Raw genomic sequence first — 48,595 nt, forward strand, 5'->3', positions numbered from 1 at the left:
TGATCCCTGCATACTTTCCTCTTTACTGCAAGCTTGAAAATGGGCATGATCGGGAGCGGAAGCTCCACATTCCGGTCCATTATACAAAAGGAAGTATTCTCTCATTATGTCGGTGAATTCTATCATATCTTTAAAACGCCCGGCTATGGATTGCGACTTGTGTTCCTTATCTACAATTGTAAAGTGGTGTTTAAATATGGGATAGGGATTAACCAGTATCTGATAATTCCTATAACTGATGAATTCTTGTTCCTGCGGTCGGTTTGTTTGGCAGAGGAAGCAAGGCCGTGAGTGAATGGAGGCAGTATCTGTCTGTGCGGTAGTCGAAAGAATACGTTTCGGATTAAGGAATAGGTTCGCATCTAAATATTGCTTACCAAACCATTTGGATATTTCTTTTGTTCGTGACCGATACTGTTTCAATGCCTGGTAATTCTCTTTGGCTAGTTCCCAAGAAAGAGTTTGCTTTTGGAATAACTGTTCGATTCTTTGCTGAATTTTCTCTAATGTCGTTTCTTGTTGCAGGATGCGCTGTTCCAATTCCCACGTACGAAGTCGGTCTTTATATAGATTATTCTGGTTGATTTTCTCAACAGGCAGTGCAGCATCCGAGTTGCCTTCCCAACGGCGGCAAAGGTAAATCACGTCGTATATTCTGCCTATCTGATAATCGTGTGAAATTTTCAATCCAAGGGCATAATCTTCTCCATAGCTTGTGTTCGGGACTTTGATTTCCCGAAGAATAGGTGTGTAGAATGCACGGGGAGCTCCCAGACCGTTGATACGTAATGCATTATTTCGTCCGTTGTCGGGTGTCCATTCCTTATGATCGATGATGCCGGGGGCAATTTCCTGCATATCAAAGTTAGTCATCATATAAGTGCCGATTACCATTGCACATTTCTGTTTATAGAAAGTATCAATAATGATTTGCAGGCTATGTTCGTTTTTATACACGTCGTCGCTATCAAGTTGGACGGCAAACTTTCCGCATTTCTCGTGATGGATACCTATGTTCCAACATCCGCCTATACCGAGGTCATCTCTTTCGGGAATGACGTGAATCAGCCGCTTGTCCGAACTAAGTTCACGGAGAACTTCACTGGTCCCGTCTGTCGAATGATTGTCGATGACAATGACATTGAACGGAAAGGTCGTTTGCTGGTTCAGTGCCGAGCGTACGGCATCTTTGACTGTACGAATACGGTTGCGTACGGGTATAATGACAGAAGCTTCATACTCAAAAGTGTGGGAAGAAAAGTCTACAGGACGGAAGATAGGATAAAGATATCCGCCAATTTCCTTCAAATGGTTGGTGCATGCCTGTTCCATTTCGATCTGTACCTGACGGTTTTTAGGGTCTACATAATCGAACTGCTTCTCACCGCTTTTCCGCTTGTCACTTTCTACTTCGGTATATAGATATTCGTTGATATGTACCAGTTTGCTCTTTTGGGATATTTTGAGTCTCAAATCATACAAGCCTGCATATTGATATTCCTCTTCCGTATTTTCTATAACTTCCTTGAATGCGTTGGCATTGAACAGTAAAACCGAGCCGAAATTGAAGTCGTCACGCAGGCTACCGGGTTGGTAATCAATGACCGGAGCTGTTTTTTGCACACCGTCTATCTGTTGGTAATGGTCTGCATATACCATGCCAGCTTGGGTCATTTCCATTACTTGAACCATTCTTTCAAGAGCGAACATGCCTATTTTTAGTGCAGTGTGTTTGGTATAGAGCAAGGTATATGTTTTATCAGAATGTTCTGCAATAGCTCGCATTGCTTGTGTAGACTGCATTTTCTCTACAGAGATGAGTTCGCATCCGGGAATACAGACATTGGTAATTGGCGATGCCAATAAATAAATTTTGTCTACCAGCGTCGATGCACGTAACTCCTTAACTGTTTGCACAGTTTCTTCCAACCGGCTGAAAGGAAGAAAACAGTTGATTGTTGTTTTCATTATTTTACTTTTTGTTTTGTAGTATGAGTTGTGTAAGATGTTTCTTTGTCTTGTCTTTTGATGAACAAACAAAGTCCAAGGAATGTGAACAGGGCATTGATTATCAACAACTCGTAACTAATTTGGTAACCGTTGAGCCATGCTTCCGAATTTCTTTGCAGGATATAGCAAAGAATAGGAGAAGCGATAGCTACCAACGGAATATATTTATCATAAACTTGTTTCTTGGTGAAGATGCCGAAAGCGAACAGTCCTAAGATAGGGCCATACGTATAACTGGCCAGTGTGTAAATCGCATCAATCACACTCGTGTTGTTCAGCAGATTGAATACGAAAATGACTGCTCCCATCACAACTGCCATACCGATATGTACATGTTTGCGTATTTGGCTAAGTGCCGCCTCTCCTTTTTTCTGTGCATGTAAAATATCTACAGTAAAGGAAGTGGTCAGTGCCGTCAAGGCAGAACCCGCTGCAGAATAGGCGGAGGCTATCAGTCCGATAATGAATAATATTCCGACTATGCCGGGAAAATAATTTCCGGTAGCAATCATCGGAAACAACTCGTCGCTTTTTTCCGGATTCTCAATGCCTTGCTGTGCTGTAAACGTATATAGCAGTACTCCCAGCATCAGGAAAAGCAGAATGACAAAGAACTGTGAGATTCCACTGGTAATCATATTCTTCTGTGAGTCCCGGAAGTTCTTGCAGCTAAGATTGCGCTGCATCATATCCTGGTCGAGCCCGTTCATGGCAATAACGGTGAATACACCTGCCAGGAATTGCTTGAAGAAATATCGTTTGTCATTGACATCGTCAAAAAAGAATGTCTTGGAAAAGTCACTGTCTGAAATCGTACTAATCAAACCACTGAAATTCAGATGGAGGCTGGAAGCAATATAATAGATGCAAAGTACAACTGACACTACCAGACAGAATGTCTTTAGAACATCCGTCCATATCAATGATTTCACTCCACCGCGGAAAGTGTAAAGCCATACGATAAATACAGTAAGAATTACGTTCAACAGGAATGGAAGATGGAAAGGATCGAAGATAAGAAACTGCAATGTCAGGCATACGAGAAAGAGCCGGACGGCTGCCCCTAGCATCTTTGAAATAAAAAAGAACCAGGCTCCCGTCTTGTAGGAAGAGCTTCCGAACCTGTTCTCCAGATATTCATAAATGGAAACCAGATTCATGCGATAAAAGAGGGGAACAAGTACAAATGCAATGATAATTTGTCCTACTATGAATCCCAGCACCATCTGCAGGTAAGAAAAGCTACTTGCCTGTACCATACCCGGAACGGAAACGAAGGTGACTCCGGAAATGGTGGAACCGATCATGGCAAAGGCAACGATATACCAGGCTGATTTACGGTTTCCTACGAAGAATCCTTCATTGTCGGCTTTGCGTCCTGCTATATAAGAGATAGTGAACAGGATGATAAAGTATGCCACAGTAGTAATAGATATAACGGCTGGACTCATATCTGCTGTTTAAATTCGTTTGAGGATGAATATCCGGAACTTGTTTACTTTGCCTACAAATGTAGGGAATTTATCATAGATATACATACTCTTACATATTTTTTATTCCGGGTGTGCCTCCGGTGGCATGTTTGGAGGAACGCCAGTTTTTGTTGAGCGAGGACAACTCCGGAGATTTCTTTTCAAGCGAAACGCCGGTTATTTTATCAATGGTGTGCATTTCATCTCTAAAACAACAAGTGTCAAAAGTATGTCCTGGTGCAGTCTCTTTACTACTTGAAAGTGCCAGATACCCGCCATTATTGTTCAGTGCCGGGAAGTTCGGTATAATTATTATATTTTCTCCACCGACTTTATGTTTCTGAACGACTCTGTTGAAGTATTTCGTGAAGCAAAGATATGCTTTGGCAGGAATGGTTAGGGGAGTAGAAGGACTTTCATTTTGAAGGATGGTAGTATTGTATATTGCCCCGTCTTTATACATCTTATATAGATAAAGTGCCGGTAAAATGATAGCCTGTTCAGTCGGATTGTAGATTTCTATATATTCTGCACCATCAGTAGCATTGTTATACATGATTTCGTTGAAAAGAAGCATACCTCTTACATCTTCCGGTAATTCGGGGGTGTCCGGATTGTCCGGAATGTCTGTTCCGGGGTTATCAGGCGTTTCATCAGGTGTAGTGTCCGTTTCTACGTCATTAGATAGCTGTATGTGATGGAATGTGAATCCTTTGCATCGTGTTTTGGTGTAGATACAGTATATGCCGCAACAGAGTGAAGTCTGTATATTCGTATCTTTCACTCGTTTTTCTTTTACGTATTCATTCTCGGAATCAAGCCGTGTCCAGAAAGTCCAGTAACCATAATTGTCACGTTCTACTTTTATATATAGTTTTGGTGAAGAGTCTCCTTTCATCAGTTCCCTTCCCGAAGCCAGTAGTTTAGACTGGTCTCCGTTCTGACGATAAAGAGTTACGTTATCTTTAACTCCTCCTATCTGAATATAATAGCCGTTTAAGTTACCGGAAAGAATGTTTGAGGAAGAAGTCAGGTAAAATCGTGCATAATTGTTGGCGGAGGGATTAAAGGTGAGGTGAACTCCAAATTCCCAACGGGTATTTTTTACAGAGGTAGAAGGAATGGTGACATAGGCTGTTCCGGCGTCTTCCTGTGGATCATTCAGATGGATTCCTTCTTTAGAATTGATGGTGAATTTGTCCATCTCTCCTTCCCAGGGAAGTTCGGGCGTGATAGTGTCTTCTCCTTCTAAATCTCCCTTTTCTTCGTCATCAGCAGGAAGCGAACAATTGTAGAACAACATAATAAAGAGACTTAGGAAAGCAAATGCTTGGTAAATTTTCATACGGTTTTTAATTTGAGTTTTTTTGTTTTTACCGTATTTGTTTGTGTATAATGCAGAAGCAATTGCGGTTTAAATGGTTGAATGAGTAGGCAAAGATAGACTTTCTTGCTGGAAAAGCCCCTATTTATTGAGGAAATGATTATGGATTCTTTTGTTTTCTGTAAATGCGCGAAAAGGAAACAGTGAGGGGTTATCAAAAGTCATATCTAATTTATTGACCTTTGGATAACCCCTCACCAATGTAACATTCAATTATTGAAGCATTATTCGAAGCGCGGCATTACATATTTATCTGTGTAAGATGTGAACGTAATACCTGGCATGGGATGAACGTTCGATTCATTCTCCAGCTTCTTTATCAGCGAATAATCGTTGGCATCCAATGCGTAATAATTATCAGAGGTCGGAGTAGTCACACGTACCGTCCAGTCGAACATATTACCGATAATGGTTAGTGCATCCGTTTCGGGATTGAATACCGGGATTCCTGTTTTTACGATTTCATACGTCCGATTCTGCAACACATAGAAGGCGTTGTTGACATCGGTCATAAAAGCAAGCGTCTTTTTGTTTCTGAACTCGGTCAGATACAGATGCTTTAACGTCAGTCCTTCAGGCAAGGTGATGGCACGGACATACGGACGCCCTTTCACCTGTTTCAGATGAAACAGACGGCGGTCGGCATCCAATAGAAGGTAACCTTCGTCATACTCCTTTTTCACCGTCGGATTTCCTACAATCTCCGTTGCCGGGAAACGAAAATCTTTCTTAGTCATAGCTTCGGTAAACTGAAGGCTTTTATCTTCCTTCACGCTGTTGGTAGCCATGTCGATGAATTCGATCCCTTTGGAGGTGATGCGGAATACATCATCCGGCATTTTTAAATCCACACGTCCTGACATGGATTCCATTAGCGGGTAAAGTCCGATAGAAGGCGCATTGATATCCGAAGGAACGCTGCGGAAGTTGAAGTTTTCCGTCTGCACCATTTTGGGAGTCACTGCGATTCCTTGAATGGTATCTGGAAAACGCTCGTCAGACATCAACTGGCGGAAGTAAAACATAGGCAGGATGCTGTCGAAAGCAGCTTCCGAATAAATGTTTCCTGCCAAGTCGCGACGCACGCTTCCTTTTCCCTCTTCCTGTCCCATCTGTGCGAAATCGCCAATGACGAAACTATATAGGGTAAAGGGAGTCTTCTCCGGCTTTACGACAAAGAAATTGTAACACCAAGGCAACTGCCAAAGAAGCAGGAAAGCGATGGTTACATATAATAGTATGGTACTGAAACGTCTCATTTCTCAATCTTTTAATTTTTAATCTTTAATTTTTAATTGTTTAGTCCTGCTTTCCGGCCTTAAATCGTACGATAGAAAGCCACGAGAAAGAAGCTGTCAACAAAGTATAAACCACTAAATAAGGGAGGAACTTGTTATATGCTTCCGGTGTGGGCGACAGAAAGAAGATCCGGAGTAACAATACAGCGATAATGAGATTCAGAATACGACGTTTCCATGCCGGTTCGAGGCAGATCCATGCGACGAGCAGGTAGCCGGAAATCCCGGCAAGATACCACGTTAAAGCGGTGAGCAATATGTGGTTCTTCAGTTCATGGGCAAGTATTCCGTTCAGGTATACTTCCATCAACAGGAAATTAGAAGCAAAACAGACAAGAATCAATATGAGTCCGGAGAGTAACATATTGCCCGTCATTTTTAGTTCCGGATAAGGCAGATGGAGAGTCAGTTTCAAACATTTGCGTTGCATCTCGGGGACAAACTGCACGATTGCCATCAGGATTCCGGCAATCAGGGGGATATATTGCAACATATCAATGAAGATAACATCGCGTTGCAGCATGACTTCCCATACATGAGCTGCCCCTTTCATTTCTACCACCCGGTTGATGCGAAGCATACAATAGCTTGTAAAACCAAGTGTGGCGAGCACGGCAAGCAGAAAATACCACCGTGTCTTTATCCATTCTTTATAAAATATAGCGTACATTTTTGAGGATTTATGATTTATGAATTATGATTTGTGGGTTACGAGTAGCCAATTCTTATTCTTAATTTAATCAGTATTTGCCTGTCAGGCCGATAAATGCATCCTCCAAATTTACCTGTTCACTATGAAAATTAGTGTAAGGCACTGACATTGATTTCAGTTTTGCTTCTGTCTCTGTCGGTTGCAGGAAGGAGAAAGTCTCCAACTGGTTTCGCATGACAGAAGGATGATAGAAATCATCAGACGCAGGAAGTTCATAACCTTCGGGAATAGTGAAAGTGTAGCGACGTCCTTTTTCCAGTAATTCGACGATTGGTTTCTGAATCAGTATCTTTCCGTAGTCCATGATAATACAGTCATCAACGAGTCGTTCCATATCCTGAATGATATGTGAGGTCAGGAAGACGGTTTTCCCTTCCGAGCGGGCATAGTCACGGAGATAGTCGACAAACAAGCGGCGGTAACCGGGATCGAGTCCGAGTGAGAAGTCGTCCAATACTAGAAGTTCCGGGTTTTGTGCAAGGATAAGTCCGAGGGCAACTTGTGAGCGCTGTCCGCATGACATACGTGAGATACGTTGTCCGGGAGCGACTTTCAACTTATTCATCAGTTCATAGTACGCTTCCTTTTTCCATTGACCGGGGTAGAAAGCTGCGTAGAATTTCTCTATCTCGGTGATGGTCATGAATTGATATTGCACATGACCTTCGATGAGCAGTCCGATATTGCGACGCAGAGCCGGTGCCATTGTCTGAATCTCCTGTCCGAAGATGCGACATTCCCCTGAACGGGGTTGCAGGTAACCGCTCAAGATATTGATAGTGGTGGTCTTGCCCGTACCGTTCTTTCCCAACAGTCCCAGGATGCGTCCTTTGGGTACTGTGAAACTAAGATTTTCGTAAATCAACCGTTTGCCGTAATAGTGCGTCAGATTGTTACATTCGATAATATGTTCCATTTGATTTTATCTGTTATTCTATTCAAAAGAAGAAAAGGAAAAGAATGGGAATCAAGATTCCGACAATGACTTCAATTCCTCCTCTGCCGATAATACCCTTATTTCCTTTCAGCATGATGATGCCGGAGAGAGTAATGATAATAAGAGCGATGGCGAAAATATCAGCAAAGTAAGTCCACCATTGTCCCGGGTTGTAATGTAAGCGGGACATTGCTCCGATAAGCGGGCGGCGGGTGACGGATTCATATACCGCTTCTCCTGTCTTCACGTTTACCAGGAGATTGGAGCCGCCTTTCAGGAATACTTTCATTACGTCCGTTTTCGGGAAGTAATATTTGGTATAGTTGCCGCTTTCTCCCAATGGTTCCAGGAGAGTGAGCACTTTCTCCTTATTCATTCCTGCTTTATCCGGTAGCTTTTCTGCTATCTTATACTCTTTCCGTGTGATGGAGAAGTTCGGATTAATAGTGTCACGGTGATTCATTACAATTCCGGAAATGGCATATATCAATACCATTCCGGAAAAGAAAAATGATAAGTCACGGTGTATGAGCCGACTCCACTTACGGATGTTACTACTCCACTTCATACGAGTCAGCTTCCATGAAATAGAAAGATAAATACTCTTTTCCTGTTTCTGCCTTGCGGTCGGCTATTTTTGCACGGAAATCTGCAATGCGGGCTTCAGGGCTGTTGGCTGTTTCACCACGTGCTTTCTTTTCAGAGTCGCATCCGGCTTCACCGGTTCCGTGTTTCTCGGCAGCCTGTGCTTTGAGTTGCGCTTCCCAGTTCTGGAGGTAGGCTTCGTCAATGCGTTGTTCTTTCAGTGTTCCGGTAACACGAACGATGGAGTTCACGCATTTAGGATCGAATGCTCCCAAAGTGCCCGCTTCTACACGGATCACTTGGGTATCGTCGCTACCCATCAGGAAGATTTTCTTTGCGCCATGTTTGCAGGTATGTGTGCAGACGCCTTCAATGGTCACTTCTTGTCCTGCAAGGCTTTCGGCATTGGCAAGAAGAGAATCAATTTCCAAGGCGGAAGATGCAGACTGTTCTGTAGTCGCTTCTGATGCGCTTTTCTGTTGTTTGTTACCACATGAAGTTCCGATAAAAGTCATTGCCACGATGGCAATTGCGATTGTTAGCTTTTTTGTTTTCATTGTTATTGCTTCGTTTTTATATAGTTTGTAATCTGTTTTTCGTTTGTTTATAGCTTATCGTAGTTCGCCTTACGGGCGAGGGGAGTAGCCTTACTTGAAACTTTTAGTTTCCCAGTGTGAAACTGGTAGTTTCAAACCTTGAAACTGTTGGTTTCTCACCGAGAAACTAAAGGTTTCAAGGCATGAAACAAATATTAGTCTTTTAGTTGCCGGCTTGATCCCTTATGCAACGAACTTGCATACCGGCTTTAATGCTAACATAAGATAATGATAATCTGCCTTCCGGATACTTGGTTGCATTGATTGTACTCATTAATCCAAAGAACTGTATATTGGTTAGTAGGCCGCTGGTACTATTGTATATGGGTTTGTAGGCGGTCGAAGTCATGAGATAATTCATTGCCGGTTTTCCATGCCACGCAGCTTGAATCTTGGCGTCATCTGCTATTGCAGTTTTTTGGTAGCTGCCGGCGCCTGTAAGACTTGTTGCCATACGAACACCGGAGAATTGGTAATTGAATCCTGCATCCATCAGTGATGATATTTTGGCTCCATCATAAGCTGTATCATAAAAAAGAGCTTTATCACCATCAGCCGGTACCTTGCCGTCGGCATCATTCGTTGTTTTTCCTACCAGATTAAAGTACTCCAGACGTGTCGGTATGTGCCATCCTTTCGGGCAGATTCCTTGTGCTCCTTCAAAGGAGGTCAGATTACTATCAGTAATTTCTTTACCACCCAGTGCAGCCTGGAAATCATATAGATAACCTAATTCTTTTATGGCACTTTCTTTTGTTGTAGCTACGGTTGCACCGTCGGCTGTGATTTCATACGGATACCAAACATGGCTATCAGCAGTTGGATCACTTGAAGGAGTATACCCTTTCGGTAAATAAATAAGCGGTTCAGCCATCCATGTCGTACCGTTTGAGAGAGTTACAGTCTTATATTTTACATTATCATACAGGAAATAGTTCTGATCGAGATGTTCCTCGAAAGGAATCTCATTATCAGCTCCAATTTCACCCTCATCTGTCCAGTTTTCAATGTCACCACTAAGTTTGACTTCTATATCGTCAGGTAACACGCGAATGTTCACACTGTATTGTCCTCCTTGTGCCAAAGTGGTAGATGTGAGCTTCTGTGACAAGGTCTTGCCGTCAGATGTTGCTACTTCAAGCGTCAAGGCTACTGTTTGGGGAACGATAATGGCGCGGTATGTCTCATTCGCTTTAACGGCTTGTGCAACAATGCTTGTTGCGGAGGCGTTTGCATCAGCAGTCACTGTGAGAGCACTCAAATCAAGAGTTGCAGTCGGGATGGAACCTTTCAATGCGATAGACGAGATGTTAGCTTCTACTTCCTTTGTTACATTAATCACTAATTTAGTAAACATGTGTTTGAAGTTCATGCTTATAACGTTGGTAGTCGGAAGTACATCCGATTTCTTTGCTGCCATAAAATCTGACGCTCCATATCCACTAGTCTGATCGGTTTCAACAGTAAATGAAGCCGGAGTATTACCCTCCTTATAGGGATAATAGGCTACTATTTGCGATTTGTCATTTCCTTCCGGGTACCAGAGTAAATCGCCTGCAAATACTCCGTCATTGTATGTCATCTGTTTATTCTCTGCATATACGAAGTCACCGTTTTGGGTGATTGTAACACCGATTTTATCTCCGGTCTCAAAGTTAACTTCCGTAGCACGTGTAATAATAGGAGAGATAGTAATGCGACTGTTTGCAGGAGTCGTAGCTTCGTTCTCTTCCTGTTGGCAAGATACCAAAAGCGCTGCTGCGAAGATAAATGTCAAACTCTTTTTCATTGCTTAATAATTTAGTTTATTTATATTCATTGTTTTCAAAAAGTATATCCTAATTTGATAGTCTCGTTCCAACGGTTCGAACCATCTATATATTGCAGGTTGAAACCGTGCGTATAACTACCTTCTACTTCCGCATAAATTCCATAGTTGAAATGATAGCGCAATCCGAGATGAAATGTCGCTTGTGGGGCGGTTGCATATTCATTTTTCAGATTGTAATAATCAGTCAGCCGATAAGGCGGATCACCCGGTTCCGTATCTGTTGCCGTAGTCCTGTTTTTCTCGGTAAAGTTTCCTATGGCAAAGGATGCAGCCGCTTTCAGGTCGAGTTTCCCTAGATGAAATACGCTGGAGATATAAGTCTGGTTACAAATCATCTTTTCCGAAACCACATAAGGATACATCTGTGTGGTCAGTCGTCTGAATGTTGATATATTCGTTCCCAGGCGAAGTTCCGTGCGGGGACTAATCAATTCATATTCGGGATTAGCAGAGAAAACATCCTGCTCAAAAATACGATTGGAACCGTGTACGTGAGTGGTCGTTATCCCGTTCACAGTTTCTTTGGTTATCACATTTTCGTTGTTGACCAGATGTGACCATTGCAAGTTCAGTCGCAGAAAATGCTCTTTCTTTCCCTGTTTGAAATGATAACTCAAATGGGAGGTAATTCGGTGGGTTGGAAATTTAAACCAGATAGCATCTCTTTCACCGGCAGAACCTGAAGAATACGTGTATTCAGCATCTCCGTAAAATCCTTTCCATTGAAGTTGCAAGGCTCCCCCGTTCGACAATTCTTTGATGGGGAAACCGTTGACACCCGATTCACTAAGATGGATTCCACTCCCGTCCCATGCTTCGTAAGCTCCATACATAAGTCCTTTATCCAGAAAAGCATTGTAAGAGTTTTCGGCTGTACCGATGACTTCTGCTTTCACTGATTCACTGTTTTTACCGAGAATATAGGAAAAGCCGATCGCCATATCTCCCGAATGATACATGACGCTGGGGGCTATTTTCAAATCCAGTCGGTAATTGGTATGCCGCAAGTCCTTTCGTTTGGAATAGTTGGAAGCGGCAAAGTCTATCTTTCCTCCTAATCGCCAGTTGGGTGAAATATCAGTTGCAATACCACCCATGAAAGCGTAAGTTTGCAAGTCTTTACGTCCGGGTGTGAACTCCAGGAGGTCTACGGGATAAAATCCTGGGTGGATAAACATCGAACCGCTCATATCCTTGCCTGAAGTATGATCGAATGAGAACGAACCCGTCAGTGAATAACCTTTCAGATGAGTGATGGACTTTGCTACCGCTCCGGCACTCCATGCTTCTTTTGCTTCGTAATAGTTGCGGAAATCACCGTGGTTATTCTTTCCGTACAGTTCGGCATAGGAAGCAGAAATACTGTCCATCATGATACCTGTGACATTTGCCCCGGCATTCCAGGAGTTACGCCGTTCGATGATGTCATAAGTCTGTGCCGAAACTCCGGATGTCAGACATAGAATCCAAAGACCTGTTATATATATTTTCTTCATCTCACTCATGCAAAGATTGTTTTTCCCGTTCATAAAAATCGGTAGAAGAGTTGTTTGTATCTACCAGTACTTCGTAACCCGCTTCCTGTGTCGCTTCTTCATCCACATGACGGTATAAACTGCGTCCGTTGTATGTGGCACTTTGAGTGACATATCCCGCATCGATGGATGGAGAAATACGCTTTTTATTGTTGGAGGAACCGCCATAATATACTTCCGTGCCATCAATCACCCAATCGAGTGGTACCGCTATCACCTGATCCGTAGTGCTTCCCGGTTTTTGTATGATACTTCCCTCTTTAAGAACAAAGTCCTGTATCGTGGTATCCTTGGCTTTAAAAATAACCGCGGCAGGAGAAAATATCGAGAATGAATAGGCGTTCGCCTGGCCAGTCTTCAACACTACGTTCAGGTAATGATCCGGTGTGATCTGGTCGCCCGGAGCCGGATGATACTGTGTGTTCGGAAAATAAACATTATTATAGCATACAAAATATCCGGGTTTGTTCAGGTTGACAGATTGCGGATATTGTGCCGCATGGTCAACCGCTCCGTTGATGGCAATCACTGCATCTTCTCCCGGCTGAAGCGGGAACGTTTTACCGGTACCGCCAAATTGCCAGATACACTGAACGATGGGAGCGAAGTCCTTGAAGATAGTTGCTCCGGTTGCTTCATCCTGTGTCACCCATACATTAGTGGCTTGTGAATTGTAAGGGTCGAGTGCTCCGAAGCATAAACTATCCAGATATTGCACTTCCGAGTCGTTATTATGCAGGATAATGTACTTGTCGGATTGATAATTTCCTTCCAGCGGTAACTTTGTGCATCCTCCGCAGTAAATCTCTTTAATAATGATCGTCCCGGCCTTGGAATGAATGAGCGGGAGATTAAGAGATATGTCTCCGCTGGTTAGTTTGACATTATCAGCTAATCCGTTGAAAATATCCTTTCCGCCTTTGTCGCTGACTTGTACGCGGTATATACCTTTGGTCAAAGAGAATTGCGCCACTCCATTCTTATCGGTTTTAGCCTTGTAAGAATTTCCACGGTCGACATCTTCAATCTTTACGGTCACTCCTTCCCGGAGATGATCCGTGTATCCGTCCGGATATACGGCAGTAACCTGCAGGCTGTGCAACTGGTTGTCATACGGATTCTCTTTATCGATATCTGTGCATCCCGCAAAGATGCCAGTCACTGTTAGTAATAATATGTAGATGAATTGTTTCATATAGTTAGAATTTGATACGGCAAGTAAGTCCATAATAGAAATCCGGGGTGAAGAGAGCGCTTACACCCGTTGCATGAGATTTTACATAAGGCCGTGAGTTGGTGAAATTAATCGCATTGAGAGAAAGAGATACATAGTCTCCAATCTCTTTGGTGATATTGATATTGGCAGAAAAATAAGGATCATATCCGTCTGCTGCAAATGTATAGGCATTGCCCGATTTGCGTATCAGGTAGGAGAATCCCGGATTCGCGGCTTCCGCTGATGTGAAAGGATGCATCTCATTATTCAGGTCGAGGTATGCTACCGGCCAGATAGCGGTATAAGAGTTACCGTCATAGATACTTCCCCCGGTTTGGGTATTACTGCTTTCGCTCACATTGAAAGCATATTCTTTTCCTTGATACTCGGAGATGTTCTGCGAACGCTTCACAAGCGAAGCTTCCAGTCGGCACGAGATAATCAGTCTGGCTTTCGGAATACGGGTGATGGCTGTGATATTGGCATCCAGCGAGTGGGTACGTTTGCCGTTGGCGGTAGTCGATAAGTTGTCGCCGTTGGCGTAGATACCTACATATTGGTAAGAACGATTGGCAAGACTGGTATGCGACCATCCATTCTGATAATAATACGATAAAGAGTTGTCGATGTATTTCGTATAAGTATAAGCGGCATCTACCCGGAATTGCGTGCGAATCGGAGTAATTTCCGGGAAATCAACAATCATTTCCGCTCCGCGACGAATCACGTCCATTCCATTGTCGGGAGAAGTTGACTTTACAAAAGTCTGGTCGGTCACTTTGACATCCATAGGAGTCCAGTAACTGGATGCATTGTCGCGTATGTAAACCATCCCTGTCTGGTTATCTACATTGATTTGCGGGTTAGTCGGCATAGTGAATCCATCCGGCAATTGGAGCACATCATAGGAGAACGGAGTATAAGTACTTGCGTATTTATACGGCAGCTTGGTACGGTTGAAATAACCGACTAATGAAATCCGGGTACGGGCAATGTTGACGTCCAGACCGATTTCTGCGTTCTGATTCCGTTGCCAGCGTAGGTTTTCATTGTGCAATAACGTGTAGGGCTGACTATAATATATATAAGATGATTCAATCTTATTATAGGAAAAGCCGAAGGTCTGTATGTCCCGATATTCCTGTTTGGGATACAAGGTATAGAAAGAGGGAAGTTTTTCGGTAATTCCCCAACCGCCACGGATAGCGATATGTTCGTTCAACTGCCATCTGGCATTGAAACGTGGTGAAAGAGTATTCAGGTTCTTATATTTCGTTCCCTTGATAAACAAATGTTCCCAACGTACCCCTGCCATCAGTCTAAGCATGGTATTTCCCACAGGAAATGACAGACTTTCTTCTGCATAAAGCGAAACATTATGCATATATGGATAAGTAGTGTAAGGACGGGGACGATAACCGTTTGGAGCCAATGATGGGTCTTTGTAATATTCTCCTTCACCCACATTGCCTGTTGCTTTCCATTGAACACCCGCTTTCAGGTTGCTGTTTACAGTCTTAAATCGTCTGTTCCATTCATATTTTAACGATGCGGCATAATCCAGTTCTTTGGAGTCGATGATTTGGTCGGCAAAGTAAGTATATGGCAGTTTGTTTGCCATAAAATATCCTTCCTCTGTGGCATGAACAGCCGGTTGCTCCGATGCATAGGAGTAGAACGTATGCGCGTGGGAGTTGTTATCATTGTAGTATATTGATGCGTCGAACTTAAGGTTGGTTATCCACGATTTGTTGAGCAGCCAGGCCAGTGAAGTGTTTGTCCGGAATACGTTATCTCTCACTTTGTTGTATTCTCCCGAATAGGCATCAGGATCATCTTTGGTATTCATTCCTCCGATATTGCCTGTAACACCGATGTCGAATCTCAATACGTTGCGGAACGTGTTGCTATATCCGGCAGAGAATCCCCTTCTTGTATAAGAAGAATAGGGAGATACCAACTTTTGAGTAGCCTTGGTCCACTCACCGTTTATGTTGATGACTCCTTTATCGTTTCCTAAATCCAATCCTTTAGCAAATGAAACCTGTTCGGTGCGAGGATTGATAGACAGCAATATGTTCCAGGGTGTTTTCCCTTTCCGGGTGTGAATCTTGACCATACCACTATTCAAGTCTCCATATTCTGCCGAAGGCACTCCGGTGATGACTTCCACCGATTCAATATCTGCAACAGTGATATTCCGGGTATCCACTCCGCTCATATTGCCAAACGAACCATTGTTTCCAATACGAACCCCATCCACTTCTACGGCTGTTCCAAATGCGGCATTACCGGCTGTTGACCCTCCGTCGCGTAATGAGAAGATATTATTGGTGGTAAGATCCGGCACTTTAGTTTTTCCTCCCGGAAGGAGAGCGGAGATATCGCTCACGTTGGACACCTGTAGATGTTCCAATGCATGATTTCCGATAGTGAGCGTCGTGTTTAATTCATTTTTGGGTGCTTGTGCAGTGACGACTACATCATCCAGTGCAAGTGTATTTTCTTTGAGTATGATAGGAAGGTTATTGATATTGCTGCGTACATTTACGGGAATTGTTGCCGGTACATAACCAAGAAAAGAAACCTCCAGATTATATTTTCCCTCCTGTACTCCTTGTATCGTAAATTCTCCTTTCTGATTGGATACGGCCCACAAATAGGTACCTTTAATGAGAATAGAAGCACCAGGCAAAGGGGAATTCGTTTTTGCCTCGGTCACACGTCCCGAGATTGTATAGATGTTTGAATTAGCTGCGGCCTCAAATAAATTGAAAAATAGTAGCCCCCAGAATGCTATATTAAAAAGACAATATTTCATAGATAAGTTTTGCGCAAAATTCGATAAAAAGTGACTTTCTATCAATCACTATAAATAGTTATTTTGGTAAATGCTGATACCTATAACTAGTGACTTCTTACCTACGAATAGGTATTTTCTCTCTAATTACGGCTTGGAGAATAAAAAAACCGGCTTGCATTGTGATCACTATCACATTGCAAACCGGCTGATTTATTGGGCTTATCTATAGTTGTCCGGATATTATATCCAGTCTGTTATATTAGATATTTTTTACTTTAATCAAATATTCGGCAATCTGAACAGCATTCAGGGCAGCCCCTTTCTTAATCTGGTCACCTACAATCCAGAAAGTCAATCCGTTTTCGTTTGTCAGGTCTTTGCGGATACGGCCTACGTATACCGGATCTTTACCTGCCAGGAACAACGGCATCGGGTATTCTTTTTCGGCAGGATTGTCCTGCAGAACCAGACCTTCACCGTTAGCGAATGCTTCACGAGCCTCTTCTACGGAAATCGGACGTTCAGTTTCTACCCAAATACTTTCAGAGTGAGCACGTAATGCAGGAACACGTACGCAAGTTGCGCTAACTTTTACGTCAGAATGCATGATCTTGCGTGTTTCATTATACATCTTCATCTCTTCTTTCGTATAACCGTTTTCTGTAAACACGTCGATCTGCGGAATCAGGTTGAAAGCCAACTGATAGGCAAACTTCTCTACAGTCACAGGTTCGTTTGCCAATACCTGACGATATTGTTCGTACAATTCGTCCATGGCAGCGGCACCCGCACCACTTGCTGCCTGATAGGTAGACACATGCACGGTTTTTATATGAGAAAGCTTTTCGATGGCTTTCAGTGCAACTACCATCTGGATAGTCGTACAATTCGGGTTGGCGATAACGCCGCGCGGACGTTCCAATGCATCCTCTGCATTTACTTCAGGCACCACCAAAGGCACATCGGCATCCATACGGAAAGCGCTGGAGTTGTCGATCATCACAGCACCATACTTGGTAATTGTTTTCTCGAACTCCTTAGATGTTCCTGCACCGGCAGAAGTGAAAGCAATGTCTACCTCTTTAAAGTCATCGTTGTGTTGTAAGAGTTTCACCTCGATCTGTTTACCGCGGAAAGTATATGTTGTTCCGGCACTACGTTTAGAACCGAACAAAACTAACTCGTCCATCGGGAAGTTTCTCTCATCGAGCACGCGCAGGAACTCTTGTCCTACGGCTCCGCTTACGCCAACAATAGCTACTTTCATCTTTTTCTTTTGTTAAATTGTGAATATTGAATTTCTCTCCTTATCCTGTCGAATAGAAAAGATTTGGCTGCAAAATTATAACAATTTAGCATATAAACATCGCTTTTGAGAGAAATATTTCAGTTTTTCGGCGGATTACTCATGCTTCCGTATAGTTGGACGTGGTTATTGGAGTGAAATGACCATTAGACATTCATTGGATTCTGCAAACTTTTTTGTTCCTTTGCAGAAAATTCCTAAAAAACACAGCCTATGAACCTGTTTGATCTCAATTTAACGTTGCCGATTTCTGATCCGACCTGGGTGTTCTTTTTGGTACTAATTATCATTCTTTTTGCTCCGATGATTTTGGGGCGTCTCCATATACCTCATATTATAGGCATGATTCTGGCGGGTGTCTTGATTGGCGAACACGGCTTTCATGTACTCGACCGAGACAGTAGTTTCGAACTGTTCGGCAAAGTAGGGCTCTATTATATCATGTTCCTTGCCGGTCTTGAGATGGATATGGAGGACTTTAAGAAGAACCGGACGAAAAGTTTCGTGTTCGGCTGGCTTACCTTTCTGATTCCTATGGTGTTGGGAATATGGAGTAGTATGAGTATGCTGGGATATGGTTTTCTTACGGCGGTATTGTTGGCAAGTATGTATGCTTCTCACACCTTAATTGCTTATCCTATTATTAGTCGTTACGGACTGTCTCGTTTGCGCAGTGTCAATATCACCATTGGTGGTACTGCTGTCACCGTCACCCTTGCTTTGATTATTCTTGCTGTCATAGGAGGCATGTTTAAGGGAACTGTCGATGGCTGGTTCTGGGTATTTCTTGTGGCAAAAGTGGCTTTCCTCGGATTTCTGATTGTGTTCTTTTTCCCCCGTATCGGACGCTGGTTCTTCCGGAAGTACGATGACAGCGTGATGCAGTTTGTATTTGTGCTGGCGATGGTTTTCCTCGGAGGAGGATTGATGGAATTTGTAGGAATGGAAGGAATCTTAGGAGCTTTCCTGGCGGGCTTGGTATTGAATCGCCTGATTCCTCATGTATCTCCTTTGATGAACCGGTTGGAATTTGTGGGAAATGCACTGTTTATTCCCTATTTTCTGATTGGTGTCGGAATGATTATTGATGTAAGAAGCCTGTTTACCGGAGGTGAAGCATTGAAAGTGGCTATTGTGATGACAGTGGTGGCAACCTTTAGTAAATGGCTGGCTGCCTGGATCACACAAAAGATCTATCGGATGCAGTCGAATGAACGGAGCATGATATTCGGTTTAAGTAATGCGCAGGCCGCAGCTACACTGGCAGCAGTGTTGATCGGTCATGAAATCATTATGGAGAATGGAGAACGGTTGCTGAATGATGATGTATTGAACGGTACGGTAGTGATGATACTTTTCACTTGTGTCATCAGTTCTTTGGTAACCGAACGTTCGGCACGTCGTTTTGCTCTGGATGAAAATGTGCAGGCGGAAGAAGAAGCTAAGAAAGTAAATACGGAACAAATCTTGATTCCGGTGGCTAACCCGGAGACGATTGAAGATTTGATTAATCTGGCTTTAGTAATAAAGGATGCTAAGCAGAAAAATGCATTGGTGGCATTGAACGTTATCAATGACAATAACAGTTCGGAGAAGAAAGAGCAGCAGGGTAAACGTAACCTGGAGAAGGCTGCCATGATTGCCGCTGCCGCCGATGTGCCTGTCACGATGGTGAGCCGTTATGATTTGAATATTGCTTCGGGGATTATCCATACGATTAAAGAATATGAAGCTACGGATATTGTGATCGGTCTGCACCGGAAGGCTAATATTGTCGATTCTTTCTTCGGACATCTGGCTGAAAGCCTATTGAAAGGTACGCATCGTGAAGTGATGATTGCCAAATTCCTGATGCCGGTTAACACCCTGCGCCGAATTAATATTGCCGTTCCGCCAAAGGCTGAATATGAATCGGGTTTCTCAAAGTGGGTGGAACATTTCTGCCGTATGGGAAGTATCCTCGGCTGTCGGGTGCATTTCTTTGCCAATGAGCGTACATTGATGCGCCTTCAGCAACTGGTGAAGAAAAGACATGCAGGTACCCCGACAGAATTTTCCATCCTGGAAGAGTGGGAAGATCTCCTGTTATTGACAGGACAGGTGAATTATGACCACTTGCTGGTGGTTGTTTCTGCCCGTCGCGGGTCTATCTCTTACGATACCTCTTTTGAACGTCTGCCGGCGCAACTGGGAAAATATTTCTCTAATAATAGTTTGATTATCATCTATCCCGATCAGTTTGGAGAACCGCAGGAAATTGTGTCATTCTCTGATCCTCGCGGGCATAATGAGTCTCAACATTATGAGAAAGTGGGTAAATGGTTCTATAAATGGTTAAAGAAAAACTGATGGAAAGATACGACTGGCAACAGAGAACAGCACTCCTGTTAGGAGAGGAAAAGATGGAACGCATCCGCAACGCGCACGTATTGGTCGTGGGATTGGGTGGAGTGGGAGCTTACGCCGCCGAGATGATCTGCCGCGCAGGAGTCGGACGGATGACGATTGTAGATGCCGATACAGTGCAGCCTACCAATATGAATCGTCAGTTGCCGGCCATGCATTCCACATTGGGAAAGGCGAAAGCGGAAGTATTGGCTGCCCGTTATAAAGATATAAATCCGGATATCGAATTGACTGTTCTGCCCGTCTACCTGAAAGATGAGAATATACCGGAACTGTTGGATGCCAATCAATATGATTTTATAGTAGATGCTATTGATACGATCAGTCCGAAATGCTTTCTGATTTATGAGGCGATGAAACGTCGTATAAAGATTGTTTCCAGTATGGGAGCAGGAGCGAAGAGTGACATCACCCAGGTTCGTTTTGCCGATCTTTGGGAAACGTATCATTGCGGTTTAAGCAAGGCGGTACGGAAACGCTTACAGAAGATGGGAATGAAACGGAAACTTCCGGTAGTGTTCAGTACGGAACAAGCCGATCCGAAAGCCGTGTTGCTGACGGATGATGAACAGAATAAGAAATCGACGTGTGGAACAGTCAGTTATATGCCGGCCGTGTTTGGGTGCTATCTGGCTGAATATGTCATTAAACGATTATAAAGGCTATTATGATAAAACTAGAAGGTATAACGAAGAGTTTCGGCTCATTGCAAGTGTTGAAAGGCATTGATCTGGAAATCAATAAAGGAGAAATTGTCAGTATCGTAGGTCCGAGCGGTGCCGGTAAAACGACTTTGTTGCAGATCATGGGCACTCTCGATGAACCGGACGCAGGTACGGTGCAGATTGACGGAACAGTGGTGAGTCGGATGAAGGAGAAAGAACTATCTGCATTTCGTAATAAGAATATTGGTTTTGTTTTCCAGTTTCACCAACTACTGCCGGAGTTCACGGCATTGGAAAATGTGATGATTCCCGCTCTAATCGCCGGGGTATCTTCGAAGGAGGCGCACGAACGCGCTATGAAGATTCTGGATTTTATGGGACTGGTTGACAGGGCTTCTCATAAACCGAATGAATTGTCGGGAGGCGAGAAACAACGGGTGGCGGTAGCGAGGGCTTTAATCAACGATCCGGCAGTTATTCTGGCAGACGAACCATCCGGTAGTCTGGATACACATAATAAAGAAGATTTACATCAACTGTTCTTCGATTTGAGAGACCGGCTGGGGCAGACTTTTGTCATTGTGACGCATGACGAGGGGCTTGCCAAAATTACGGACCGGACCGTTCATATAGTGGATGGTATGATTAAAAAAGATTAATTAGAGAACCTAATTTCTAAAAATGTATACCAAAAAGGTAGAGCCTTGCAAGTGTTCTATCTTTTAGCTATATATTTATAGTCGCTTCTCTACGGAAGTCTGTGAAGATGATAGTAGAGTGTTTGTTTTGTTTGTGTGTGATGCATTCTTGTCTGGTGTGATAGGAATGCATCTTTTTTTTATTAATTATAACAAATGTAGGGCTCTAGCCGTTCAAGATCAATAGGAGTGAACTCCTCATAGAGAGATAATTGCTTCAGACTTTTTAAGAATCCTTTCTTTTTCCGATATTCTATGATAACCTTTGCTTGGTAGTAGTTTATGTATGGATGATGCATCATTCGTTCCATGCCGGCTTTATTTACATTGATGCGGCGTGTCTGATGGGTGTCAATGGAAAACCACGGACGGAGTTTCTCTGCCTTTAGATGAATCTCCTGTAACTGCTCTATTCGGAAAAAGCCTCCCAGCCGTTCGCGGTAATTCACAATCATCCGGGCAATGCTGCTTCCGATTCCCGGAATCTTCTTCAGTTCGGTGGTATCTGCGGAGTTGAGGCTGATGATAGTTCCCGGGAGATATTTCACAAGGGTGTCCCGTTGTATGCTTGGTGTGGTTAACAATCGTACCGTGTCTTTATTTGTCGAACTGAAATCTTCTGTAATTTGTATATAAGGACGAAGAGTCTGGTATTGTTCTTCCGTGAGTCCATATATCTTTCGGAAATCTTCTGGGTGGCGGAATTTACCTTGTTTATAGCGATAGTGCAGGATATTCTTTATCATCCAGGATGGTAACCCAAGCGAAAGAAAAGTAGTAGAGTCTGCGATGTTCGGATCGAACACCGCAAGTTTGATTTCCCTTTGAGGGGATGATTGAAAAGAATGACCGGACTTTTGGTGAGGTTGGGTTTCCCGGAGGGAGGAAATAAAGTCGTTGTATTCCTTATCGAACTTCTCGTTCTCTCTGCAGTCGGTATCTTCAGCGTGTGTGAAAAAGGAGAAGGGTTTAGGGGCGGCATATACTCCTAAAATAAGAACGACAAGGACGATAATGCCTTGTCGTTCTGTTTTAGTATAATAAAGGAAGTCTTTCCACATTATAGCTTGATTAATCCCAGTTCATTGATAAATATCAGTGAGATGGCGATTGGTGCGATATATTTTAATATAAAGATAATGAGTTTGTATACCGGTACCTTTAATGAACCGTCATTGGTAATCTCCGACCATACAATCTTCTTGTCCAGATACCATCCGGTAAAGAGGGAGATGCACAATCCGCCCAGTGGTAACATGATTTTAGCTGTTACAAAGTCGAAGAGGTCGAACATGCCCAGTCCGAAAACGGTAAATCCTTTCATGACTCCCAATGATAGTGAGCAGAATATTCCGAGAAAGACACAACCGCCGGTGACTAATCTTGCTGCTTTTCCACGGGAGAGGTTGAACTCCTCATGTAAATAAGCGGTTACTACTTCGTGCAAGGAAATAGTAGAAGTTAAAGCAGCCATTGCCAACAACGCGTAGAACATGACAGAGAATATATATGCCAGTATGGGAACTCCGCTAAATGCCTGTTGGAATACATTAGGCAGGGTGATAAAGATCAGACTCGGACCAGAATCAGGTTGTATGCCTACGGAAAAAGCTGCCGGGAAAATGATAAATCCGGCTAGTATCGCCACAAAGGTATCAATGATTCCTACGCTGAAAGCTGTTTTAGTCAGGTTGGTTTCTTTGCTGAAATAGGAGGCGTACGTGCAAAGGCATCCCATTCCCAAACTCAATGAGAAGAACGCCTGTCCCATGGCACTCAAAAATACATTTCCGTCCACTTTGCTAAAGTCGGGCTTGAGCAGGAATTCGATACCTGCACCGGCTCCCGGCAGAGTGACCGAGCAAACAACCAGTATGAGGATAATGATAAACAGGGTAGGCATCATGATCTTGGAGGACTTTTCGATTCCTTTTTCTACCCCTTTCACAATGATGAAATGAGTAATCAACAAGAATGCCACCAACCATACAACCGGTCTCCATGGGCTGCTGGAGAATTGTTGAAAAGAGGATATGAACTCTCCGGAGGTTTTTCCGGCAAAGCCATTAGTAGCAGCTTCAAAAATATATTCGAGTGTCCATCCTGCTACTACAGCATAATAACTAAGTATCAGGAAGCCTGCCAATACTCCCATGCGTCCTACCCAACGCCAATGTGTTCCAGGTGCTAATTTCTGATATGCTCTCGCTGTGTTAGCTCTCGAACGGCGTCCTATCAGGAACTCGGCAATCATAATAGGCAATCCCAGAAGAAGAATGCAGCCTAAATAGATCAATATAAAAGCAGCGCCTCCATGGTTTCCTGTTTCATAGGGAAATCTCCATATATTACCCAATCCGACTGCAGAGCCGGCAGAAGCGAGTATGACTCCTAATTTACTGCCGAAGTTTGCTCTATCATTTTTTGCCATAAATCTTGTTTTATCTTACAAATCGTTATAAAATATACGTATTAGAGCGCAAATATAGAAAATGATACTTATATTTGCACGAAAATTGTAACATTATTTAGATATGCTATCTTATATTAAGAAATATCCAATCTCGCTTTTTATCATTCTGACAGTGATTTATCTGTCGTTCTTTAAACCGCCTAAGACGGATTTAGATGAAATTCCTAACCTCGACAAACTGGTTCATGTTTGTATGTATTTGGGTATGTCGGGGATGCTGTGGCTGGAATTTTTGCGTGCACATCGCAGGGACAATGCTCCGATATGGCATGCATGGGTAGGCGCATTCCTTTGCCCTGTACTTTTTAGTGGTTGTGTGGAATTGTTGCAGGAATATTGCACTACATACCGGGGTGGAGACTGGTTGGACTTTGCAGCTAATACTACGGGAGCGATTCTGGCTAGTTTAATAGCCTATTATGTCGTACGCCCCAGAATGATGAATAAGCAGTGAATGAAAAATAGAAACGGTGAATAATGGTTGCATCCAATATTCACCGTTTATCATTTACTGTTCACTCGTTTATTTTTCCGTTATAAATACTCTACCGTTGAGCTAAGTTTGATTCCGTTAGAGCCTTTGATAAGAATAGTATACCCTTTGGGTTTGTTAGCTTGCAGATCCTTTATAACTTCCTGCGCATTGGCGTACGTTTTGAAAGAATGTTCGCTTGCGGCAAACAGTTCTCCTACGAGCCATACTTTCTCAAAACCACTTTCTTTTATGTAGTCAACGATTTTCTGATGTTCGGCCGGGCTTTCAGCACCCAGTTCGCGCATATCTCCTAATATGAGCATCTTGTGGGGGACTGTCATGTTCCGGAAGTTTTGCAAAGCAGCCATCATGCTGGTTGGATTTGCATTATATGCATCGATGATAAGCGTGTTATCTTCTGTCTTTTTAAGTTGGGAGCGATTGTTCTGTGGCGTATAGCTTGCCAGAGCCTCATCAATCTTCTTCGCTTCCACTCCGAAGAAACGTCCGATAGTGATGGCAGCCAGGGCATTCGGGAAATTATATTCTCCGATCAACTGTGTGCGAACCTGATGGCGTTCACCGTCCTTGCCGGCTTTCCATTCGAAAGCGAGATAAGGCGAATTGTCAGTAATCTGTCCGTTGACATAGAGATCATCTTCAGTTCCATAAGAAATCAGGTTCAATCCCTGCGCGATATTCATCAAATAAGCGTTATCGTGATGAATAAAGGTGATGGCATCTTTCTTACGGAGGAAATCATATAACTCTCCTTTAGTCTTAATCACTCCTTCGAAAGAACCGAATCCTTCCAGGTGAGCTTTACCTACATTGGTGATAATGCCATAATCCGGTTCGGCTATTTCACAAAGAAACTTGATTTCTCCCGGATGATTGGCACCCATCTCGATAACAGCAAGGTCATGCTCCGGTTTCAAACGCAATAGGGTGGTCGGTACACCGATGTGGTTGTTGAGATTACCTAAAGTATAAAGCACGTTATGGGCTTGGCAGAGAACACTGGAAATTAATTCTTTGGTGGTCGTTTTCCCATTAGTGCCCGTAATACCGATCACACGCGTTCCGAGTTGGCGGCGATGATAGTTGGCAAGTTGCTGCATTGTCTGCAAGCAGTTGTCTACAAGTATATATCGTTTATCACCTTCTACGGCATATTCGGCTTCATCAATAATGGCAAATGCGCATCCGGAGTCTAGCGCTAGTTTTGCAAATGCATTACCGTTGAATGACTCACCTTTCAAGGCGATAAACAAAGAACCGTCCGGGCAGTTCCGGCTATCAGTAGTTACTGATTGGCAATCCAGAAAAATCTGGTAAAGAGCAGAAAGTTTCATAACCTGATCTTTTATTTAAAACGCTGCAAAGATAGGCTATTCTTTCGGATTTGATGGGAGTTCGGACAGATTTTTACTTAGGCATATACCAAAGGAAGAGTCAGTATCATCCGGCATCCGTCCGTATAGGAAGAGTCGATCCGGAGGCTGCCTCCTAACTTCTCGGCAATGCTCCGGCATATCGGCAGTCCGAGACCGGTGCCTTGTGTGAAAGAATTCATTTTGTAGAAACGCTCAAATACCGCCTCCTGCTGATCTTTCGGAATACCAGTTCCTGTATCGGTGACACTGATTTCAATTTTCTTTTCAGCTTCCAGTACGGAATAAGCTATGCGGATACTGCCATGAGTTGTAAATTTGGCGGCATTATGTGCCAGGTTGTTCAACACCTGTGATATGCGTTCCGAATTACTGCGTATGAGCAGGTTTTCTTTTGCAGGTTCGAACAGAACTTCCACATCCTTTTGCCTGTTGTCTTTGGCCACTTCAGAGGCAAGTTGACAGATCGTATTCATATCTGTTTCATCATCTGTGGGCAGTTGCTCATATTGATCCAGTTCCGACAGAGCGAGCACGTCAGTGACCAGTCGGAGCAAGTCGTTACTGTTGCTCTTGATAATATTGACAAACTCCTGTGTTTCCGGACTATTGCTGTAGTGATCGCTTAACACCTGCGAGAAGCCTACAATAGAGTTGAGCGGTGTACGGATTTCATGGGTCATGCTCTGGATGAACGTTGTCTTCATCCGGCTGCTCGCTTCCGCTATGTCTTTGGCTTTACGTAATTCTTCCCTCGACACCGTAAGTTCCTCATTCTTTGTTTTGAGTTCTGCTTCCGAAACTTTCAGTTTGCGTTTCAGGAAGTTTTCTCTATAAAGGAATAAGAATAGAATACCTAATAAAATAATCAATGAGATAATCAATGTTGTTTTATTATGCAACTCCTTTTCCTGTGCCTGGAGCATTAGTTCTTTCTTTTCGGCATTGAGTTTCTCAACGTTTAGCAAGGTGGCAAATTCGCTGCTGGCTACTTGCTCATTGGCTATTTTTAAGGAGTCGTCGGTGTTGATATACATTTGCAGATATTTGACTGCCATGTTCATATTCCCCATCTTCTGGTAGATTTCTCCCTGTGTACGATAGTGACTGCTGCTAAGTATACTTTCGCTTAAACGGTGCTCTTCCTTTTCTTGCATCTCTGCAGCTTCCAATGCTTTTTGATATTGCCTGGTCTGCTGATAGTACAAACATTCTATATTATACAGTCTCTTTTTGATCGATTCCAGTCTTTTATCCTGTTCGAATGCAATCTGACATTCCTTCAATATTTTTTCGGCTGCCTGAAAGTCACCGAACTTGCTGTAGTAGTTAACGTACTCCAACTTGGCAGATATTTGCTGTGTAGAAGAATTGGCTGTTGAAATGGCCTTTTCCACAGCTCTCAATGCTTCTTTTTGTTTTTTCTGGCTGATGTAATAGTTGGCTATCTGGGCATACGTCTGGGAAATATTATAGTTTTCGATATTGTATTTTTCAGTTAGTTCGATTTCCTTCAACCGCCATTCGAAGGCCATCGAATCGAATCTTTTGATAGTGTAGATTTGCGACATAATGTTGTAGCAACGGGACAAACCGGTTTTGTCATCCTCTTTCTGAGCTTCTTTTAACATATTTTGCACTTCATAAAGTGCTATGTTTGTTCTGCTTGTTTTTAAGTAATAGGTAACTAGCCTGTTGGCCCATGCAAAATAATAATATTTAGGCTGATGAGTGGCTTTGGCGAATTCTTTTACTTTGTTGGTATAGTGGATGACACTATCTTCATTGGTTCCCTGAAAATAATAGTAATCCAGTCGGGTGGCTATGGCTACTGCCTGCATTCGTTCATCATGCCGTTCACCGGCCATTCTGAACAATGTGTCGGACATGCTAAGCACAACAGGCTCTAATAGGTATTCTTGACAACGTTGATAATATTCATAGAGAGTAGAGTCAACATTGAAAGTTTCAGCCTCTTTTTGAGCTTTAGCAGTAGTGGTAAAGAACAAAATGAGGAAAAGAAATCCTACGTGAAATAGGGTTAATCGGCTCATGGTATGAATTTTTCGGTTTCTTCTATAGTTTGCAAATATACGTTTATTTCTTCTTTTTAGTACGAATACTTGCTTTTTTTATCTACATTTGTAGGCGATCTAAAAGGAATGTTGTCAATGATGAAACCTATATCTCCTATTTATATAAATGTAAAAGGGCGGTTGCTCGATCTTGCTACTCCGCAGGTGATGGGAATATTGAATGTAACTCCCGATTCTTTTTATTCCCGCAGCCGGATGCAGACCAAAGAGGACATTGCTGCCCGGGCCCGTCAGATACTTGATGAAGGTGCTTCGATAATTGATATAGGCGCCTATTCTTCACGGCCGAATGCCGAACATATTTCTGCTGAAGAAGAGATGAACAGACTGCGTACCGGTCTGGAAATCCTGAACCATAATCATCCGGAAGCTATTATCTCTGTTGATACTTTCCGGGCTGATGTAGCCGAAGAATGTGTGAAAGAATATGGAGTTGCTATGATTAATGACATAGCTGCCGGTGAAATGGATCACCGGATGTTTCAGACAGTAGCCGACTTGGGAGTGCCCTATATTATGATGCATATGAAGGGAACACCCCAAAGTATGCAGAAAGAACCGTCTTATGATAACCTGATTAAAGATGTTTTCCTGTATTTCGCTCGTAAAGTGCAGCAACTTCGCGACTTGGGAGTGAAAGATATCATTCTCGATCCGGGATTCGGATTCGGAAAAACATTGGAGCATAATTATGAACTGATGGCGCATCTGGAAGAATTCCACATATTCGAACTTCCCGTTTTAGTGGGAGTTTCGCGGAAATCAATGATTTATAAATTATTGGGAGGAACCCCGCAAGATTCATTAAACGGGACAACCGTATTGGACACTGTTGCGTTGATGAAAGGAGCGCACATCCTGCGTGTACATGATGTGCGTGAGGCGGTGGAAGCTGTCCGGATCACAGAGAAATTAAAAATAGAGAGTGGATATGACAAATAAGAGGAGGGTGCATGTTTTTTGAGTTTGGCATAAAAGATTTTATCGATATCCTGCTGGTAGCTTTTGTTTTGTACTATACCTACAAACTGATGAAAGCTTCCGGCTCCATCAAGGTATTCACCGGAATTTTGGTTTTTATTCTGATCTGGCTGGTGGTGACACAAGTGCTGGAGATGAAACTGTTGGGTTCTATTTTCGACACATTGATGAATGTGGGTGTAATAGCGTTGATTGTGCTTTTTCAAGATGAGATACGCCGTTTTCTTTTGACTTTGGGATCTCACCGGCATGTCAGTGCATTGGCCCGTCTCTTTAGCGGATCGAAGAAAGAATCGTTGAAGCACGATGATATCATGCCCGTGGTAATGGCCTGTTTAAGCATGGGGAAACAAAAAGTCGGCGCATTGATTGTCATTGAGCATAATACTCCTTTAGATGAAGTCGTTCGTACAGGCGAATTGATTGATGCGGCAATCAATCAGCGTTTAATCGAGAATATCTTTTTCAAGAATAGCCCGTTGCACGATGGAGCGATGGTTATCAGCAAAAAACGTATCAAGGCGGCGGGATGTATCCTTCCTGTTTCCCATGATTTGAATATACCGAAAGAACTTGGCTTGCGGCATCGCGCAGCGATGGGAATCTCTCAACAGTCGGACGCACATGCCATTATTGTTTCAGAGGAAACGGGCGCTATCTCCGTAGCCTATCGCGGACAATTCTACCTCCGCCTGAATGCGGAAGAACTGGAAAGTCTATTGACAAAAGAAAACTGATTTTATTGTAATCACATACCGGACAAATGGTCGGAAGATGAGCATGGTAAAATGCCTCTCATCTTCCGACCATTGTTGTTTTATCTGCTATTTGGCGCTATTTTGCTTTATTTCCAACCCTTTTTGAATGATAATTATGCCCTTCTTTTTAGGTGAATCGCCTACCTTTGCCGTATACTATTAAAATTCTATTTTTGAATAAACCATGAAAAACAGATTGATTGCTTTACTGGTACTTTTTACAGTTATTTTCTTTAGTACTGCACAGGCGCAAACTACTGCACGGAAGTTTGAGGCAGGCAAGAACACATTCTTGCTGGATGGAAAACCGTTTGTGGTGAAGGCTGCCGAGTTGCATTACACCCGCATCCCGCAAGCTTATTGGGAGCATCGCATTGAGATGTGCAAGGCATTAGGCATGAATACTATTTGTATTTATATTTTCTGGAATATCCATGAACAGGAAGAAGGAAAGTTCGATTTTTCCGGTCAGAATGATATTGCAACTTTCTGCCGTGCGGCACAGAAACACGGTATGTATGTCATTGTCCGTCCTGGTCCGTATGTATGTGCGGAGTGGGAGATGGGGGGACTTCCCTGGTGGCTGTTGAAGAAAAAAGATATAGCCTTGCGTACGCTCGATCCCTATTATATGGAACGGGTAGGCATCTTTATGAAAGAGGTCGGTAAGCAACTGGCTCCGCTGCAAGTGAATAAAGGGGGAAATATCATCATGGTACAGGTAGAGAATGAATACGGTTCTTATGGAATCGACAAACCTTATGTCTCTGCCGTGCGCGACCTGGTTCGTGAATCCGGTTTTTCCGATGTACCTCTGTTTCAATGTGACTGGAGCAGTAACTTCACCAATAACGCGCTCGATGACCTGATTTGGACGGTGAACTTTGGAACAGGTGCCAATATCGACCAGCAATTTAAAAAACTCAAAGAACTTCGTCCTGAAACTCCGTTGATGTGTAGCGAGTTCTGGAGCGGATGGTTCGACCACTGGGGACGCAAACATGAGACACGTCCTGCAAAAGATATGGTACAGGGCATCAAGGATATGCTCGACCGGAACATCTCTTTCAGTCTGTATATGACTCACGGAGGAACGACTTTCGGACATTGGGGAGGTGCGAACAACCCGGCTTATTCCGCCATGTGCAGCTCATACGATTATGATGCTCCGATTAGCGAACCCGGATGGACGACCGACAAGTTTTTCTTGCTTCGTGACTTGTTGAAAAACTATCTTCCGGCAGGTGAGACGTTGCCCGCAGTGCCCGCAGCTCTGCCTGTTATTGAAATCCCCGAGTTTCACTTCCATAAAGTGGCTCCGCTTTTCTCAAATCTGCCGGAGGCAAAACAAACGGTGGATATTCAACCGATGGAACAATTCAACCAGGGATGGGGAACGATTCTGTATCGCACCACATTGCCCGAAACGACTCTTGCAGGCACCACTTTGAAAATTACGGAAGTGCACGACTGGGCGCAGATATATGCCGACGGTAAACTGCTGGCACGCTTGGACCGTCGTAAGGGAGAATTTACAACGACCCTGCCCGCGCTGAAAAAAGGCACACAACTGGATATTCTTGTGGAAGCAATGGGACGTGTTAACTTTGACAAATCCATCCACGACCGCAAAGGAATCACTGAAAAGGTGGAACTTATTTCGGGTAACCAGACTAAGGAATTGAAAAACTGGACTGTATATAACTTCCCGGTAGATTATTCCTTTATAAAAGATAAGAAATATAGCGATACAAAGATATTACCGACTATGCCTGCCTATTATAAGAGCACCTTTACACTGGATAAAGTAGGAGATACTTTCCTGGATATGAGTACATGGGGAAAAGGTATGGTCTGGGTGAACGGTCATGCAATGGGGCGTTTCTGGGAAATCGGTCCGCAGCAGACTCTCTTTATGCCGGGGTGCTGGCTGAAAGAAGGAGAGAATGAAATCCTCGTTCTGGATTTGAAAGGTCCTACCCGGGCTTCCATCAAAGGTTTGAAGAAACCAATTCTCGATGTGCTTCGTGAAAAAGCTCCCGAAACACACCGCAAGGATGGAGAAAAACTGAAACTGACGGGTGAGAAAGTGGTCCATGAAGGAGCTTTCACTCCGGGTAACGGCTGGCAGGAAGTGCGATTTGCCACTCTGGTGAAAGGACGTTATTTCTGTCTGGAAGCACTTTCTCCACAAGCAAATGATAACATCGCAGCTATAGCAGAGTTTGATGTCCTGGGAGCTGATAGTAAACCGGTATCCCGCGAACATTGGAAGATTCGTTATGCCGATAGTGAAGAAACACGTAGTGGCAACCGTACAGCTGACAAAATATTCGACTTGCAGGAATCCACTTTCTGGATGACAGTGGACAATGTTCCTTATCCTCATCAATTGGTAATTGACTTGAGCAAAGTGGAAAATGTGACCGGTTTCCGCTATCTGCCCCGCGCCGAAAAAGGGTATCCGGGTATGATTAAGGAATATCGTGTATATGTGAAACCTGCTGATTTCAACTACTAAACAGTGAATGGACAAGAATAAAACAATGGATGAAAAAGCATTGAAATGATGATGAATATGAAGAAAAATATAATTCTTTTCGCATTCCTATTTGTGGGAGTGTTGACTGGGTATTGCCAGCAATCTGCTTACCTGTTTGTTTACTTCACCGGCAATCGCATGAGTGAAGAAGCCGTCCGGATGGCTGTTAGCCTCGATGGATATAATTATAAAGCCTTGAATGGAAATCAGCCGGTACTTGATTCCCGTGTGATTAGTTCAACAGGTGGAGTACGTGATCCCCATATCTTGCGCTGTGAAGATGGGAAGACATTTTATATGGTGGTGACAGATATGGTGTCCGGCAATGGATGGAGTTCTAACCGTGCCATGATATTATTGAAATCAAAAGACCTTGTACACTGGACTTCCAATATCGTGAATATCCAGAAAAAATATCCCAATCAGGAGGATCTGAAACGTGTGTGGGCTCCACAAACTATTTATGATAGGGAAGCAGGAAAGTACATGGTTTACTGGTCCATGCAACATGGCAATGGTCCCGATATCATTTATTATGCTTATGCCAACAAAGATTTTACCGATATAGAAGGAGAACCGAAGCCACTGTTTCTTCCGGAAAACAAAAAATCATGTATTGACGGCGACATTATTTACAAAGATGGACTCTATCATTTGTTCTACAAAACGGAAGGGAATGGAAATGGAATTAAAAAGGCCACTACCTCCTCTCTAACCTCCGGCCAATGGACAGAATCGGATGACTATAAACAGCAGACGAAGGATCCGGTAGAAGGTTCGGGTATTTTCCCGCTGGTTGGTTCCGATAAGTATATTTTGATGTATGATGTATATACGAAAGGTAAATACCAGTTTACCGAAAGTTCCGATCTGGAACATTTCAAAGTGATTGACCATGCTATCAGTATGGATTTCCATCCGCGCCATGGCACTGTCATGCCGATTACCCCAAAAGAGTTGAAACGCCTCTTCAAGGTCTATGGTAAACCCGAAGGTTTCTGAACTAAAATATCTCGTGGGACAGGAGAAAAATACCTGTCCCTGATTTGTTAAACCAATTGTTTTTCAGGCGGGTAATCTTCGCTTCCCAGTGAGTATTCCCATCCTTTTGTTTTCTTTTGAGTTATTCTGATAAGATGGATTCAACTAGTTGTAATCCAGGAAAACAGTATACGATATGGGGAAAAGTGTATATTTTACCCTTGTTTACTTGTTTCTTATATATTTTTAAGTGTATAATTACCAATTATTATATGAAACACGCTTGTTAGAATGATGAAAATCTTAACTTTGCGATTGATAATCTTAATGCAATATATACCATGAGAAAATTATTCCTCTTTTTAGTTGTCTTGTTTTTGTCGTTCCAGCAGCTCACTTTAGCTGCAATCAAAGAAATGACGAGTACACCCGATTCGGTTTATCTGTTTTCTTTTGCAACTTCCGGAGACGACGGACGCAGCGGACTCCGTTTTGCCTGGAGTACAGATAAAGAAAACTGGTTTGAAATTGGCCGGAACTACGGATATCTCCGGTGCGATTATAGCCGCTGGGGATCACAGAAGAAAATGCTCGATCCTTATTTGAAACAATCGTCCGATGGCGAATGGATTTGTACCTGGAAACTGAATGACCATGATGGATACGGCCAGGCTACTTCCAAGGATTTAATCAACTGGACCAGTCAGAAATATCCCCGTACTACGCCGGATTTTGACGGAGTGAGAGTGAAAGCTATTGTTGCCGGAGAAGAGCAGAAAGGAAATATCAACCGGGTAGTTTGGACCTTGGTGGATGGATTGGATAAAAATTATGGCTGGAATCAATATCGGAACTCATTACATGGAGAACGTCCGATACAGGATGGAGAACGTTTTGCCGGTTTGAAGCTTGTAAAAGCAACGGTCACTGTACAACCGGAAGGCGCAAAAGCCATTAGTGATGTATTGCTGGGCGCTTTTTTTGAAGACATCAATTATTCGGCAGACGGAGGACTCTATGCAGAACTTATCCAAAACCGCGACTTCGAGTACGACCCTTCGGACAGGGAAGGAGATAAGAACTGGAACAGCACTCATTCCTGGGCACTGAAAGGAGAGAAAACGACTTTCACTATTGATACTACCGACCCTATTCATATCAATAACCCACATTATGCCGTGCTGAATGTAGAACAACCGGGAGCTGCATTAGAAAATACAGGTTTTGATGGAATCGCACTGAACACCGGAGAGAAATATGATTTTTCCATCTTCGCCCGGGTTCCGCAGGGTAAATCAAATAAATTGCAGGTTCGTCTGGTAGATGGAAAAGGAAATGTGTGTGGAGAAACTTCTCTAACAGTGTCTTCCCGTCAATGGAAAACATATAAAGCGGTGATAACTGCTAAAGCTACTGCGGACACTCATCTCGAAATCATCCCTCAATCTGTTGGTGAATTGAATCTGGACATGATTTCCCTATTCCCGCAGAATACATTTAAAGGACGTAAGAACGGGCTTCGCAAAGATCTGGCTCAAGTGTTGGCTGATATTCATCCCCGTTTCATCCGTTTCCCCGGTGGCTGTGTGGCTCATGGTGATGGCTTGAAAAACATTTATCAATGGAAAAATACAGTAGGTCCGTTGGAAGCAAGAAAAGCACAGCGTAACCTTTGGGGATACCATCAAAGCATGGGATTGGGTTATTTTGAATATTTCCAGTTTTGCGAAGATATTGGTGCGGAACCGCTTCCAGTGCTGGCGGCCGGTGTTCCTTGCCAGAACTCTGCCTGTCACGGCGACTTGAGAGGAGGACAACAAGGTGGTATCCCGATGAGCGAAATGGGAGCTTATATTCAGGATATTCTTGATCTGATAGAATGGGCAAACGGTGACGCTAAGAAGACCAAATGGGGAAAGGTACGTGCCGAAGCCGGGCATCCGAAACCTTTCAATCTGAAATACATCGGTATCGGAAATGAAGATCTTATCACTGATATCTTCGAAGAACGCTTCACAATGATCTTCAATGCCATCAAAGAAAAATATCCTGAAATGATTGTTGTCGGTACAGTGGGACCGTTCAATGAGGGTACAGACTACGTGGAAGGATGGAAGCTGGCGGACAAACTGGGTATTCCGATGGTCGACGAACATTATTACCAGACTCCGGGATGGTTCCTGAACAACCAGGATTTCTACGACAAATACGATCGTTCGAAAAAGACAAAAGTATACTTGGGCGAATATGCAACTCACATACCGGGACGAAAGGCGAATATCGAAACAGCACTGACAGAAGCTCTTTATCTTGCTGCCTTGGAACGTAATGGAGATGTTGTACACATGACTTCCTATGCCCCTCTTCTCGCTAAAGAAGGACATACTCAGTGGAATCCGGATTTGATTTACTTCAATAACCGGGAAGTGAAACCTACCACCGGCTACTATGTTCAGAAACTCTACGGACAGAATGCCGGAAACGAATATTTGCCGTCAAAGATCACTCTTGATAATAGAGACGATCAAGTGCGGAAACGCATTGCCGCTTCTATTGTCCGTGACTCGGCAAGTGGCGACGTGATTGTGAAGCTGGTCAATTTACTTCCCGTAGAGGTGAATACGAATGTCGACCTTTCCGGAATCGGTGCTATACAGTCTTCTGCAAAAAGAACCGTACTGACCGGCAAACCGACCGATACCCCGCTACCTGTTGAAGACACAATGGAAGTAGCAGAAAAGTTTGACTATCAATTACCTGCCTATTCTTTTACGGTGATCCGCATAAAGAAGGCAAATGAGAAATAACAGAAAAAAGTGAAGATAATAACGACATAAATAATATGAAGAAGATAATAAGTACCCTGCTGGCTAGTTGCTGTCTGACTTCTCTGATAGCACAGGAAGTGGTAGTGAAAGGGCCGGATGAAAAACTGCAATTGGTTGTATCTGCTTCTCCAGCCGAAAAGCCGAGTTATTCGATTACCTACAATGGAAAGACAATGTTGGAGAAATCTCCTTTGGGTATGAATACGAATATCGGTGACTTTGCAAAAGGGATGAAACTGACAGGACACGCTGTTACTCCGATCGATACTGTCTACCATCAGGATCGTATTAAAACCTCCAAAGTGCATTATCAGGCAAACGAACTGATTTGTAATTTTGAGAATTCGAAAGGGCAGAAAATAGATGTAGTCTTTCGTGTCAGCAATCACGATGTAGCTTTTCGCTATACTCTTCCGCGTCAGGATGGAAAAGGAAGTGTAACGGTAACTGCCGAAGAAACCGGCTTTCGCTTTCCGCAACAAACAACTACTTTCTTATGTCCGCAAAGCGATGCCATGATAGGTTGGAAGCGTACCAAACCCAGTTATGAGGAAGAGTATAAGGCAGATGCTCCCATGAGTGACCGTTCGCAGTACGGGCATGGCTACACGTTCCCTTGCCTGTTCCGTATCGGTGACGATGGTTGGGTATTAGTCAGCGAAACAGGTGTAGACAGTCGTTATTGCGGTTCTCGTTTGAGCGATGTAAGCGAAGGTAATCTGTATACGGTTGCTTTCCCGATGGCAGCAGAAAATAACGGTAACGGAACTTCTGCTCCGGCGTTTGCCCTTCCCGGGGCTACTCCCTGGCGTACCATAACTGTTGGCGAAACCTTGAAACCGATTGTGGAAACAACCGTTATCTGGGATGTCGTACGTCCTCTTTATGAAACGAAGCATGACTACCGTTTCGGACGCGGCACATGGAGCTGGATTCTCTGGCAGGATGGTAGTATTAACTATGACGATCAGGTGCGCTATATTGATTTTGCAGCTGCAATGGGGTATGAGTATGCCTTGATCGATAACTGGTGGGATACGAACATCGGCCGTGACCGCATGAAATCTTTGATAGAATACGCACGAAGCAAAGGAGTTGAACTCTTCTTATGGTATAGCTCTTCCGGCTATTGGAATGATATTGAGCAGGGGCCGGTGAATCACATGGACAATGCTATTATCCGCAAACGTGAAATGAAATGGTTGCAAAGTCTTGGAGTGAAAGGAATCAAAGTTGATTTCTTTGGTGGCGACAAGCAGGAAACGATGCGCCTGTATGAAGATATTTTGAGTGATGCTGACGACCACGGTCTGATGGTAATCTTCCACGGTTGCACCATCCCTCGCGGATGGGAACGTATGTACCCGAACTATGTAGGCAGCGAGGCTGTACTGGCCTCCGAAAATATGGTTTTCGGCCAGCACTTCTGTGATGAAGAGGCTTTCAATGCCTGTCTGCATCCGTTTATCCGCAACGCGGTGGGTTGCATGGAATTCGGTGGTTGTTTCCTGAACAAACGGCTGAATCGCAACAATGACGGAGGAACTACCCGCCGTACTACTGATATATTTCAATTAGCCACTACCGTATTATTCCAGAATCCGGTACAGAATTTTGCGCTTGCTCCCAACAACCTGAAAGATGTTTTCCCTGTTTGTGTGGACTATATGAAAACGGTTCCTACCACGTGGGATGAAACACGTTTCATTGACGGATATCCGGGAAAATATGTAGTCTTGGCACGTCGCCACGGTGACACCTGGTATCTGGCTGCTGTGAATGCCGGGAAAGAAATCGTAAAGTTGAAACTGGATTTAGATATGTTTGCCGGAAAAACCGTTTCTCTGTATAAGGATGATAAAAAAGGAGAACCTCAACTTGTGACGTTGAAAGTAAAAGAAAGCGGAAAAGTGCAACTGGAAATCCTTCCACAGGGAGGTGTTGTATTGGTGAACAACTAGATGATATTTCTTTTGGATGTGAGTTCGGGATAAATACCCTTATCCCGAACTCACATTTTTATTTGTTATTTACTTGTGGCTTGGTGGCAACAGTATTTATTGTGCAATAAATAACTGCTGTGTATGAGGAAAATAAACGATTTTTTTGTTGGTCTTTTAGCGTAAAGATGTTATCTTCGTTTATTGTTCAACCTTAAAACGGAAAACCATGCATACAAAACTAGTAAGTCTTTTCATAGTGTTGTTTCTGTGTTTGCCATTGTTTGCACAGAAAGAGTCAGTCCCCAGAATAGATAGTGAGGGAGTTTATTTAATTCCCGATGAGATGCCGAAGTTTCCGGGAGGCATGCAAGCCATGATGAAATACTTGGCAACTAACGTAAAATACCCTGTCGAAGCCCAGAAGAAAGGAGTTTCCGGTCGGGTGATTATCCAGTTCGTAGTGATGGAAGATGGAACACCGGGACAGGGAAAGGTAGTGAGAGGAGTTGATCCGCTGTTGGATGAAGAGGCTTTGCGCGTGGTGAAAACAATGCCTAAATGGTCACCCGGAATGGCGGATGGCAAGGCTGTCAAAGTGCGTTTCACTATTCCTGTAATGTTTAGCCTGTCGAAAAAGCAAAATGGCAATACTCCGAATATGAATATTCCTGAACTTACTGTCCCTAGCGGTCAGGAAGTCACTAATAAGAGTCTGGAGGGAGTATGGCAAAGCTGTCTTGTGCAGCCCGGTGCACATGATTTTCGGATTGCATTATTACCGGTCTTAAAAGTAATTTCTGCCGATAAAACATTTATAAACATCATGACACGTGGCAGGGATGCGAAATCGAATGCCATTATATTTTCCCAGGGAGAGTATCGTTTGCCTTCAGACAGCGTGTATGTCGAGATATTGGGAAAATCGTCCGATCCTGTTTTCGTTCCGGGAACAGAGAATGAAATTAGTGTTGAACGTCTCCACGACAATCTGATTAAGTTATCGTTCTCAATGCCCGATAAAGAAAAACGATGGGTGGAGTATTGGTTCCGTGTTCCGTCGCCTGATGTGAAGATAATGGCTGATTGATAATTTCTCTCTGTATAGATTTGCCATTGTTGAAGGAAGAGTACATTCGTTTTAGAAGACTTATTTGAAACGATAGTTCCCGGAAAGTTTCGTTTTGAATCGTTGCGGGATCTTATGGAAATTCAAGAAAATACCCTTCACCTTTCACAATGCCCTATTCATCGGCATTAGCGGGTGAAGGGCAGGCTTTCACTTTCCTTTCACCTTTCTACCCTGGTTTTCACAGATTGTCTAGTCTGCTAAATCTTTTATCTATAGTTGGCAGAAGAAGTGTTAGCAGATAGCTTCCAGACTATTATAGGAAAACTTCTTTTCTATAAGGGATAAACTTCCTTTGTATAGGAACCAAACTTTCTTTGCATCATAAGAAAACTATAAATGCAAGCTTTGATTATATAAATGAAACTTGCATTTATATAATCAAAGCTTTTGTTTTTATAAACGCAACTTGCAATTATAGATTGCATTTAATGAAAAACAAGTTTACATACTGGTAATAAGAAGTTTACCAGTAATCAAAAGAAAGTTTGTTATTAATGAAAAAGAAGTTAGTTAGTAATGAGTGGGAAACAGGTTAGATATGTTTTTAGAAGTAACAGGTGGAGAAGAATTATACAGGGTTAAGAAAACGGAGGGTGAAAGGCGGATGAAAGAGCAGCCTTCACCCGCTAATGCCGATGAATAGGGCATTGTGAAGGGTGAAGGCTGTACTTGTAAAATTGAAAAACAGGTGTTAGAGGGAAATTTACCGATTGGTTACTGTTTATTTCCCCAGTGTGAGATGGTGGGAATAAAGTTGAAACTTTATAATTTTAAGTCTACTCTCTTTCCCCTATAAGAAACAGATTGATCGAATGTCGTAGCATCACCGTCACCACAACCTTTTCCCGGTTCTACAATGATAATGTTGAATTTACGATTTTTCAGCATTCCTTTGTAGTTACCTTGCCGGTCGTTAATCGTCAGGGTACGGTCTTTATCATTCCATTTCATGGCAATGGTAGTGTATGCTCCCTTTTCGTAATTGTAGTTGTCGAACTCATCTTCGTAAAGAGTCAATTCAGCGTCGGCGCCCGGATAAATGCGAAGTGTCAGATTATCCCATTTCTTTTCGGTGGAATATTGTACAGCCGGTCCCCAGGGTAGGATAGAACCAGCACGGACATAGACAGGCATGATGTCGATAGGCACTTCACGCTGGATGGTTTGTCCGCCTTTCAGGCTTTTCCCGGTCCAGAAATCAATCCATTGGGCACCTGCGGGTAGATAAACATCTGTCTTTCCTATCTTATTCATATTCTTCTGATAGCCGTTCTGTTTGTCGTCCTGCCATGTATAAAGCGAATCAGTTACGGGGCGGACAAGGAAATTACGGCCAAACATATACTCTGTATCCATCTCGAGTACTTTCTTATCTTTAGGAAAATCCATCATGAGTGGTCGGATGATACTGCCCGCTTTGTTGGTAACTTCCCATGAAGTGCTGTAGAGATAGGGCAAAAGGCGATAGCGCAGGTGAGTATATTTTTCGAGTGCGTCATAAGCCCAGTCTCCTTTCTTGCCGAACTGGTATATTTCCACAGCTACCGGACTGGAATTGTGTGAACGCATGATCGGCTGGAATGCTCCCCACTGATACCAGCGCACGTGCAATTCATGATAAGCGATATTGTGTACATTATTGTTATATTTCCGTGCGAAGAAGCCGCCTAGGTCGGTATTCCAGTATGGTATGCCGCATAGTGAGTAATTTAGTCCTGCCGCCAGTTGTTTCTTCATCACTTCCCAGGTAGAGACTACATCACCGCTCCATGAATGTGACGCATAACGTTGCTGTCCTAGGAAAGACGAACGTGTGAGCAGGAATACCCGCTTGTCGGAAGTGGTAGCACGTTGATGTTCGTATACACCCTTGTTGGACATCAAAGGGAAAGCGTTGTGCACTCTGCGGAATGAACCTAGATAAGTGGGGGTGTCGAAATCTTTGTCCTTGATTTCCAGATGATCCGGCTCGGTAGAGTCGAGCCACCAACCATCCATACTGAGATCGAAGATGTTCTTTTTCATTTCTGCCCAATACATATCGCGTGCTGTCGGATTGAACGGGTCGTAAGGTTTTACTCCGGCTTTGGGAGGCCATGTCTCGAAGTGAAGCAATGCTTTCAGGCTATCCATTTTCTGGTACATCTCTGTCCACGGACCGAACGAGGCCCATACTGAAATCATGATATGTGCATTCTGTTTATGTACATAGTCGATCATTTCTTTCGGACTTTTGATGCGTAGCGTTCCATAATTAGCATTTCTGTCTTCTCCGTTCGGGAGGAATTTCATGTATTCCGGATCACCCATTTTGTTGATATAGCGTGGGTTTTGGAATTTCATCGAGTTCCAGTTTTCGTTGCATCCCCAATATTGCCAGTCTTGGATGATACCGTCCAAAGGTACTTTCAGTTCACGGTACTTATCTACTACTTCGCAGAGTTCGTCCGGACTTTTATAGCGTTCGCGGCATTGCCAGAATCCCAGTGTCCAGAGCGGATAGAGCGGGGCCTGACCGGTCAGCTCGCGCACTCCGGCTATTACACCGCCCGCATTGCCGCCGTAAATGAAATAATAATCAGCGCAATCGCCTACTTCCGAGTCGAACGACATCTCTTGCGGATTGTCGAGGAAAGTAGTAGGAGAGTAATTATCCCAATAAAGGGCATATCCCTTGACGGAATGAATGAATGGAATGCAGATACTCATATTTTGATTGCGGAGAAACAGTTTCTGATTGCGTTGGTTCACTTTACCCGTCTGCTGCTGTCCCAAACCGTAGATTACTTCGTCTTTATCCAGCAAAAAAGCCTGGCGGACATTGAAAGACGGAACACCTGCATCATTGAAAGGAGTGAATTGTGTTCCGTAATCCTTGTCCGTCAACAGACGTTGGCCGGACGAATCGAAAAAATGGATACCACCAGTCTCCGGGTTCACTTCCACTTGGATAAGACGGCTGCTTAATGTCACATTTTTCCCCTTTTCACCGAAAGAAACAGGAGTTGTCTCGGGCGTTTTGACAATGACCAGACTTTCTTTATTGCAAGATTTCTGACTGGGCGTCTTATAAACCCTGACAATGGAGGGTGAATAAAACTCTACGTTGACATCCATCCCCTGTGTGGCACACTTGATGCCTTGTGAGGTACGCTGTACATTTTGTGCTGTACCATTGCCTGCTGCAACCATTGTTGCACATACAAGCAAGAAACCGGCTTTTCTAATAAGATTCATTTTCATGGTTTTTAAGTACTTTATGATGCAGCAAAAGTAGGGCAGAGGCAAGCAAAACGGACAACAATCAGGTTGAAACAAACAGTAATCACGTTGATTTCTTCGCTTTTTCGGCATATTCTGACGGGCGGCATCCATACATTTCCTGAAAACATTTGCTTAAATAACTGGAACTGCAAAAACCTGTGTGTTCCGCAATTTCTGTAATACTTAGCTTGCCCTCTGTTATCAGTTGTGCTGCCCGTTGCAGACGAATGTTACGGATAAAGAGGCTGGGAGACTGATCGAGCATAGTCACCAGTTTGCGGTATAATCCCGTTCGCTCCATACAGAGGTCGCGGCTTAGTTGCTCCACCGAATAGCCATTGACGTGCAGATTCTGTTCCACCAGTTTGATGGCTTGTGCCAGAAATGCAGATTCTTCTGTGTCCTGTTGCTGATGGTCGGGAGACGTTTCTTCTATGCCACAGGTTAGAGAATTATTTTGTTCGATCAGGTTGCGGATACGGAGTAATAGAATCTCTTCTTTATGCTTGCGTTCCATTTCCTTTCTGCTCCAATAGATATACAATCGGCTACCGGTGAAAGCAATCAGTAATAAAATGACTGCATACAGGATATAAGCCGTGGTTGTTTTCCACCACGGTGCATGGATGGTTAATTTTATTGCTGTCACTTTGCCGTTCCACTGAAGAGGATTGTCCGAGGCCATGACTTTGAATGTATAATCTCCCGGTGGTAAATTGGTGTAAACAGCTTGAAGAAGACCTTTCCCTACAGTCGCATTTCCCTGTCTTCCTGCAAATGTACTCATCCATTGCGGGTCGATACCTTCCAGTTGATAACGGTAGTATGTGCGTTCATGATTGATATAATTCAATGCCGAAAATTCGAAAGTCAGGAAGTTTTGGTTATAGTCCAGTTCGATTTCGGTTGTATAAGGAGCAGCCTTGGACAGGATGATGCGGTTGCCATATTCTTTTCCAGTATTCACTTTCTCTCCATACAAGCGTAAGGCTGTGAAAACCGGCGGATCAGGAAGCATCGGATGAATGGAGTCCTTGTCGGGATGGAATATGCTAAAGCCATCAATACCACCCAGATAGAGAGTACCGTCGGAAGAACTGAATACGGCATCTTTTATGTATTCGCCGTCCAAAGCACCGTCCAACTGATTGAACCGGGTGAAACTGATGTTCTTATTCTCCGGATTTATGTGGATGCGTGTGACACCGTTACTGGTCGTTACCCAGATGTCTCGATATTTGTCCTCAATAATGCCCTGGATAAAGTTATTGCTCAATCCGTTTTCACGATAGAAGATACGTGGGGCAGAGTCGTTTTCGCTGGTAAAAAGTTCCAGTCCGTCAGGAGTTCCTGCCCATGTCCATCCGCGTGTGTCGGTATATAATGTATTGTATACTTTATTTTTGAAATGATGGTTCTTGTTGGGGTTCAACCGATTCAGTATTTCAGGAGAGACAGACGGGATAGCTGCTGACTTTAATACATAGGATTTTTGTTCATTAGCTGTCAGTCGATAAATTCGGGAATGAGCTTTCAGATAGATATTTCCATCTTTATCTTCGGCGAAAGATTCAATATTGATTTCTTCTTCCGGGGAGACGGGAAATGCATTGCGACCTATATGAGTCAGTTTATGCATGGACGGGTGATGATATAATAATCCCCGATTGAAAGTTCCGAGCCATAACCCTCCTTGTCGGTCTTGAAAGACAGTGCTGATTTCGGTAGAGACAATCTGTCCGTTTCCGGTTTCCAATAGGGGGATGTATTTTTGTGTTCCTGTGTGGAGGTCAATCATCCAAAACCCGTGAACGCAACTGATATAGGCTTTCTCACCATTAGGGGTAATGATAAGGGTGTTGAGAGTATAGTTCTGTTCGAAGAGTTTTTTCCATGTGCGCTTGTGGCTATTGAAATAGAATAAACCGCCTTTACGCCCGTTGCGTAGTTGATAGAAGCCGTCTGCGCTTTTGACGACGAGAGAAGTATTTTGATATTCAGCCTGTTCGGATGCAGGATAAGCGGCTATGTTGTATACGGTTTTTTGGTCGGCTATGTGGTAACAGGACACTTCGCCTGTGTCATAGAATAAATATAGGGAGGTACTGTCGGCATTCAGGTCCTGCAATTTCCCGGAATACTTGCCGGGCAAGGTTATACGGGTCTTGTTGTTTAATTCCAGTAATTCGTTAGCTATGAGTAGCCAGATGTGTCCTGAATCGTCTACAAAAAGGTCTTCTACGGGGGCTTGTATCTCTCTGTTCTTAAAGTAAGCATCTAAATCAGGAATGTATTCCTCTCTGTACAGGTCAATGCACATCAGTTTGTGAGTATCTTTAATCCATAACAGAGAATCCCCACTCTGGTAAATGCGGTAATGCCCGTTATATTGGTTTAATGGATATACGTATTCCGTGGTGCGGTGAAGATAGCTGAAATGTACACCGTCGTATAGATTTACATTACCGCTGGTGGTGAATACCATTCTTCCGTCGGGCAACTGGAGGATATAACGTATTTGGTTATCACTCAATCCTTGCGACGCATTGATGGTGGTGAACAGGAATTCACCGGCATATATGAACGGTGTCATCCTGAAACAGAAAAATAAGCAGAGCAGAATCCGTATGTTTCTCAAACTATTGGTAGTCATGGCTATGTTTCAAGATTACAAAGATAAAAAAAGTCGGCTTATGAAGCACGACTTTTCTATCTGTTAAAGGCAGTTATTTATCATTCAGCTGATAAAAAGTGGCATCTTGACTTAATTTTGGGCTTTTATGAATGATATTCAGACGAATGTTTGTATATAAAGCTTTACTTTTGCGATGAATCTGACATTATAAACATATCATTACCATGAAAGCAATATTTGCATTATTTTTATTGTTTGCTATTTTATCATTAAAACTCTCTGTGGTCTTTGCGCAGGAAAACATATTCACCGTCTGGCAGCCGGATTATCAGAAAAGCCCTTATACGGGAATGACTCGTCAGCACTGGATACAGGCAGGCGAGTATTTATTAAAAGGTGCATTTAACTATATACATACATTAGACGATCAAATGTATTTTCCGAAACAGCTGGATAAAACATATCCGAGAAATACGGGAGAAATTCCGGTAGCAAAGCTGGAAGGTCTGGCACGGACTCTATTTGTAGCTGCTCCTCTTTTGAAAGATAATCCAGAACTGGAGATGAACGGGATAAAAGTGGCAGACTATTATCGTTATCAACTGATAAATATCTCTAACCCTGAAAGTAGGAGCTATATTCCGCATCGTACGGGAGGTCCCAGTCAGACATTGTTGGAACTGGGCTCTTTGGCAATCTCGATGAAAGCTGCACAGGAAGTGTTATGGAATCCTCTCACTAAGAAACAGAAAGATTCACTGGCTGCTACCATGTTGAGTTATGGAGAGGGACCGACTATTGGTTCCAACTGGATGTTTTTCAATGTCTTTATCTTGAGTTTTCTGAAAGATCAGGGATATGCCGTGAATGAAAGCTATCTGGAGTCGAACCTGCAAAAACTTCTCGCACGCTATCGGGGCGAAGGCTGGTACAATGACGCTCCGGCTTATGACTATTATAGTGCGTGGGCTTATCAGACTTACGGACCTATTTGGGCGGAAATGTTCGGGAAGAAACAATACCCTCAATATGCAAGGCAGTTTATGGAAAATCAGCATGACATGGTTGATAATTATCCATTTCTGTTCAGCCGTGATGGCAGGATGAATATGTGGGGACGGAGTATTTGTTATCGTTTTGCCGTTACTGCTCCTTTGTCTTTGTATGAATATGACAAAAGTGGTAATGTGAATTATGGATGGATGAGAAGGATAGCTTCTTCTACGTTGTTGCAATTTTTAGAACGTCCGGAATTTCTGGAAGATGGTGTTCCGACAATGGGTTTCTACGGACCTTTTGCTCCTGCTGTTCAGATTTATAGTTGCCGGGGTAGTGTTTATTGGTGCGGAAAAGCTTTTCTTAGTTTGTTGTTGCCGGAAAACTCTAACTATTGGTCGGCTACAGAAAATAACGGTCCTTGGGAGAAAGAACTGAAAAAAGGGGAAGTGTATAATAAGTTCCAGCAGGGAACTAATCTATTGATAACCAATTACCCGAATTGTGGCGGATCTGAAATGCGTTCATGGTGTCATGAGACTGTGGCAAAAGATTGGCAGAAATTCCGGAGTACCGAAAATTATAATAAACTGGCTTACCATACAGAGTTCCCCTGGATGGCAGATGGGAAGAATGGGGAGATTTCCATGAATTATGGAACAAGGAATAAAAAAGGGGAATGGGAAGTGTTGCGGTTGTATACGTTCAAAAGTTTCGAAAATGGAATTTATCGTCGTGACGCTGTGCTCGAAACGGATAGCACTGTGAAGTATCAGTTGGCGGATGTTCCGCTGCCGGATGGAATCTTGCGGATAGATAAAGTTTCCGTTTCAGAGCCGACGGAGATCTGTTTGGGACATTATTCCCTGCCTCGTCTGGATTCCGATATAAAGGAAACAGGTTGTAAGGTGGGTAAACAGAATATTCCGGTACTCTCTAACGGAAAATATGAATTGGCAATGATACCATTGACAGGTTGGGAGAAAACATATACGGTATATCCGGAGGGAGTGCATCCTGTAAGTGAGAAATGTGCATTAAATATGGTTTCCGATCAGTTATCCGGTGAAAAAATATATGTGACACTTCAATTATGGAAGAAGAATGAGAAAAGAGGTTTTACTTCAAAAGAGCTGACACCGGTGAAATCTGTCCATGTGTCAGAGGATAAGAAACAGGTGACGGTTTGTTTATCAAACGGTGAAATAAAAACTATTTCGTTTGAGTAATGAATCCCATTCAAGTAACTGATATTTAATTAAGAAACATATTGCTATCATGAAAGAGAAGATTGTTTGGATTTTTGTCGTTTTATATCTGTGTAGCTTTCATTTGAATGCCCAAAATGTAGAAAATAATCCTACTGGCGGCGGGTATCAAGTTGCAGCTGAAGGAGCTTGGTGTTGGTTTGCCGATCCGAGAGCCTTGCATTATGAAAACAAGGAGGGAACTATAAATAAGACATATATCGGTTACATCGATATTCATGGTAATATAAAGGCGATGCAGTATGACTTTCAAAAGAAGGAACAGGAAGAAGTATTGATCCGTTCGTATTTTCAGCCGGACGATCATAACAATCCCACTTTTCTTGTATTGCCCGATGAAAGAATCATGATTTTCTATTCAAGACATACGGATGAACCTTGTTTTTATTACAGAGTCTCCCGAATACCGGGGGATATTACTACTTTAGGTGAAGAAAAGAGGATTGAAACAAAAAATAATACGACTTATCCTTCTCCGTTTATTCTGTCGGATGATCCTGAACATATTTATTTATGCTGGCGTGGAATCGGTTGGCATCCGACTATTGCCAAGCTTTCATTACCGGACGACAAAGATGAGGTGGATGTAGTATGGGGACCGTATCAAATCGTACAATCTACCGGCGCCCGTCCGTATGCGAAATACATGTCTAACGGGAAAGATAAGATTTATTTGACTTACACCACGGGACATCCGGATAATGAACTTCCCAACTTCCTTTATTTTAATTATATCGATATCAAAACATTGCAGTTGACTGATGTCAGGGGAACCGTACTTTCTACTATTGCCGACGGCACATTTAAGGTGAACAAGACAGGTGATTATGCGAAACAATACCCGTCTACGGTAGTGGATAATCCTTCTGAACGTGACTGGGTATGGCAAATAGCTTCGGACAGGAACGGAAATCCGGTGATAGCAATGGTACGTATCAGCGATAATAAAGAATCTCATGATTATTACTATGCAAAATGGAACGGACACGAGTGGAAAAAGACTTTTCTTATTAATGCCGGTGGACATTTTCATCAGACGCCGAATTTAGAAAAGTGTTATAGTGCCGGTATGGCTATCGATCCGTCGAATGTTAATGAGGTATATTGCTCATTACTGGTAGAGGGAAAATATGGTAAGGTGTATGAGATTGTAAGATTTATCATGAGTGAAGATGGAGAGGTTATTTCTAAGGAGGCAGTCACAAAAGACTCGCAACTGAATAATGTCCGTCCTTATATGATACCGGCTTCAGAGGGTACCCCATTGCGGCTGACTTGGATGTATGGCAACTATTATGATTGGATTGTCAGTTTACAACATCCACAAGAGGTTGTGTCAAAACGTTGGCACAACCTCTTTTATATTTTACAGTTCTGC

32 protein-coding genes (1 of these 32 only partly in view) are annotated in these 48,595 nt (G+C 43.2%); 13 read left to right on the top strand and 19 right to left on the bottom strand.

The window, feature by feature from the left end; translation table 11 throughout:
• From DWZ47_RS06045 to DWZ47_RS06105, 13 genes are all read right to left on the bottom strand, one after another.
• A protein-coding gene (locus DWZ47_RS06045; RefSeq protein WP_117512554.1) for a DUF4922 domain-containing protein crosses the window boundary here: on the bottom strand, positions 1-1,968 show its 5' portion. 498 nt of this gene lie to the left of the window's left edge; only the first 1,968 of its 2,466 coding nucleotides appear in the window; its start codon is at positions 1,966-1,968; the stop codon falls past the left edge of the window.
• The gene (locus tag DWZ47_RS06050; protein WP_117512555.1) at positions 1,968-3,461 is read right to left on the bottom strand and encodes a sodium:solute symporter; all 1,494 of its coding nucleotides are present in this window, start codon (positions 3,459-3,461) and stop codon (positions 1,968-1,970) included. Before DWZ47_RS06050 ends, DWZ47_RS06045 begins: the two co-directional genes overlap by 1 nt.
• A 91-nt stretch (positions 3,462-3,552) precedes the next feature.
• Positions 3,553-4,827 carry a lamin tail domain-containing protein gene (locus DWZ47_RS06055; protein WP_117512556.1) on the bottom strand — a complete coding sequence of 425 codons (1,275 nt, stop codon included), beginning with the start codon at positions 4,825-4,827 and terminating at the stop codon, positions 3,553-3,555.
• Positions 4,828-5,090: 263 nt separating this feature from the next.
• Positions 5,091-6,125 carry a DUF4857 domain-containing protein gene (locus DWZ47_RS06060; RefSeq protein ID WP_117512557.1) on the bottom strand — a complete coding sequence of 345 codons (1,035 nt, stop codon included), beginning with the start codon at positions 6,123-6,125 and terminating at the stop codon, positions 5,091-5,093.
• A 40-nt stretch (positions 6,126-6,165) separates the two neighbouring features.
• The gene (locus tag DWZ47_RS06065) at positions 6,166-6,834 is read right to left on the bottom strand and encodes a hypothetical protein (protein WP_117512558.1); all 669 of its coding nucleotides are present in this window, start codon (positions 6,832-6,834) and stop codon (positions 6,166-6,168) included.
• 70 nt (positions 6,835-6,904) lie between these two features.
• Positions 6,905-7,792, bottom strand: a complete 888-nt coding sequence (locus tag DWZ47_RS06070; RefSeq protein ID WP_117512559.1) for an ABC transporter ATP-binding protein — start codon at positions 7,790-7,792, stop codon at positions 6,905-6,907.
• Positions 7,793-7,814: 22 nt separating this feature from the next.
• Positions 7,815-8,381, bottom strand: a complete 567-nt coding sequence (locus DWZ47_RS06075; protein WP_004305100.1) for a PepSY-associated TM helix domain-containing protein — start codon at positions 8,379-8,381, stop codon at positions 7,815-7,817.
• Positions 8,368-8,955 carry a hypothetical protein gene (locus DWZ47_RS06080; RefSeq protein WP_074635887.1) on the bottom strand — a complete coding sequence of 196 codons (588 nt, stop codon included), beginning with the start codon at positions 8,953-8,955 and terminating at the stop codon, positions 8,368-8,370. Before DWZ47_RS06080 ends, DWZ47_RS06075 begins: the two co-directional genes overlap by 14 nt.
• Before the next feature lie 202 nt (positions 8,956-9,157).
• Positions 9,158-10,783: a fimbrillin family protein gene (locus DWZ47_RS06085; protein WP_004324550.1), complete on the bottom strand. Its 1,626-nt coding sequence runs from the start codon at positions 10,781-10,783 to the stop codon at positions 9,158-9,160.
• A gap of 35 nt (positions 10,784-10,818) precedes the next feature.
• Positions 10,819-12,330 (bottom strand): DUF6850 family outer membrane beta-barrel protein, encoded by a 1,512-nt coding sequence (locus tag DWZ47_RS06090; protein ID WP_117512560.1) that lies wholly within the window; start codon positions 12,328-12,330, stop codon positions 10,819-10,821.
• Entirely contained in the window at positions 12,323-13,555 is a 1,233-nt protein-coding gene (locus tag DWZ47_RS06095) for a DUF4876 domain-containing protein (protein WP_042994036.1), read from the bottom strand. The genes DWZ47_RS06090 and DWZ47_RS06095 overlap by 8 nt, the downstream gene beginning before the upstream one ends.
• 4 nt (positions 13,556-13,559) lie before the next feature.
• Positions 13,560-16,397 carry a TonB-dependent receptor gene (locus DWZ47_RS06100; RefSeq protein ID WP_117512561.1) on the bottom strand — a complete coding sequence of 946 codons (2,838 nt, stop codon included), beginning with the start codon at positions 16,395-16,397 and terminating at the stop codon, positions 13,560-13,562.
• A 241-nt stretch (positions 16,398-16,638) separates the two neighbouring features.
• Positions 16,639-17,646 (bottom strand): aspartate-semialdehyde dehydrogenase, encoded by a 1,008-nt coding sequence (locus DWZ47_RS06105; protein ID WP_117512562.1) that lies wholly within the window; start codon positions 17,644-17,646, stop codon positions 16,639-16,641.
• A 252-nt stretch (positions 17,647-17,898) separates the two neighbouring features.
• Between DWZ47_RS06105 and DWZ47_RS06110 the strand changes: the two genes are divergently transcribed.
• Genes DWZ47_RS06110 through DWZ47_RS06120 form a run of 3 tightly spaced genes read left to right on the top strand, consistent with a single transcriptional unit; the run spans position 17,899 to position 21,415 of the window.
• Entirely contained in the window at positions 17,899-20,034 is a 2,136-nt protein-coding gene (locus DWZ47_RS06110) for a cation:proton antiporter (protein ID WP_055235239.1), read from the top strand.
• Complete coding sequence (locus DWZ47_RS06115; protein ID WP_008649541.1) at positions 20,016-20,750, top strand: ThiF family adenylyltransferase; 735 nt, start codon at positions 20,016-20,018, stop codon at positions 20,748-20,750. Before DWZ47_RS06110 ends, DWZ47_RS06115 begins: the two co-directional genes overlap by 19 nt.
• An 8-nt stretch (positions 20,751-20,758) precedes the next feature.
• Positions 20,759-21,415: an ABC transporter ATP-binding protein gene (locus DWZ47_RS06120; protein ID WP_117512563.1), complete on the top strand. Its 657-nt coding sequence runs from the start codon at positions 20,759-20,761 to the stop codon at positions 21,413-21,415.
• Between the two features lie 182 nt (positions 21,416-21,597).
• Here the strand turns inward: DWZ47_RS06120 and DWZ47_RS06125 are convergent, their stop codons facing one another.
• Positions 21,598-22,515: a helix-hairpin-helix domain-containing protein gene (locus tag DWZ47_RS06125; RefSeq protein ID WP_117512564.1), complete on the bottom strand. Its 918-nt coding sequence runs from the start codon at positions 22,513-22,515 to the stop codon at positions 21,598-21,600.
• Positions 22,515-23,885, bottom strand: a complete 1,371-nt coding sequence (locus DWZ47_RS06130; RefSeq protein WP_099146544.1) for a sodium-dependent transporter — start codon at positions 23,883-23,885, stop codon at positions 22,515-22,517. The genes DWZ47_RS06125 and DWZ47_RS06130 overlap by 1 nt, the downstream gene beginning before the upstream one ends.
• A 103-nt stretch (positions 23,886-23,988) precedes the next feature.
• On the opposite strand from DWZ47_RS06130, the gene DWZ47_RS06135 reads away from it, so the two are divergent.
• On the top strand, positions 23,989-24,381 hold the full coding sequence (locus DWZ47_RS06135) for a VanZ family protein (protein WP_004305084.1): 393 nt from the start codon (positions 23,989-23,991) through the stop codon (positions 24,379-24,381).
• 80 nt (positions 24,382-24,461) lie between these two features.
• Here DWZ47_RS06135 and DWZ47_RS06140 read toward each other — a convergent pair whose 3' ends face one another.
• The gene (locus DWZ47_RS06140) at positions 24,462-25,757 is read right to left on the bottom strand and encodes a UDP-N-acetylmuramoyl-tripeptide--D-alanyl-D-alanine ligase (RefSeq protein WP_004305082.1); all 1,296 of its coding nucleotides are present in this window, start codon (positions 25,755-25,757) and stop codon (positions 24,462-24,464) included.
• Positions 25,758-25,834: 77 nt separating this feature from the next.
• The gene (locus DWZ47_RS06145; RefSeq protein WP_004305080.1) at positions 25,835-27,850 is read right to left on the bottom strand and encodes a sensor histidine kinase; all 2,016 of its coding nucleotides are present in this window, start codon (positions 27,848-27,850) and stop codon (positions 25,835-25,837) included.
• Positions 27,851-27,967: 117 nt separating this feature from the next.
• Between DWZ47_RS06145 and folP the strand changes: the two genes are divergently transcribed.
• The 7 genes from folP to DWZ47_RS06180 all read left to right on the top strand — a co-directional run bounded on the left by folP (position 27,968) and on the right by DWZ47_RS06180 (position 39,012).
• A complete protein-coding gene (gene folP / locus DWZ47_RS06150; protein ID WP_182281629.1) occupies positions 27,968-28,834 on the top strand; it encodes a dihydropteroate synthase in 867 nt (288 codons plus the stop codon).
• Positions 28,835-28,845: 11 nt separating this feature from the next.
• Complete coding sequence (cdaA, locus tag DWZ47_RS06155; RefSeq protein ID WP_004309664.1) at positions 28,846-29,610, top strand: diadenylate cyclase CdaA; 765 nt, start codon at positions 28,846-28,848, stop codon at positions 29,608-29,610.
• A gap of 205 nt (positions 29,611-29,815) precedes the next feature.
• Positions 29,816-32,152: a beta-galactosidase gene (locus tag DWZ47_RS06160; RefSeq protein WP_117512565.1), complete on the top strand. Its 2,337-nt coding sequence runs from the start codon at positions 29,816-29,818 to the stop codon at positions 32,150-32,152.
• A 45-nt stretch (positions 32,153-32,197) separates the two neighbouring features.
• A complete protein-coding gene (locus DWZ47_RS06165; protein WP_032849593.1) occupies positions 32,198-33,175 on the top strand; it encodes a glycoside hydrolase family 43 protein in 978 nt (325 codons plus the stop codon).
• 320 nt (positions 33,176-33,495) lie between these two features.
• A complete protein-coding gene (locus DWZ47_RS06170; protein WP_117512566.1) occupies positions 33,496-35,961 on the top strand; it encodes an alpha-L-arabinofuranosidase C-terminal domain-containing protein in 2,466 nt (821 codons plus the stop codon).
• Between the two features lie 35 nt (positions 35,962-35,996).
• On the top strand, positions 35,997-37,943 hold the full coding sequence (locus DWZ47_RS06175; RefSeq protein ID WP_117512567.1) for a glycoside hydrolase family 97 protein: 1,947 nt from the start codon (positions 35,997-35,999) through the stop codon (positions 37,941-37,943).
• Positions 37,944-38,151: 208 nt separating this feature from the next.
• Positions 38,152-39,012 (top strand): TonB family protein, encoded by an 861-nt coding sequence (locus DWZ47_RS06180; RefSeq protein WP_008776461.1) that lies wholly within the window; start codon positions 38,152-38,154, stop codon positions 39,010-39,012.
• A gap of 804 nt (positions 39,013-39,816) precedes the next feature.
• Here the strand turns inward: DWZ47_RS06180 and DWZ47_RS06185 are convergent.
• Positions 39,817-42,297: a glycoside hydrolase family 31 protein gene (locus tag DWZ47_RS06185; protein WP_117512568.1), complete on the bottom strand. Its 2,481-nt coding sequence runs from the start codon at positions 42,295-42,297 to the stop codon at positions 39,817-39,819.
• Positions 42,298-42,379: 82 nt separating this feature from the next.
• Positions 42,380-44,971, bottom strand: a complete 2,592-nt coding sequence (locus tag DWZ47_RS06190; protein ID WP_117512569.1) for a helix-turn-helix domain-containing protein — start codon at positions 44,969-44,971, stop codon at positions 42,380-42,382.
• A gap of 206 nt (positions 44,972-45,177) precedes the next feature.
• On the opposite strand from DWZ47_RS06190, the gene DWZ47_RS06195 reads away from it, so the two are divergent.
• Together DWZ47_RS06195 and DWZ47_RS06200 are read left to right on the top strand one after the other, a co-directional pair.
• Positions 45,178-47,178 carry a DUF2264 domain-containing protein gene (locus DWZ47_RS06195; protein ID WP_117512570.1) on the top strand — a complete coding sequence of 667 codons (2,001 nt, stop codon included), beginning with the start codon at positions 45,178-45,180 and terminating at the stop codon, positions 47,176-47,178.
• A 49-nt stretch (positions 47,179-47,227) separates the two neighbouring features.
• Positions 47,228-48,595 (top strand): BNR repeat-containing protein (locus DWZ47_RS06200; protein WP_117512571.1); only part of this gene is annotated, 1,368 nt, incomplete at its 3' end.

This window comes from Bacteroides sp. AF32-8BH (assembly GCF_003435205.1).
GTDB classification, from domain to species: Bacteria; Bacteroidota; Bacteroidia; order Bacteroidales; family Bacteroidaceae; genus Bacteroides; species Bacteroides ovatus.

Excerpts from the sequence above, each read along its gene's own strand:
- DWZ47_RS06125 (WP_117512564.1), bottom strand. The coding sequence starts at position 22,515 with ATGTGGAAAGACTTCCTTTATTATACTAAAACAGAACGACAAGGCATT.
- DWZ47_RS06140 (WP_004305082.1), bottom strand. The coding sequence starts at position 25,757 with ATGAAACTTTCTGCTCTTTACCAGATTTTTCTGGATTGCCAATCAGTA.
- DWZ47_RS06185 (WP_117512568.1), bottom strand. The coding sequence starts at position 42,297 with ATGAAAATGAATCTTATTAGAAAAGCCGGTTTCTTGCTTGTATGTGCA.
- DWZ47_RS06080 (WP_074635887.1), bottom strand. The coding sequence starts at position 8,955 with ATGAAAACAAAAAAGCTAACAATCGCAATTGCCATCGTGGCAATGACT.
- DWZ47_RS06130 (WP_099146544.1), bottom strand. The coding sequence starts at position 23,885 with ATGGCAAAAAATGATAGAGCAAACTTCGGCAGTAAATTAGGAGTCATA.
- DWZ47_RS06100 (WP_117512561.1), bottom strand. The coding sequence starts at position 16,397 with ATGAAATATTGTCTTTTTAATATAGCATTCTGGGGGCTACTATTTTTC.
- DWZ47_RS06065 (WP_117512558.1), bottom strand. The coding sequence starts at position 6,834 with ATGTACGCTATATTTTATAAAGAATGGATAAAGACACGGTGGTATTTT.
- DWZ47_RS06050 (WP_117512555.1), bottom strand. The coding sequence starts at position 3,461 with ATGAGTCCAGCCGTTATATCTATTACTACTGTGGCATACTTTATCATC.
- DWZ47_RS06095 (WP_042994036.1), bottom strand. The coding sequence starts at position 13,555 with ATGAAACAATTCATCTACATATTATTACTAACAGTGACTGGCATCTTT.
- DWZ47_RS06105 (WP_117512562.1), bottom strand. The coding sequence starts at position 17,646 with ATGAAAGTAGCTATTGTTGGCGTAAGCGGAGCCGTAGGACAAGAGTTC.
- DWZ47_RS06055 (WP_117512556.1), bottom strand. The coding sequence starts at position 4,827 with ATGAAAATTTACCAAGCATTTGCTTTCCTAAGTCTCTTTATTATGTTG.
- DWZ47_RS06090 (WP_117512560.1), bottom strand. The coding sequence starts at position 12,330 with ATGAGTGAGATGAAGAAAATATATATAACAGGTCTTTGGATTCTATGT.
- DWZ47_RS06075 (WP_004305100.1), bottom strand. The coding sequence starts at position 8,381 with ATGAAGTGGAGTAGTAACATCCGTAAGTGGAGTCGGCTCATACACCGT.
- DWZ47_RS06170 (WP_117512566.1), top strand. The coding sequence starts at position 33,496 with ATGAGAAAATTATTCCTCTTTTTAGTTGTCTTGTTTTTGTCGTTCCAG.
- DWZ47_RS06180 (WP_008776461.1), top strand. The coding sequence starts at position 38,152 with ATGCATACAAAACTAGTAAGTCTTTTCATAGTGTTGTTTCTGTGTTTG.
- DWZ47_RS06060 (WP_117512557.1), bottom strand. The coding sequence starts at position 6,125 with ATGAGACGTTTCAGTACCATACTATTATATGTAACCATCGCTTTCCTG.
- DWZ47_RS06160 (WP_117512565.1), top strand. The coding sequence starts at position 29,816 with ATGAAAAACAGATTGATTGCTTTACTGGTACTTTTTACAGTTATTTTC.
- DWZ47_RS06120 (WP_117512563.1), top strand. The coding sequence starts at position 20,759 with ATGATAAAACTAGAAGGTATAACGAAGAGTTTCGGCTCATTGCAAGTG.
- DWZ47_RS06195 (WP_117512570.1), top strand. The coding sequence starts at position 45,178 with ATGAAAGCAATATTTGCATTATTTTTATTGTTTGCTATTTTATCATTA.
- DWZ47_RS06085 (WP_004324550.1), bottom strand. The coding sequence starts at position 10,783 with ATGAAAAAGAGTTTGACATTTATCTTCGCAGCAGCGCTTTTGGTATCT.
- DWZ47_RS06175 (WP_117512567.1), top strand. The coding sequence starts at position 35,997 with ATGAAGAAGATAATAAGTACCCTGCTGGCTAGTTGCTGTCTGACTTCT.
- DWZ47_RS06145 (WP_004305080.1), bottom strand. The coding sequence starts at position 27,850 with ATGAGCCGATTAACCCTATTTCACGTAGGATTTCTTTTCCTCATTTTG.
- DWZ47_RS06110 (WP_055235239.1), top strand. The coding sequence starts at position 17,899 with ATGAACCTGTTTGATCTCAATTTAACGTTGCCGATTTCTGATCCGACC.
- DWZ47_RS06135 (WP_004305084.1), top strand. The coding sequence starts at position 23,989 with ATGCTATCTTATATTAAGAAATATCCAATCTCGCTTTTTATCATTCTG.
- DWZ47_RS06070 (WP_117512559.1), bottom strand. The coding sequence starts at position 7,792 with ATGGAACATATTATCGAATGTAACAATCTGACGCACTATTACGGCAAA.
- cdaA (WP_004309664.1), top strand. The coding sequence starts at position 28,846 with ATGTTTTTTGAGTTTGGCATAAAAGATTTTATCGATATCCTGCTGGTA.
- folP (WP_182281629.1), top strand. The coding sequence starts at position 27,968 with ATGATGAAACCTATATCTCCTATTTATATAAATGTAAAAGGGCGGTTG.
- DWZ47_RS06115 (WP_008649541.1), top strand. The coding sequence starts at position 20,016 with ATGGTTAAAGAAAAACTGATGGAAAGATACGACTGGCAACAGAGAACA.
- DWZ47_RS06190 (WP_117512569.1), bottom strand. The coding sequence starts at position 44,971 with ATGACTACCAATAGTTTGAGAAACATACGGATTCTGCTCTGCTTATTT.
- DWZ47_RS06165 (WP_032849593.1), top strand. The coding sequence starts at position 32,198 with ATGATGATGAATATGAAGAAAAATATAATTCTTTTCGCATTCCTATTT.